Source organism: Marinobacter halodurans (assembly GCF_004327985.1).
Classification (GTDB): Bacteria; Pseudomonadota; Gammaproteobacteria; order Pseudomonadales; family Oleiphilaceae; genus Marinobacter_A; species Marinobacter_A halodurans.
Genome location: NZ_SJDL01000002.1, coordinates 1 through 57,671, shown reverse-complemented (window position 1 = coordinate 57,671; position 57,671 = coordinate 1). Strand labels below are relative to the sequence as shown.

Annotated in this window: 46 protein-coding genes, 1 tRNA gene, 1 other RNA gene and 1 pseudogene (1 of these 49 running past the window's edge); 38 read left to right on the top strand and 11 right to left on the bottom strand. The window is 60.6% G+C overall.

Going from position 1 to position 57,671, the window contains the following annotated elements:
• From sdhA to rluB, 11 genes are all read left to right on the top strand, one after another.
• On the top strand, positions 1-381 hold the 3' portion of the coding sequence (sdhA, locus tag EZI54_RS01645) for a succinate dehydrogenase flavoprotein subunit (RefSeq protein WP_131478387.1). Its footprint begins 1,392 nt before the window's first position; 381 of the gene's 1,773 nt are visible here — the last part of the coding sequence; the start codon falls outside the window, past its left edge; its stop codon occupies positions 379-381.
• Positions 382-395: 14 nt separating this feature from the next.
• Positions 396-1,100, top strand: a complete 705-nt coding sequence (locus EZI54_RS01640; protein WP_131478385.1) for a succinate dehydrogenase iron-sulfur subunit — start codon at positions 396-398, stop codon at positions 1,098-1,100.
• Between the two features lie 316 nt (positions 1,101-1,416).
• On the top strand, positions 1,417-4,254 hold the full coding sequence (locus EZI54_RS01635) for a 2-oxoglutarate dehydrogenase E1 component (RefSeq protein ID WP_131478383.1): 2,838 nt from the start codon (positions 1,417-1,419) through the stop codon (positions 4,252-4,254).
• Between the two features lie 26 nt (positions 4,255-4,280).
• On the top strand, positions 4,281-5,528 hold the full coding sequence (odhB, locus tag EZI54_RS01630) for a 2-oxoglutarate dehydrogenase complex dihydrolipoyllysine-residue succinyltransferase (protein ID WP_131478381.1): 1,248 nt from the start codon (positions 4,281-4,283) through the stop codon (positions 5,526-5,528).
• Positions 5,529-5,566: 38 nt separating this feature from the next.
• The gene (gene lpdA, locus EZI54_RS01625; protein ID WP_131478379.1) at positions 5,567-7,009 is read left to right on the top strand and encodes a dihydrolipoyl dehydrogenase; all 1,443 of its coding nucleotides are present in this window, start codon (positions 5,567-5,569) and stop codon (positions 7,007-7,009) included.
• Between the two features lie 309 nt (positions 7,010-7,318).
• Complete coding sequence (gene sucC / locus EZI54_RS01620; protein WP_131478377.1) at positions 7,319-8,485, top strand: ADP-forming succinate--CoA ligase subunit beta; 1,167 nt, start codon at positions 7,319-7,321, stop codon at positions 8,483-8,485.
• Positions 8,485-9,357, top strand: a complete 873-nt coding sequence (gene sucD, locus EZI54_RS01615; RefSeq protein ID WP_131478375.1) for a succinate--CoA ligase subunit alpha — start codon at positions 8,485-8,487, stop codon at positions 9,355-9,357. The genes sucC and sucD overlap by 1 nt, the downstream gene beginning before the upstream one ends.
• Before the next feature lie 226 nt (positions 9,358-9,583).
• On the top strand, positions 9,584-10,798 hold the full coding sequence (locus EZI54_RS01610; protein ID WP_207389118.1) for a tryptophan--tRNA ligase: 1,215 nt from the start codon (positions 9,584-9,586) through the stop codon (positions 10,796-10,798).
• Between the two features lie 33 nt (positions 10,799-10,831).
• Positions 10,832-11,695, top strand: a complete 864-nt coding sequence (locus EZI54_RS01605; RefSeq protein WP_131478373.1) for a segregation and condensation protein A — start codon at positions 10,832-10,834, stop codon at positions 11,693-11,695.
• A gap of 17 nt (positions 11,696-11,712) precedes the next feature.
• The gene (scpB, locus tag EZI54_RS01600) at positions 11,713-12,384 is read left to right on the top strand and encodes an SMC-Scp complex subunit ScpB (RefSeq protein ID WP_131478371.1); all 672 of its coding nucleotides are present in this window, start codon (positions 11,713-11,715) and stop codon (positions 12,382-12,384) included.
• A gap of 31 nt (positions 12,385-12,415) precedes the next feature.
• Positions 12,416-13,435, top strand: a complete 1,020-nt coding sequence (gene rluB, locus EZI54_RS01595) for a 23S rRNA pseudouridine(2605) synthase RluB (protein WP_131478369.1) — start codon at positions 12,416-12,418, stop codon at positions 13,433-13,435.
• On the opposite strand, the gene EZI54_RS01590 is transcribed toward rluB, so the two are convergent.
• Complete coding sequence (locus EZI54_RS01590) at positions 13,341-14,444, bottom strand: GGDEF domain-containing protein (protein ID WP_131478367.1); 1,104 nt, start codon at positions 14,442-14,444, stop codon at positions 13,341-13,343. The two genes, rluB and EZI54_RS01590, sit on opposite strands and share 95 nt — an antisense overlap.
• A 174-nt stretch (positions 14,445-14,618) precedes the next feature.
• Here EZI54_RS01590 and EZI54_RS01585 point away from each other — a divergent pair, with 174 nt between their 5' ends.
• Positions 14,619-14,966: a TfoX/Sxy family protein gene (locus EZI54_RS01585; protein WP_207389117.1), complete on the top strand. Its 348-nt coding sequence runs from the start codon at positions 14,619-14,621 to the stop codon at positions 14,964-14,966.
• Positions 14,967-14,990: 24 nt separating this feature from the next.
• On the opposite strand, the gene EZI54_RS01580 is transcribed toward EZI54_RS01585, so the two are convergent.
• Positions 14,991-15,629, bottom strand: coding sequence for a hypothetical protein (locus EZI54_RS01580; RefSeq protein ID WP_131478365.1), 639 nt, complete (start codon positions 15,627-15,629; stop codon positions 14,991-14,993).
• Positions 15,630-15,854: 225 nt separating this feature from the next.
• Between EZI54_RS01580 and EZI54_RS01575 the strand changes: the two genes are divergently transcribed.
• Together EZI54_RS01575 and EZI54_RS01570 are read left to right on the top strand one after the other, a co-directional pair.
• Positions 15,855-16,541 (top strand): hypothetical protein, encoded by a 687-nt coding sequence (locus EZI54_RS01575; RefSeq protein WP_131478363.1) that lies wholly within the window; start codon positions 15,855-15,857, stop codon positions 16,539-16,541.
• Between the two features lie 60 nt (positions 16,542-16,601).
• Positions 16,602-17,546: a surface lipoprotein assembly modifier gene (locus tag EZI54_RS01570; RefSeq protein WP_131478361.1), complete on the top strand. Its 945-nt coding sequence runs from the start codon at positions 16,602-16,604 to the stop codon at positions 17,544-17,546.
• 13 nt (positions 17,547-17,559) lie between these two features.
• On the opposite strand, the gene EZI54_RS01565 is transcribed toward EZI54_RS01570, so the two are convergent.
• A complete protein-coding gene (locus tag EZI54_RS01565; protein WP_165495648.1) occupies positions 17,560-18,900 on the bottom strand; it encodes a S8 family serine peptidase in 1,341 nt (446 codons plus the stop codon).
• A 96-nt stretch (positions 18,901-18,996) separates the two neighbouring features.
• On the opposite strand from EZI54_RS01565, the gene EZI54_RS01560 reads away from it, so the two are divergent.
• A complete protein-coding gene (locus EZI54_RS01560; protein WP_131478357.1) occupies positions 18,997-19,488 on the top strand; it encodes an RNA polymerase sigma factor in 492 nt (163 codons plus the stop codon).
• Positions 19,485-20,216 (top strand): anti-sigma factor family protein, encoded by a 732-nt coding sequence (locus EZI54_RS01555; protein WP_131478355.1) that lies wholly within the window; start codon positions 19,485-19,487, stop codon positions 20,214-20,216. The genes EZI54_RS01560 and EZI54_RS01555 overlap by 4 nt, the downstream gene beginning before the upstream one ends.
• A 129-nt stretch (positions 20,217-20,345) precedes the next feature.
• Here EZI54_RS01555 and EZI54_RS01550 read toward each other — a convergent pair whose 3' ends face one another.
• Complete coding sequence (locus EZI54_RS01550; RefSeq protein WP_131478353.1) at positions 20,346-20,810, bottom strand: hypothetical protein; 465 nt, start codon at positions 20,808-20,810, stop codon at positions 20,346-20,348.
• 42 nt (positions 20,811-20,852) lie between these two features.
• Positions 20,853-21,182, bottom strand: coding sequence for an ArsR/SmtB family transcription factor (locus EZI54_RS01545; RefSeq protein ID WP_131478351.1), 330 nt, complete (start codon positions 21,180-21,182; stop codon positions 20,853-20,855).
• 251 nt (positions 21,183-21,433) lie between these two features.
• Here EZI54_RS01545 and EZI54_RS01540 point away from each other — a divergent pair, with 251 nt between their 5' ends.
• The 15 genes from EZI54_RS01540 (at position 21,434) to EZI54_RS01475 (ending at position 43,688) form a co-directional block, all read left to right on the top strand.
• Positions 21,434-21,703 (top strand): YrhK family protein, encoded by a 270-nt coding sequence (locus tag EZI54_RS01540; protein WP_131478349.1) that lies wholly within the window; start codon positions 21,434-21,436, stop codon positions 21,701-21,703.
• Between the two features lie 81 nt (positions 21,704-21,784).
• Positions 21,785-23,161, top strand: a complete 1,377-nt coding sequence (gene dbpA, locus EZI54_RS01535; protein ID WP_131478347.1) for an ATP-dependent RNA helicase DbpA — start codon at positions 21,785-21,787, stop codon at positions 23,159-23,161.
• 881 nt (positions 23,162-24,042) lie between these two features.
• Entirely contained in the window at positions 24,043-25,137 is a 1,095-nt protein-coding gene (locus tag EZI54_RS01530) for an ABC transporter ATP-binding protein (protein ID WP_131478345.1), read from the top strand.
• 104 nt (positions 25,138-25,241) lie between these two features.
• Entirely contained in the window at positions 25,242-26,345 is a 1,104-nt protein-coding gene (locus EZI54_RS01525; RefSeq protein ID WP_207389116.1) for an ABC transporter substrate-binding protein, read from the top strand.
• 163 nt (positions 26,346-26,508) lie between these two features.
• On the top strand, positions 26,509-27,741 hold the full coding sequence (locus tag EZI54_RS01520) for an ABC transporter permease (protein ID WP_131478343.1): 1,233 nt from the start codon (positions 26,509-26,511) through the stop codon (positions 27,739-27,741).
• Positions 27,742-27,744: 3 nt separating this feature from the next.
• A complete protein-coding gene (locus tag EZI54_RS01515; RefSeq protein ID WP_131478341.1) occupies positions 27,745-28,596 on the top strand; it encodes an ABC transporter permease in 852 nt (283 codons plus the stop codon).
• A gap of 134 nt (positions 28,597-28,730) precedes the next feature.
• On the top strand, positions 28,731-30,887 hold the full coding sequence (locus tag EZI54_RS01510; RefSeq protein ID WP_131478339.1) for a methyl-accepting chemotaxis protein: 2,157 nt from the start codon (positions 28,731-28,733) through the stop codon (positions 30,885-30,887).
• 4 nt (positions 30,888-30,891) lie between these two features.
• A complete protein-coding gene (locus tag EZI54_RS25245; protein WP_278248693.1) occupies positions 30,892-31,020 on the top strand; it encodes a hypothetical protein in 129 nt (42 codons plus the stop codon).
• A gap of 177 nt (positions 31,021-31,197) precedes the next feature.
• Complete coding sequence (locus EZI54_RS01505) at positions 31,198-32,424, top strand: RNA polymerase sigma factor (RefSeq protein ID WP_131478337.1); 1,227 nt, start codon at positions 31,198-31,200, stop codon at positions 32,422-32,424.
• 76 nt (positions 32,425-32,500) lie between these two features.
• Positions 32,501-32,905, top strand: a complete 405-nt coding sequence (locus EZI54_RS01500; protein ID WP_131478335.1) for a YciI family protein — start codon at positions 32,501-32,503, stop codon at positions 32,903-32,905.
• Between the two features lie 84 nt (positions 32,906-32,989).
• Positions 32,990-33,673: a GntR family transcriptional regulator gene (locus EZI54_RS01495; RefSeq protein ID WP_131478333.1), complete on the top strand. Its 684-nt coding sequence runs from the start codon at positions 32,990-32,992 to the stop codon at positions 33,671-33,673.
• A 36-nt stretch (positions 33,674-33,709) separates the two neighbouring features.
• The gene (smc, locus tag EZI54_RS01490; protein ID WP_131478331.1) at positions 33,710-37,207 is read left to right on the top strand and encodes a chromosome segregation protein SMC; all 3,498 of its coding nucleotides are present in this window, start codon (positions 33,710-33,712) and stop codon (positions 37,205-37,207) included.
• A gap of 259 nt (positions 37,208-37,466) precedes the next feature.
• On the top strand, positions 37,467-38,531 hold the full coding sequence (zipA, locus tag EZI54_RS01485) for a cell division protein ZipA (RefSeq protein WP_131478329.1): 1,065 nt from the start codon (positions 37,467-37,469) through the stop codon (positions 38,529-38,531).
• A 75-nt stretch (positions 38,532-38,606) separates the two neighbouring features.
• Positions 38,607-40,625, top strand: coding sequence for an NAD-dependent DNA ligase LigA (gene ligA / locus EZI54_RS01480; protein WP_131478327.1), 2,019 nt, complete (start codon positions 38,607-38,609; stop codon positions 40,623-40,625).
• A 189-nt stretch (positions 40,626-40,814) separates the two neighbouring features.
• Positions 40,815-43,688 carry a hypothetical protein gene (locus EZI54_RS01475; RefSeq protein WP_131478326.1) on the top strand — a complete coding sequence of 958 codons (2,874 nt, stop codon included), beginning with the start codon at positions 40,815-40,817 and terminating at the stop codon, positions 43,686-43,688.
• Positions 43,689-43,712: 24 nt separating this feature from the next.
• Here EZI54_RS01475 and EZI54_RS01470 read toward each other — a convergent pair whose 3' ends face one another.
• From EZI54_RS01470 to EZI54_RS01460, 3 genes are all read right to left on the bottom strand, one after another.
• Positions 43,713-44,345 (bottom strand): CBS domain-containing protein, encoded by a 633-nt coding sequence (locus EZI54_RS01470; RefSeq protein WP_131478324.1) that lies wholly within the window; start codon positions 44,343-44,345, stop codon positions 43,713-43,715.
• Positions 44,346-44,478: 133 nt separating this feature from the next.
• On the bottom strand, positions 44,479-46,386 hold the full coding sequence (gene mnmC, locus EZI54_RS01465; protein ID WP_131478322.1) for a bifunctional tRNA (5-methylaminomethyl-2-thiouridine)(34)-methyltransferase MnmC2/FAD-dependent 5-carboxymethylaminomethyl-2-thiouridine(34) oxidoreductase MnmC1: 1,908 nt from the start codon (positions 46,384-46,386) through the stop codon (positions 44,479-44,481).
• The gene (locus EZI54_RS01460; RefSeq protein WP_131478637.1) at positions 46,386-46,991 is read right to left on the bottom strand and encodes a peptidylprolyl isomerase; all 606 of its coding nucleotides are present in this window, start codon (positions 46,989-46,991) and stop codon (positions 46,386-46,388) included. Before EZI54_RS01460 ends, mnmC begins: the two co-directional genes overlap by 1 nt.
• Positions 46,992-47,366: 375 nt before the next feature.
• On the opposite strand from EZI54_RS01460, the gene EZI54_RS01455 reads away from it, so the two are divergent.
• The gene (locus tag EZI54_RS01455) at positions 47,367-48,104 is read left to right on the top strand and encodes a cyclic di-GMP-binding domain-containing protein, MshE-related (protein WP_131478320.1); all 738 of its coding nucleotides are present in this window, start codon (positions 47,367-47,369) and stop codon (positions 48,102-48,104) included.
• 89 nt (positions 48,105-48,193) lie between these two features.
• Here the strand turns inward: EZI54_RS01455 and EZI54_RS01450 are convergent, their stop codons facing one another.
• From EZI54_RS01450 to flgA, 3 genes are all read right to left on the bottom strand, one after another.
• A complete protein-coding gene (locus EZI54_RS01450) occupies positions 48,194-48,664 on the bottom strand; it encodes a flagella synthesis protein FlgN (RefSeq protein WP_131478318.1) in 471 nt (156 codons plus the stop codon).
• A gap of 7 nt (positions 48,665-48,671) precedes the next feature.
• Positions 48,672-48,998: a flagellar biosynthesis anti-sigma factor FlgM gene (gene flgM, locus EZI54_RS01445; RefSeq protein ID WP_131478316.1), complete on the bottom strand. Its 327-nt coding sequence runs from the start codon at positions 48,996-48,998 to the stop codon at positions 48,672-48,674.
• A gap of 135 nt (positions 48,999-49,133) precedes the next feature.
• On the bottom strand, positions 49,134-49,838 hold the full coding sequence (gene flgA / locus EZI54_RS01440) for a flagellar basal body P-ring formation chaperone FlgA (protein ID WP_131478314.1): 705 nt from the start codon (positions 49,836-49,838) through the stop codon (positions 49,134-49,136).
• A 211-nt stretch (positions 49,839-50,049) separates the two neighbouring features.
• On the opposite strand from flgA, the gene EZI54_RS01435 reads away from it, so the two are divergent.
• The 6 genes and pseudogenes from EZI54_RS01435 to EZI54_RS01410 form a co-directional block, all read left to right on the top strand.
• A complete protein-coding gene (locus EZI54_RS01435; RefSeq protein WP_131478312.1) occupies positions 50,050-50,982 on the top strand; it encodes a chemotaxis protein CheV in 933 nt (310 codons plus the stop codon).
• A 37-nt stretch (positions 50,983-51,019) separates the two neighbouring features.
• The gene (locus EZI54_RS01430; protein ID WP_131478310.1) at positions 51,020-51,853 is read left to right on the top strand and encodes a CheR family methyltransferase; all 834 of its coding nucleotides are present in this window, start codon (positions 51,020-51,022) and stop codon (positions 51,851-51,853) included.
• A gap of 125 nt (positions 51,854-51,978) precedes the next feature.
• Positions 51,979-52,069 (top strand) — tRNA-Ser (locus tag EZI54_RS01425).
• 30 nt (positions 52,070-52,099) lie between these two features.
• Positions 52,100-52,242: non-coding RNA, RtT sRNA (locus EZI54_RS01420), on the top strand.
• A gap of 964 nt (positions 52,243-53,206) precedes the next feature.
• Positions 53,207-54,097 (top strand): transglutaminase-like domain-containing protein, encoded by an 891-nt coding sequence (locus EZI54_RS01415; RefSeq protein ID WP_131478308.1) that lies wholly within the window; start codon positions 53,207-53,209, stop codon positions 54,095-54,097.
• Positions 54,098-54,538: 441 nt separating this feature from the next.
• Positions 54,539-57,671, top strand: a pseudogene (locus EZI54_RS01410) (hypothetical protein); the annotation flags it as partial.

Below are 57,671 nucleotides of genomic sequence, written 5' to 3'. Positions count from 1 at the left end.
CTGCAGAGCACCATGCAGCTTTATTTCGGTGTGTTCCGGGACGGCGAGAGCATGGAGAAAGGGCTCAAGAAGCTGGACGAGATCGGCGAGCGGGTTCGCAAGACCAGGCTGACCGACCGCAGCAACGCGTTCAACACCGATCGTGTCGAAGCGCTGGAGCTGGACAACCTGTATGAAGTCGCCTATGCCACTGCGGTTTCAGCCATTGAGCGCAAGGAGAGTCGTGGTGCCCATGCACGTAACGACTTTACCGAGCGCGACGATGAGAACTGGCTGAAGCACTCGCTGTACTTCCCGCTTGAGAAGCGTGTAGGCAAGCGTGATGTCAACTTCGCGCCGAAGACGGTGGATACCTTCCAGCCGAAGATTCGGACTTACTAAGGAGTGACGCAGAAATGTTAGTAAGCGTATATCGGTACAATCCCGAAACTGACAACGCGCCTTACATGCAGGATATTGAGCTGGAAATTCCTAAGGGTAAGGACCTGATGGTGCTGGACGTCCTGAATCTCCTGAAGGAGAAGGATCCGTCCCTGGCCTATCGTCGCTCCTGCCGCGAAGGTGTTTGTGGTTCCGACGGTCTCAACATGAACGGCAAGAACGGTCTGGGCTGTATCACGCCGATTTCCGAGGTCGTCAAGAAGGGCAAGCTCGTCATTCGGCCGTTGCCGGGGCTTCCGGTCATCCGCGACCTGGTCGTCGATATGAGCCTGTTCTACCAGCAGTATGAAAAGGTGCAGCCATACCTGATCAATCGTGATCCGGCACCGGCCATCGAACGTCTGCAATCCCCAGAAGAGCGGGAGAAGCTGGACGGCCTGTACGAGTGTATCCTCTGTGCATGCTGTTCCACGTCCTGTCCGTCCTTCTGGTGGAATCCGGACAAGTTCGTCGGTCCGGCAGGCCTGCTGCAGGCATACCGCTTCCTGGCTGACAGCCGGGACCAGGCGAAGGAAGAGCGCCTGGCCAATCTGGATGACCCGTTCAGTGTATTCCGCTGCCGGGGCATCATGAACTGCGTCAGTGTCTGCCCGAAGGGGCTGAATCCGACCAAGGCCATTGGCCATATCCGGAACCTGCTCCTTCAGCGGGCGACCTGATCAGCAAAGGCTGGCACAGGCGCTATACTGTTCTGATGTATCCAGCCTTCCCTGGCGTAAGGTGAAGTCAAAATAAGGACTTACACCATTGGCTAATACCCAGTGTGGGGTAGGGGGAGGCACACTACGGAAGCCGTGGCGTGGGCTTGAAAAGTCTTCGTCGCGGCTTTGCTGAGTTTTAACCACCGGGGAACGGAAAACATCCGCGCCAGTTCAGTGGTGGCAGCAGTCATCGGAATCCCCTCAGGATGACTGTCGTTAACCCCTTGCCATCAGTGAATTGCTCCCCGCTCCAGTCCGAGGTGAGCTATTCAAAATGCATGAAAGCATCATGGAGCAGTTATGGCAGACATCCCACCTGCAGGGCGGGAATCTGACCTATGTTGAAGAGCTTTTCGAAACCTATCTGACCGATCCCAATGCCATTCCCGAAGAATGGCGCAATTATTTCGACAAACTGCCCCGTGTAGATGGTTCATCGGGTAGGGATGTCTCCCTTTCCGCAATCCGCGAACAGTTTGAGCATATTTCCCGCAACCAGCGCCGCCTGGCTGCCAGTGGTGTCCCTGCCTCCGCAACCTCCGATGCTGATCGCAAGCAGATCCGAGTCCTGCAGTTAATCAACGCCTACCGATTCCGTGGTCACCAGCATGCTGACCTGGACCCGCTGGGCGTATGGCAGCGTGAGCAGGTCGAAGACCTGAACATCGGATTCCACGATCTCAGTGACGCAGACATGGATCTGGAATTCCAGACCGGGTCGCTGAATTTCGGCAGGGAAACCATGAAACTGCGCGATATTGTTGATGGTCTCAAGCAGACCTATTGCAGCAGTATCGGCGCAGAGTACATGCATGTTGTCGATACCCGCATCAAGCGCTGGTTCCAGCAGCGTATGGAGCCGGTTCGCTCCAATCCCGAGTATGAAGCCAAGACGCGTCGTCATATCCTTGAGCGTCTGACTGCTGCGGAAGGCCTGGAGAAATACCTCGGTTCCCGCTATCCCGGCGTCAAGCGCTTCGGCCTGGAAGGCGGCGAAAGCCTGATTCCCTGCGTCGACGAACTGATCCAGCGTGCCGGCAGTTACGGTGCCAAGGAAATCGTGATCGGTATGGCGCACCGGGGGCGTCTCAACGTCCTGGTCAACACGTTGGGCAAAAACCCGCGTGAGCTGTTCGACGAGTTCGAGGGCAAGAAGCTGGCCGACGCCGGATCGGGCGATGTGAAGTACCACCAGGGGTTCTCATCCAACGTGATGACCGAAGGCGGCGAGATTCACCTGGCACTGGCCTTCAACCCGTCGCACCTGGAGATCGTGTCGCCTGTGGTCGAAGGTTCGGTCCGTGCACGGCAAACGCGCCGCCAGGATCCGGATGGCAGCCAGGTCGTACCGATCATCATGCACGGGGACGCGGCGTTCGCCGGTCAGGGCGTGGTGATGGAAACGTTCCAGATGTCCCAGACACGGGGCTACGGGGTGGGTGGAACCATCCATATCGTCATCAACAACCAGGTGGGCTTCACCACCAGCAAGCAGGAAGACGCCCGCTCCACCGAGTACTGTACCGACGCCGCCAAGATGGTCCAGGCGCCGATCCTGCATGTGAACGGTGACGATCCCGAAGCGGTCATGTTCGCCACCCAGATGGCGATGGACTATCGCAACGAGTTCAAGCGCGATGTCGTTATCGATCTCGTGTGCTACCGGCGCCGCGGTCATAACGAGGCCGACGAGCCGTCAGCGACCCAGCCGCTGATGTACGAGAAAATCCGCAAGCGTAAGACGACCCGCGAACTCTACGCCAATCGGCTGGTTGAGGCCGGCGTGATCGGCGAAGACGAAGCCAAGTCGATGGATCTTGAATATCGCGATGCGCTCGATAAGGGTGATCACGTCGTCAAGTCGCTGGTGAAAGAGCCCAACAAGGCGCTTTACGTGGATTGGCAGCCTTACCTCGGTCACGAGTGGACGGCCAAGTGCAAGACCAGTGTGGGCCTGAAGACCCTGCAGCGCCTCGGCAAGAAGATGGGGCAACTGCCTGAGGGCTTTGCGGTCCAGCGGCAGGTCTCCAAGATTGTCGACGACCGCAACAAGATGACCCAGGGGGCGTTGCCCATCAACTGGGGCTACGGCGAAGTCATGGCCTATGCCACGCTGCTCAACGAAGGTCACCCGATTCGTATTACCGGCCAGGACGTCGGCCGCGGTACCTTCTCGCACCGCCATGCCGTGCTGCATAACCAGAAGGACGGCCAGACCTACGTCCCGCTGGAGAACATCTCCGACAAGCAGCCCCTGTTCGAGATCTACGATTCGCTCCTGTCTGAAGAAGCGGTTATGGCCTTTGAATACGGCTACTCGACCACCACGCCGGATGCGTTGATCGTCTGGGAAGCCCAGTTTGGTGACTTCGCCAACGGTGCCCAGGTGGTCATTGACCAGTTCCTGACCAGTGGCGAGCACAAGTGGGGACGTTTGTGCGGCCTGACGCTACTGCTGCCGCATGGTTACGAAGGCCAGGGGCCGGAGCACAGCTCCGCGCGTCTGGAGCGATTCCTGCAGATGTGTGCCGAGCACAACATCCAGGTGTGCGTACCCACCACGCCGGCCCAGGTTTTCCATATGCTGCGCCGCCAGGTGAAGCGCCCACTGCGCAAGCCGCTGGTCGCCATCACGCCGAAGAGCCTGCTGCGCCACAAGGAAGCCACTTCCGGCCTGGACGACCTGACCGAGGGCACCTTCCAGACGGTATTGCCGGAGAAGGAGCCGACGGATCCGAAGAAGGCCCGTCGCCTGATTCTCTGCAGTGGCAAGGTCTATTTCGACCTGCTGGAGAAGAAGAAAGCCGACGAGCGGGATGATGTCGCCATCGTGCGTCTGGAGCAGCTTTATCCGTTCCCGGCGGACGATCTGGACGAGGTTCTCAAACCGTACTCCAAACTGACCCATGCGGTCTGGTGTCAGGAAGAACCGATGAACCAGGGCGCCTGGTATTCCAGTCAGCACCATATGCGCCAGGCACTCCACCGCCACAATCCGAAACTGTATCTTCAGTATGCAGGTCGGGACGCGTCCGCCGCACCGGCATGCGGGCACCTCTCGGTCCACATTGAAGAGCAGAAAAAACTGGTTAACGACGCGTTCGAAGTTTGACGAGTTACCGAATTTAAGGATCCGAGATGTCAACTGAAATCAAAGCCCCTGTTTTTCCAGAATCTGTTGCCGAGGGCACAGTCGCGACCTGGCACAAGAAGCCGGGCGAAGCCTGTGAACGTGATGAGCTGATCGTCGATATCGAAACCGACAAGGTTGTCCTTGAAGTGGTTGCGCCGGCAGACGGCGTCATTGACGAAATCGTCAAGGATGAAGGCGACACCGTGGAGAGCGGTGAGGTTATCGGTAAATTCAAGGAGGGCGCGGCAGGTACGGCTTCCGCCGACAAGTCCGATGCCAAGTCTTCCGGTGACGAGGCCAAGGCCGACGCGCCGAAAGCTGAGGAAGGCGGCAAGTCTTCCGGCGGCGAAGCCATCTTGAGCCCGGCTGCGCGCAAACTGGCTGAAGAGAACGACGTCGACCCCAACGCGATCAAGGGTACGGGCAAGGACGGTCGTGTCACCAAGGAAGACGTGCAGAAGCACATCTCCTCAGGTGGCGAATCGGCACCGGCGCCGGCACCGAGCGCGGCTGCTCCGACGGCGGCACCGGCTGCCGACCTGGCTCCGGGCGAACGCCCCGAGAAGCGGGTGCCGATGACCCGTCTGCGGGCCAGCATCGCCAAGCGTCTGGTCAATGCCCAGCAGGACGCGGCCATGCTGACGACGTTCAACGAAGTCAACATGAAGCCGGTGATGGAGCTGCGCAAGCAGTACAAGGAGAGCTTCGAGAAGCGTCATGGGGTGAAACTGGGCTTTATGTCCTTCTTCGCCAAGGCCGCCACCGAGGCCCTCAAGCGCTTCCCGGCCGTTAACGCGTCCATCGACGGCAACGATATGGTTTACCATGGCTACCAGGATATCGGTGTCGCTGTTTCCACCGATCGTGGCCTGGTGGTTCCGGTGGTTCGCGATGTCGACGGTCTGGGGCTGGCCGATATCGAGAAGAAGATCATCGAGTACGGTACCAAGGCGCGTGACGGCAAACTGGGCATTGAGGAAATGACCGGTGGCACCTTCACCATTACCAATGGCGGTATTTTCGGCTCCCTGATTTCCACGCCGATCCTGAATCCGCCGCAGACCGCTATCCTGGGTATGCACAAGATCCAGGAGCGCCCGATGGCCGTTAACGGTCAGGTTGAAATCCTGCCGATGATGTATCTGGCGCTGTCATACGATCACCGCATGATCGATGGTAAGGAAGCTGTTCAGTTCCTGGTGGCCATCAAGGAAATGATCGAGGATCCGGCGCGTATTCTGCTGGATGTCTGAACCGGTTAATCAACACATTTAGAGAAACAGGATAGAACATGTCTGATAAGTTCGATGTCATCATCATCGGTGCCGGGCCTGGCGGCTATGTCGCTGCAATCAAAGGGGCCCAGTTGGGTTTGAAAGTTGCGTGTGTTGAGAACTGGACCTCCAAGGACGGCAAACAGCAGGTGCTGGGTGGTACCTGTCTGAACGTCGGCTGTATCCCGTCCAAGGCACTGCTTGAAATTTCCCACAAGTTCGAGGAAGCCAACCACGGCTTCGCCGAGCAGGGTATCGAGGTTAAGGATCCGTCCATCAACGTTGCCAAGATGATGGAGCGCAAGGACGGCATCGTGAAGCAGCTGACCGGCGGGATCGCGCAGCTGTTCAAAGCGAACGGCGTGACCCCGATCCACGGTCGTGGGCGCTTGCTGGCCAACCGTCAGGTGGAAGTGACCGACAACGACGGCAACACCAAGACGTACGAAGCCGATAACGTGGTGATTGCCACCGGCTCCAACCCGATCGAGATTCCGCCGGCGCCAATGACCGAAGGCTTCATCGTCGACTCCGAGGGTGCCCTGGAATTCGACAAGGTGCCCAAGCGCCTGGGTGTGATCGGTGCCGGTGTTATCGGTCTGGAACTGGGCAGCGTCTGGGCGCGTCTGGGTTCTGAAGTGACGGTCCTGGAAGCGCTCGACACGTTCCTGCCGGCAGTCGACCAGCAGGTGGCCAAGGACGCGCTGAAGCAGTTCAAGAAGCAGGGACTGGACATCAAGCTGAAGGCCCGGGTTACCGGCACCAGCGTCAAGCGCAACCTGGTCAACGTCACTTACGAGGACGCCAAGGGCGAACAGGAGCAGAAGTTCGACAAGCTGATCGTTGCGGTTGGACGTCGGCCGAACACCGACAACCTGCTGGCCGCCGACAGCGGCGTGAACCTGGATGAGCGCGGTTTCATCTTCGTTGACGACTACTGCCAGACCGACGCGCCCGGCGTGTGGGCCATCGGTGACGTGGTACGCGGCCCGATGCTGGCACACAAGGCCTCCGAAGAAGGCGTCATGGTGGTCGAGCGCATTGCCGGTCACAAGCCGCAGGTCAACTATGACTGCATCCCGAACGTTATCTACACCCACCCGGAAGTGGCCTGGGTTGGTAAGACCGAGGAGCAGCTCAAGGCAGAAGGTGAGGCCTACAAGGTGGGCACCTTCCCGTTTGCGGCAAACGGCCGTGCCATGGCCGCGAACGCGGCGATGGGCCTGGTCAAGATCATTGCCGACGAGAAGAGCGATCGTATTCTCGGTTTCCATGTCACCGGTCCGCAGGCGTCAGAAATTGTCGCCCAGGGTGTGATTGCCATGGAATTCGGTTCCAGTGCCGAAGATCTGGCGCTGACCTGTTTCGCGCACCCGACACTGTCGGAGTCCGTGCACGAGGCAGCCCTTGCGGTGGGCGACGGGGCAATCCACGTTGCCAACAGACGCAAGAAAAAATAAGAAGCAGCAGTGGGCCGGTTTATCCGGCCCAACTTGTACAGACGGAGAGGGGCGCAACGAGGCGCTCAGTGTGGACGAACTCTTCCGGCATGGGTCCATGGTGCTGACAGCCGTCAGCATCGTCAGTCGCCGGGGCGGCGGCTCAGGGCCTGCCTGGGTGTGTCGTATCAAAGACTGATGCGCCCGATCAGAATTCGCACCACGCGGGTTCGTATCCCAGAGTGAAGCCACCGGCGGGTGGGGCGGAAGAGCCCGGTCGGCCAGTGTCTTCTGAAATGGTTATCCTCCATATAAGAGTGGGACAACGCTATGAATTTGCACGAATATCAGGGCAAGCAGCTGTTCGCTGAATACGGCCTGCCGGTATCCAAGGGCATCGCCTGCGAGACTCCGCAGGACGCCGTTGCTGCAGCTGCTGAGATTGGCGGTGAGCGCTGGGTTGTGAAGGCCCAGGTTCACGCAGGTGGCCGGGGCAAGGCCGGTGGCGTCAAGCTGGTGAGCAGCAAGGACGAAATCCGCGAGTTTGCGGAGTACTGGCTGGGCCGTAACCTGGTCACCTACCAGACGGACGAGAAAGGCCAGCCGGTCAGCAAGATCCTGGTTGAAGACCTGACAGACATCGACCAGGAGCTCTACCTGGGCGCGGTTGTCGACCGTGGTTCCCGCCGCATTGTCTTCATGGCCTCCACTGAAGGTGGTGTAGAAATCGAGAAAGTCGCCGAGGAAACCCCTGAGAAAATCCTCAAGGCAGAGATCGATCCCCTGGTCGGCGCCCAGCCCTACCAGGCGCGTGAGCTGGCCTTCAAACTGGGCCTGAAAGGCGACCAGATCAAGCAGTTCACCAAGATCTTCCTGGGTCTGGCCAAGCTGTTCGAAGACAAGGACCTGGCGCTGCTCGAAATCAACCCGCTGGTTATCACGCCGGCCGGCAACCTGCACTGCCTGGACGCCAAGATCAACGTTGACGGCAACGCGCTGTACCGTCAGCCGCAGATCCGCGAAATGCACGATCCGAGCCAGGAAGACCCGCGCGAAGCGGATGCGGCCAAGTGGGAGCTGAACTACGTGGCTCTCGAAGGCAACATCGGCTGCATGGTCAACGGTGCCGGTCTGGCCATGGGCACCATGGACATCGTCAAGCTGCACGGCGGTCAGCCGGCCAACTTCCTCGACGTGGGCGGCGGTGCCACCAAAGAGCGTGTCACCGAAGCGTTCAAGATCATCCTGTCCGACGACGCGGTCAAGGCGGTTCTGGTTAACATCTTCGGCGGTATCGTCCGTTGCGACATGATCGCGGAAGGCATTATCGGCGCCGTGAAAGAAGTCGGCGTTAAAGTACCTGTCGTGGTTCGCCTGGAAGGCAACAATGCCGAACTGGGTTCCAAAGTCCTGGCAGACAGTGGCCTGAACATCATCGCGGCTACCAGTCTGACGGATGCTGCACAGCAAGTCGTTAAAGCCGCGGGAGGTAAGTAATGAGCGTCCTGATCAATAAAGACACCAAAGTGATCTGCCAGGGTTTCACCGGTGCACAAGGCACTTTCCACTCTGAGCAGGCAATCGAGTACGGCACCAAAATGGTTGGTGGTGTCTCCCCCGGCAAGGGCGGTACCGAGCACCTGGGGCTGCCGGTCTTCAACACCGTTCGCGAAGCGGTTGAAGCCACTGGCGCGCAGGCCACCGTTATCTACGTGCCGGCGCCTTTCTGTAAGGATGCCATCATCGAAGCGGCGGATGCCGGCATCGAACTGATCGTTTGTATCACCGAAGGCATCCCGACCATCGACATGCTCTACGCGAAAGAGTACGTCGATCGCAAGGGCGTTCGCATGATCGGCCCGAACTGCCCGGGTGTGATTACCCCGGACGAGTGCAAGATCGGCATCATGCCGGGCCACATCCACAAGAAGGGCAAGGTCGGTATCGTTTCGCGTTCCGGCACCCTGACGTACGAGGCGGTCAAGCAGACCACCGACTTCGGCTACGGTCAGTCCACCTGTATCGGTATCGGTGGCGACCCGATTCCGGGTTCCAACTTCATCGACATGCTGAAGCTGCTGCAGGAAGACCCCGAGACGGAAGCGATCGTCATGATCGGTGAGATCGGCGGTACGGCCGAGGAAGAGGCGGCTGCCTTCATCAAGGACAACGTGACCAAGCCGGTCGTGTCCTACATCGCCGGTGTGACGGCGCCTCCGGGCAAGCGCATGGGCCACGCCGGTGCGATCATTGCCGGTGGCAAGGGCACGGCAGACGACAAGTTTGCGGCCCTGGAAGATGCGGGCGTCAAGACCGTTCGCAGTCTGGCCGAGATCGGCCAGGCGCTGAAAGAAGTGACTGGCTGGTAAGGGCCATCGCCTGAAAATAGACCCCTGTTTTCTCCTTTCGGGGAGAGAGCGGGGGTTTTTTCGTTTAAACTGGGCGGGCTTCGCCGCGCGCAGGTCTGTGACGCAGTCCGTTTTAGCGTTAACCTGACCGGCACATTCGTTATAATCCCGGCGAAGACCATGTTCGGTCCGGCCGTTTCGATGCGTCACCGGGCATCCCGGTATCATCCAGTAAGGAGTTCATGCTTTGAGTTCTGTAGATCCCCAGCAGCGCGTGCTGTCTGGTATGCGTCCCACCGGAAAGCTGCACCTTGGTCATTACCATGGCGTGTTGAAAAACTGGGTCAAACTCCAGCATGAATTCGAGTGCTTCTTCTTTGTGGCCGACTGGCACGCGCTGACGACGCAGTACGACGATACCCGCGGTATTGAGTCCAGCGTCTGGGAAATGGTGATCGACTGGCTGGCCGCCGGTGTGAATCCGGGCTCGGCGACCATCTTTATCCAGTCCAAGGTGCCTGAGCATGCGGAACTGCACCTGCTGCTGTCGATGATCACGCCACTGGGCTGGCTGGAACGTATTCCGACCTACAAGGATCAGCAGGAAAAACTGCGTGAGAAAGATCTCGCGACCTATGGTTTCCTGGGCTATCCGCTGCTGCAGAGTGCCGATATTCTCGTGTATCGGGCCGGCCGGGTGCCCGTGGGCGCCGATCAGGTGTCGCACGTGGAGATCACCCGCGAGATCGCGCGCCGTTTCAATCACATCTACGGTCGTGAGCCGGGCTTCGAAGAGCAGGCGGAGGCCGCCATCACCAAGATGGGCAAGAAGAACGCCAAGCTCTATCGCGAGCTGAAGCGCAAGTACCAGGAAGAGGGCGATGTGGAAGCCCTGGACCGGGCTCGGGCTTTGCTCAAGGAGCAGCAGAACATTTCCATGGGCGACAGTGAGCGCCTCTACGGCTACATCGAGGGTGGCGGTAAGGTCATTCTGCCGGAGCCGCAACCACTGCTGACGCCGGATTCCAAAATGCCGGGCCTGGACGGACAGAAGATGTCCAAATCCTATCAGAACACCATCGGCCTGCGGGAAGAGCCGGATGCCGTCGCGCATAAGATCCGTGTCATGCAGACGGATCCACAGCGCGTGCGTCGGACCGATCCGGGCGAGCCGGAAAAGTGTCCGGTCTGGGGGTTGCACAAGGTCTATTCCGACAGTGATACCCAGGAGTGGGTGCAGACCGGCTGCCGCAGTGCCGGGATCGGTTGCCTGGACTGCAAGAAGCCGCTGATCGATGCCATCGTCGAAGAACAGCGCCCGTTGCATGAACGCGCCCGCGAGTATGAGAGCAATCCGGAGCTGATTCGCTCGATCATCGAGGAAGGTTGCGAGCGTGCCCGCGACGCCGCGCGGGAAACCCTCGACGAGGTCCGTCATGCCATGGGACTGTCCTACCGCTGATGGCGCGGGACGACCGCTGGCCCGGGAGCAGCGATGACTGACGATCAGCAGGTGCAGGACACAGCGGAGTCCCAGGGACCAGAGGGTGAGCAACAGGTGTCACCCGATACGGCGGCGGATGCCTCGTCGGTTGCCCGTGTGCTTGGCAAGCCGGTCAAGGACATCCCGCAGGATCTCTATATCCCGCCGGATGCCCTGGCGGTCTTCCTGGAAGCGTTCGAGGGACCGCTGGATCTGCTGCTCTACCTGATTCGCCGCCAGAACATGGATATCCTGGATATCGATGTCAGCGAGATTACCCGACAGTACATGGATTACATCAACGCCATCGAAGCCATGCGCTTCGAACTGGCGGCGGAGTATCTGGTGATGGCGGCAACGCTGGCGGAAATCAAATCGCGGATGTTGCTGCCGCGCCAGGAGAGCGAAGATGAGGAAGAAGTCGATCCCCGCGCCGAATTGATCCGCCGGCTCCAGCAATACGAACGCTTCAAGAAGGCGGCGGAGGATCTGGATGAGCTGCCGCGTATGGAACGGGACACGTTCGCCACATCCGCCTCGCTGCCACGATTGCCGCAAAGCCAGATTCACCCGGATGTGGAGCTGCGCGATATGCTGCTGGCCCTGCGCGATGTTATCCGCCGGGCCGACCTGTTCACCAACCACCATGTCGAGCGGGAGAAGCTGTCCACGCGCGAGCGGATGTCGCATATCCTGTCCAGCCTGTCGGGTGACGCCTTCGTCCGCTTCGAGAGCCTCTTTACCATCGAGGAAGGGCGCCTGGGCGTGGTTGTGACGTTCCTGGCGACACTGGAGCTGGTCAAGGAGCAGCTGATCGAGGTCGTGCAGGGAGAGGTGCTTGGCTCGATCCATGTGCGGGCCAGGGCGGCAAACTGAAGGACAGGGCAACCTGAATGAGCGAAGAACAGATTCGTCGTATACAGCTGATTATCGAAGCCGCGCTATTGGCGGCTGGAAAACCCCTGAATCTGGATCAGCTGCGAGAGCTTTTCACCGAGGATGAGCGCCCGGCCCGCCAGGTGATGGAACACGCGCTCAGCCAACTGGAACAGGCTTGCGAAGACCGCAGCTATGCCCTGTGCAAGGTCTCCAGTGGTTACCGTTTCCAGATCCGCGAGGACTACGCCCGCTGGGTGGGGCGCCTGTTTGAGGAAAAGCCGCAGCGCTATTCCCGCGCGCTGCTGGAGACCCTGGCGCTGATCGCCTATCGCCAACCCATCACTCGGGGGGAAATTGAGGATATCCGAGGGGTTACGGTTAGCAGCAATATCATCCGCACGCTCATGGAGCGAGAATGGGTGCGGATTGTCGGGCACAAGGACGTTCCGGGGCGGCCGGCGATGTATGCCACCACACGCCAGTTTCTCGATTACTTCAACATGACGTCGTTGGAGCAACTGCCACCGTTGTCCGAGATTCGTGACCTTGAGGAGATCGGTCGCGAGATCGAGGAAAAGATCCAGGCCGAGATCCAGTTCGACGGGCCCGAACAAACCGCGGACCGGGACGGCGATGATTCGCCCGACGACGACCATAACGAATCCATTTCCGGGACCGTTCACTAGAGCGGCCCCGGCAGTCTGAAGGAAGCAAACCATGTCGCAGAAGCGCGACGCACAGTCCGGTCGAGGTCATCGGCCGGCCGCCGACAAGCAAAAACCCACACGTCAGGCGTTGCCGCCTGAGCGGCTGCAGAAAGTATTGTCCAGGGCCGGCGTCGGCTCACGGCGTGAGGTTGAGGCGTGGATCGAGGAAGGCCGGATTACGGTCAACAAGGCGGTCGCGGTTCCGGGTCAGAAGGTGACCGTGGACGATCACATTTTCCTGGATGGCAAGCCGGTCAGCATCGAAGCGGCCCAGGCGCCGGTTCGTCGGGTGCTGATGTACAACAAGCCCGAAGGGGAAGTCACCACGCGGCATGACCCGGAAGGCCGGCCCACGGTGTTCGACCGTTTGCCGCGCCTCAAGGACCAGCGTTGGATTGCCATCGGCCGTCTCGACATCAACACCACCGGCCTGATGCTGTTCACCACCGATGGCGAACTGGCGAACCGGTTAATGCACCCGTCGTACCAGGTTGACCGTGAGTACGCGGTGCGGGTGTTCGGCGAGGTGGACGAGACCATGACCGAGCGGCTGTTGGAAGGGGTGCTGCTCGACGACGGTATGGCGAAATTCTCCGACATTTCCCATGCCGGCGGTACGGGGATCAACCACTGGTTCCACGTCACACTGTTTGAGGGCCGCAACCGCGAGGTTCGACGCCTCTGGGAGTCGCAGGGTGTCAAGGTCAGCCGGCTCAAACGCGTCCGCTTCGGCCCGGCCATGTTGCCGAGCCGCCTGAGCATGGGGCGCTGGGAGGAGATGGACCAGCGTGGGGTCGATGCATTGAGCCGCACGGTTGGACTGGAGCCGTTGGCACTACCCGCCAAAACGCCGGGCGAAGCCCGCAGCCAGCGTCGGCTACAGCGCAAGAAGCCCGCAAGTCGAGGCGCTGGTGGTCTCCGCAAGGGAGGCGTCTTTACGCGGGCTGAAGAAAAGGCGGAGAAGCGTCAGGACCACAAACCGAAGAGTCGCCGCAAGCCGTTGGCCGGAAAAGGGCGTAAGTCGTCCTGAGCTCTTGGGCGCCCGATCCATGGGCGATGTGGGGGCAGTCGTTGCGGCGACGGGCGTCGATAAAGGCGATGTCGGTATTCTGGGCCGGTTCCGCCTGACGGGTGCAGTCCCGACCGTCGGCCTTGGCCCGGTATAGGGCCTCGTCGGCGCGCTTGAACCAGGCGGCGGCGGACTCGCCCCGGGCCTGTATGCCAAAGCCGGCACTGGCCGTAACGCTTACCGGCCCGCTATCGCTGTCCAGCCTGATTTGGGTGATGGCGTTGCGGATCCGGTCGGCCACCAGGATGCATTCCCTGTCGCCAATGTGCGGCAGTATGATTCCGAATTCTTCCCCGCCAATCCGATAGACCGTATCCGTACTACGCGTGGCACCCTGGATCGCCAGGGCGGTGGCTCGCAGTATCCGGTCGCCCGTCATGTGACCGTAGCGGTCGTTGACGGACTTGAAGCGATCCAGGTCGCACAGGATCAGTCCACAGAGATCGCCATGGCGGTTGCCCAACGACACTTCCCGTTCCAGCGCGTCCTCGAACGCACGCTTGTTGGGGATCCCGGTGACCACATCGGTCAGCGAGGCGCGCCACATGGCGTCATAGCGGCAGGCGTTGCGGATCGAGTTGATCGCGGTACCCAGCATTTGCTCAATGACGGTCTGTTCCTGCTTGGCGAAGCGCAGTCGCCGATAGAGGGTTAGGACGCCAAAGTGCTCGCCACCCAGATTCAGTCCATACTCACAGCGATGGTTGCCGCCCTGGCCGATCTGGATGTCCACTGGCTGGTCTTCGACAGTGTGCTGATAGCTCAGTCGATCGAAGGGAACCACGGAGGCCAGTTCTTCGGCGAAGATGGCCATCAGTTCCTGGAGATCCAGCGTCGTGGTCATCCGGCGGCACAGACGTGTGAAAATGTCGTCATCGCGTTGCCACTGAAGGCTCAGCCGCTCCAGGTCGGCCAGCGCCTGGGCGCGTTCGGGGCCAGGACTTGTCAGGGATGTGGGGTTAGAGGGCATAACGGTACTCTCGCTCGCAATAATGTGTTTTAAGCAAGTATTGTGCCCGGTCTATAAACATGTTTTTAAACAAGGTTTTATTGTCTCCAGTGGGGTATCTTGCCGTAATGCCCATGCCAATAAGACAATTTATTGACGGAGTAGATCCGGAACAGGCGGAAGAGGATTGCCGGGGTGAGCGCTCAGAAAACGGAGTTTGTCACGTTTGTCGTTGATCAGTTGCAGGGGGTGGGGCCGGTCCGGGCCAGAAAGATGTTTGGCGGCCACGGTCTCTTCCTGGGGGATATCATGTTTGCCCTGATCACCGGGCAGACCCTATACCTGAAAGCGGACGCGCAGAGCGAACCGGCATTTGTGGCGCGCGGCCTGGAGCCGTTTACCTTCCGGCGTCAGGGCAAGCCGGTTGCCATGTCATACCGTCAGGCACCGGAGGAGGTGTTCGAGGATCCTGAACAGATGACGACCTGGGGGAACGAAGCCTACGCGGCGGCCCTGCGTGCCAGCCATTCAAAAAAACGATGAGCTCGGGAGCGCAGGGAATCCGGCTTAGAGCACTCGCTTCCGGATACCGGCGACCAATTGATTCATCAACTCGACGGCCTCCTGCTCATGGTGTTCCTGCCACTGCCAGCGGCTGCTGTTTTCGCTGCCTTCCCGCGCCCGTGCGTCCCGGTTGTCCAGGAACTGGCAGGCGGCCAGGTGGGCTTTTACCTCGGCATCCAGCAGCTGGTGCAGCAGATGATCGATGTCGGCGTCGATGAATGGGCGCAGCCGGTTGGTCTCGCGGCGCAGGTCCAGCGCCGCATGACGGGCGGCAAGGCGGGGGTCGCTGATCGGTTCGTGATGATCGATGGCGCGGAGGAAAGTGCCAATCCGATCGTGCAGTTCCCAGGCGAGAGGCCACAGGGTGTCGTAGGCGGCCCTTTCCGAGGCAGAGATGCCGGCCCTGGGCCTGACATCGACCGGGGCGGCATCGGTCCTGTCGCCATCCTCGCCGGCCTGCTGGGCATCCGTTTCGTGCCAGAGCGTGCTGATGCGCCGCTCGAGATGGTCGACTTCTTCCTGCTGCCGACGTACCTGTCGGAACAAAACAATGAACGCAGCCAGCGCAATAATGCAGACCAGCACGCCGGTGAGTACAAGAGCCGGCGCTCTGGAAATAAAGGCTAGGGCGTCTGGATTCATGAAGCGCTCTCCTGTCACCTCAGTCGCCGTCACAGTCTCTCACATTCTCAGGATAAGCCACCAGTATTCAATCTCCTGCGCTTCATCACAGGTGGTCCAGGTCATGGATGGCTGTCGCCGGCCTTCATATCCATGGCCTCCAGCCGTTTTTATGAGATTCAGGGAATAAAACCCGGTGTCATTCGTTAACGGGGTGAACACAGCAGAAAACCCGGAGGTTTAACGATGATGAAACGGACACTGACACTTGCGATCTGTTCTGTACTGGCCATCTCGGCCCAGGCGGCGGAGCCCCAGGGTTCCGGCAGTGCCGGCGGCAGCGTCGGGATGCACATGAACGTCCAGGGCAGTGCCAACGGAGGCGGCGCCAGCGGTGGATTCGACGGCGAGGCCGGGATGTCCGGTGGGCTGTCGGCCACTTCGCCCAACGGTGACCGGGTCGGGATGTCTGCTGATAGCGAGGCGGACGGCGGCGCGGAAGCCGACTCGGGTGCCGTAGAGGCACAGGGCCAGGCCATTGCCGACGAAGCGCAGTCCAGGGGCGAACGTGCCCGTGATGAAGCCCGGACCCGCGCTGCGAGCATCCGCGACAAGGCCCGCAACCAGGCGGACCAGGCCCGGCAGAAGGGCCGAGAGCTGGCTGATAAGGGCCGGGCTCAGGGGCAGCGTCTGGCGGACGAGGCAAAAAGCCGGGCCCAGGCTGCACAGGGTCAGGGTGCCGAACGCCTGGAACAGACGCAGGAGGCGCTCCAGTCTGAGCAGCAATCCGCTATTCGGGCCGAAATGAGCCAGGACGTTGATGCCACGGTCTCCAATAGTGTGCAATCCGAGATCAGCGACAGCGTGCAGTCCGAAGTCAGTGGCAGCGTCAGCGGCTCTGTGCGCGATACCGTCCAGGGCGGTACGTTATAAACACGCTGACCAATCGACCGGGCCCCTGGGGCCCGGTTGCTGTGATTGAGGAGTAACGTCATGCAACGATCAACCAGGTGGCTGACGCTGGCCTTCGTTACGGCGAGTGCGTCGGTCCCGGTACAGGCCGCCAGTTTTGACGGCTACGCGGAAACCGGCGCGGAGTATGACAGCAACCTGAACGTGGATGAGCTGGACCAGGCGTCCGGCGAAAGCGATCAGTCGCTGCTGTTGGGCGCCGGCGCCGAGGCCAGCGGTCACCCCGTGAAGCACCTGACGCTGACCGGAACCTACGACTTCACCTCCCGTAACTACACCACCTTCGACGCGTTCGACCAGACCATTCATCTGGCCTCGCTGGACCTGAACTACGACTTCGATGTGGTGACCGTCGGGGCGAGCCATCATTACTCCCACGCCACCCTGGATTCGGATCCCTTTCTCGACTACAACCGCTCCAGCGTCTATCTGGGCAAGCTGGTGGATGATGACGTCTACCTGATGCTCAGCCTGTTGCGCAAGAAAAAGGCGTTCGACGATAGCGACGCCCGCGATGCGCGCACCCGCGGCATCAGTCTGGACAGCTACTTCTTTTACAACCAGAACCGCACGCTGCTGCTCCTTGGGCTGGAGGGTGATCGCCAGGACGCCGCATCGGACGCCTACGATTACCGGATGCTGGCGGCGCGTGCACGTTTCAAGCACCGGTTCAGCGTGGCCGGCCATGACAATACGTTTCAGGTAGGCGTGCGTTACGAGGACCGGGATTACGACGACGCGATCTCGACGGTGGAGGAACCGCGTCTGCCCGTGGTGGGGACGTCCGTGACCACCACCGAGACCCGCAGCGACCGGATTCTCGTCGCGAATGTTCGCTGGGCGGTTGGGCTGACCGACTGGCTGACCACCGAGGCCAAGGTTGAGCGGACCGATCACCGGTCGTCGCTGGACTCGGCGGATTACGGTAAGACCGTCTCTTCGCTGACACTGCGGGCCGATTTCTGAGGGGCGCGTCGGTTCATAGAGCCCCGTATCCGAATACCGGGTCCCGCCCGGTTTTCCCCAGGTCGAGGGCCTGGGCAGCGAGGTGGTCGAGGATCTCTGGCAGGCTGGCCGATGAACCGGCCAACTGACACGCCAGCCGCGCGGTGACCACGGGCGTCGCCATGGAGGTGCCGCTCAGCGCGGTAAATCCGCCGCCGCTCTCCGCCACGGAAACGTCCACGCCCGCGGCGGCAAAATCCACCTGATCCCCCTGATTGGCCCACCGATAGATCCGGTGCGCCCGGTCCACCGCGGTCACTCCGATCACTCCCGGGTACGCCGCCGGATACAGCGGCGGTGCGGCGGGACCGCGATTGCCCACGGCCGCCACCAAAGGTACGCCGGCCGCATTGAGTCGGTCGACCACCGTGGCCAGCAACCGGTTGTCGGGGCCCGCCATGCTGATATTGATGACATCCACCTGTTGCGAGACCAGCCAGTTCAGGCCTTTTACCAGGTGCAGCAAGGTGGCGCCGGAGGCCAACTGCTCGCGGCTGAAGAACACCGATGCATTTAGCAGGGTGGCCCCGGCCAGAGGGATGCCGTCACGTTCCGGCAGTCGACCCACCAACAGGCTGGCCACTGCGGTGCCGTGGCCTCGGGGAGCCCGGAACCGGTCGGCCAGCGGGGTATTGCCCAGGAAGCGCTTCTGGATGATGTGGGCTTCCGCCAGGCTCGGGTGGTCGGCCTGGATTGCCGTATCCACCATGCCGACCGTCACCGGCGTGTCACATGAATGTGAGGTTGACGGCATGTTGTTGCCGCCTGTCGCGCTTTCTTCCCCCTGGGGGCTGTAGATGTGATTGCGGTCCAGGCGTTCCACCAGTGACGGCGGCAGTATCCGGCTCAAGGCCTCGCGGGAGTCGAGGGCTTTGTCCACCCGAAACCGCACCACCCTGAGGTCCAACTGTTCCAGCGGGGTCGTGTCGATGATGTGGATGCCGGGCTGTTTGAGTTGCTGCAGTTCGCCGGGAGCGAGCATCGCCAGCCATTGTCTTTCCACCGCTCGCCAGCCATGTTCGACGCGGACGTCGGCAAATGCTTCCGAACCGTCCGCTGACAGGATGGGCAGCCGGTCCGGCAGGTCAGTGGGAGACTGCGGGAGCCGGTCCTGTATGGCCTGCAGCGCCCGTTCGCTGCGGCGCTCGATGTGCTGTTCCACCTGGCGCTGGGCGCGGTCCTCCACCTGTTGCTGGATACGCTCCAGCGAAGGTTGGGCGAGGTTGCCGGTGTCCAGGGCCTGGCCGGGTGGAATAACCGCCAGATTGACCAGGGCGATGGCGATGCTGTACATGAGAAGGTTTGTTGCTTTCATACCGATAGAACGTCCCGGCCACCAAAAAATTCCACCCAGGGTGGAATAAACCGTTTCCTGATCCGTTAGTGGAGTATGACAGCGAGACATGGCGCAATGCACCATCAACTGACGCAACTGCTGCCCGGCCTGCGACGCTTCGCCTTTTCCCTGACCGGCTCCAGGCTGGAAGCGGATGACCTGTTGCAGGGTACCGTTGAACGGCTGCTTCGGCGAGGGCCACCGGAAGGGGTTGGGTTTGAGCCCTGGGCCTTTCGGGTGTGTCGCAACCTCTGGATCGACGAGTGCCGGGCCCATAGGGTTCGCCGGGACGCCGCCCGGCAGCCGGAGTTGAGCGAAGGCCAAGTGGTGGATGGCGAGCGCGCCCTGGCCAGCCAAGTGGAACTGGACCAGGTTGACGCCGCCATGGCGAAGCTGCCCGAAGGCCAGCGGGAAATCATTGCGATGGTCGCGGTGCAGGGGATGTCCTACCAGGCGGTGTCGGAGTCGCTGGAGATTCCCAGGGGCACGGTCATGAGTCGTCTGGCCCGGGCGCGCGCGGCCCTGAGTGCGATGCTGCATACTGAATCTGCGAGGACACAGGCATGACGATCACCGATGAAACCCTGTCCGCGTTTCTCGACGCCGAGCTGCCGGAGGCAGAGATGCAGGCCGTCCGGGAGCGTGTGCGGAACGATCCGGCACTGAGTGACCGCCTGGCGGCGCTGGCGGCTGTCGACAGTCAGCTTTCCCGACACTATTCCGCCATCGACGATGAGCCGATGCCGACCCCGGTGACGGATCTGCTGGCACAGGCGGACTCCGGGGCGGCCAACGTGGTTGCGTTCCCTGCATGGCGTCGATGGTCCCGAGGCATCCGCCGTAACGCCGGCATCGCCGTCGCCGCGGTGCTGGTCATGGCGCTGGGGGTTGCCCAGTGGTTTTCCGGAGCGCCCGACCGCCACTGGCAGACGGTGGCGCAGGCGCTGGAATCGGCCCCCAGCGGTACCGCCCTGGAGCTGGAGGATGGACGCACGCTCACACCACGGCTGACGTTCCGTAACCATCAGGGCGAATTCTGCCGCCAGTTCCAGCTGCAGGATACGGGACAGGCGTCGGAAAACATCGCCTGCCGTCGCGGCGGGGACTGGACGCTGGCGGTGGAAAAGCAAGTCGCCGCATCACCGGATGCCACGGGCTATCGTCCGGCCAGCGGCGGTTCGGTTCTGGATAGGGCGCTGGACCGGATGATGGACGGAGGTGCTTTCACCGCGGATCAGGAGCGCCGATTAATCAAGGACGGGTGGAGTGATGCCGGACATCACGGCCCTGATTAAGGCGCCGGCTAACATAGCCTGCTTTTCGTTGCCCCGTTGGCCACAGCCGGCGGAGAATCCTGCCCCTTTGCAGGTGGCGCCCGGTAGGCGCCTCCTGCAAAAACATCGGGTGGCGGGGTGTCGATCGGTTCAACCCTTTCCGCCGGTCGGTGACCGGCGTGGAACGTACTGCTCCAGTGCCCATAAGAACAGGCCGAACAGCACATGCGGCACGAAGGATGCCGGGATCAGCTTGGGACTGACCAGAAGGCCCGCCACCCCCCAGCCAATTAGTGGGAAGAATACGACCAGGATGACGATCCAGAGTCCACCGGCAAGCATCATGGCCGGCCAGAAGCCACGTTTGGGGAAGACCTGCACGAACACCACGGACCAGAAGGTCACGTAGGCCGTGTGAAATAACAGACCGACCGGCAACGGCAGGTCACGGCCGAGCACCGTTTCGGCGAAGGCCAGGGAGGGCGGTTTCGGAAAGGGGGAAACCCCCGTCTTTAGCAGCGTCACCATGATGATGGCGGTGAGAACGGACACACCGAGTCCGATACCGATGGCCCCCATCCAGGTTCGATGGTTGGGTTGCAGCTTGATCACCATGCCTATCTCCTCGGATTCAATGGGTGGAACCGGCACAGAGGTTCAATCGGCCGAGGGGCAGCCGCCACATTTCTCGGACGAGTCGGTGCAGCACGCACCGACCAGGTAACCCGTCAGGTTCAGCAGGGTGTCGAACTCGGCCGTGTAGAGGATGTATTGACCACTTCGACGCGAGGTTACCAGGCCAACTCGAGCCAGTTTTTGCAGGTGAAAGGTCAGGGCATTGGCGGCCATGCCCAGCGGTTCACCAAGCTTGCCTGCAGGCATTCCCGCCGGACCGGCCCGAACAAGCATACGGATGATGGCCAAGCGTGCGGGATGCGCCAAGGCAGCAAGCTTTTCTGTCGCCAGGTTGTCGTCATAATGTTCCATATTTCAATAATGCAAGATATGTTGAGATATTGAAACCTGGATGCCCCTGGGACTTAAACCAGGCTCCATGCGGGGCGGGCCACGCCAGCGACGTCGCTGTGGTGGAGGCGGCCCGCTATCGGGATGCGTTTGTTGGGGGCGGATTCAACTTGACCTTCCTCCGTCTTCGCCTTGCGAACCCCGGGTGTCGCGGGCACTGTGATGGGCTGACCAACTGAAATCACGCGACCGGATGAGGAGGAACCCCGATCATGAACAAGCCTGCGGGCGAGCTCGATCACGAGCTGCTGGAAGCCGAGAAGAAGATCCACGAACGCTATGAATGGCTCCACATCGCCAATGACTATGTCTCGGCCACACTGTTCCTGGTGGGCAGCATCCTGTTCCTGTGGGAGAAGTGGCAGACCGTGGCCACCTGGTTCTTCATCATCGGCAGCGTGTTCTTCCTGTTTGCACCGATCCTTCGCACGCTGAACAAGCGCTATGTGAAGAACCTGCGGAAAGGACCGATACATTGGTAGGGGCCGGCTTGGTGTAGAATGGACGCCGACTCAATTCAGTGGATCGCCCCGATACCGCAACCAACAGGCTCATTTCCCGCTATGTCTGATTTCAGCACGCTCAAGCTTCGCACCGATCTGCTCGGAAACCTGGATTCCCTGGGTTACCGGTCCATGACGCCCATCCAGGCGGCCAGCCTCCCCATCGTGCTGTCCGGGCAGGATCTGATTGCGCAGGCCAAAACCGGCTCCGGCAAGACCGCCGCCTTCGGACTGGGCGTGCTGCACAAGCTCGATGTCTCGCGTTTCCGCATCCAGGCCCTGGTCCTGTGCCCGACGCGGGAGCTGGCGGACCAGGTGGCCCAGGAGCTGCGCAAGCTGGCCCGCGCCATCCACAACATCAAGATCCTGAGCTTGTGCGGCGGCACACCCATTGGTCCGCAGATCGGCTCGCTGGAGCATGGTGCCCACATCATCGTGGGCACGCCGGGCCGTGTTGCGGACCATCTCCGCAAGCGCACGCTGTCGCTGGCGGACGTCGAAACGCTGGTACTCGACGAAGCGGACCGGATGCTGGACATGGGGTTCCAGGAGGTGCTGGACGACATCATTGCCGAAATGCCGGCTCAGCGTCAGACGCTCCTGTTCAGTGCCACCTATCCGGACGAGATCCAGGCGATCGCCGGTCGCGTGATGCGTGATCCGGAGAGGGTGGAAGTGGATACCTCCCAGAGCGACCAGGCCATCCGTCAGCGTTTCTACCCCGTGCGGGACGATGCCCAGCGACTGGAGGGACTGCGACTGCTGTTGATGAAGCACCGGCCGGACTCCGCCATCGTTTTCTGCAACACCAAACGGGAGACCGATGAGGTGGCCGACGCGCTGCGCAGCATGGGGTTCAGCGCGCTGGCCCTGCATGGCGATCTGGAGCAGAAGGCGCGGGACCTGATGCTGATCCGCTTTGCCAACAAGAGTGCGACGGTACTGGTGGCGACCGATGTGGCCGCAAGGGGGCTGGATATCGACAACCTGGATGCGGTGTTCAACTACCATGTGGCGCGGGATCTGGATGTCCACGTTCACCGGATCGGCCGCACCGGACGTGCCGGCAGTCACGGCCTGGCGTTCACGTTTTTCTCCGAAAAAGAACGCTATAAACTTGAGAAACTTTCTGAGAAAACCGGCCAACCCATTGAAGAGTCGAATCTTCCGTCCGGAAATCAGCGTCACCAGACGACTTACAAACCACCCATGGTGACGTTGCAGATCGATGGTGGCAAAAAACAGAAAGTGCGTCCCGGGGATATACTGGGCGCGTTGACGGGCGAATCCGGTGTGCCGGGCAAGGCCGTCGGCAAGATCAACGTGACCGATAACAATGCGTTTGTTGCAGTGGCGCGTGATCACGCAAAACAGGCACTTGAGAAGCTTTCTTCAGGTAAATTAAAAGGTCGCTCTTTCCGCGCCCGGCGCATCTGACGTGCCGCTGTGAGCGATTCAAAGGTCCGGTAGAGCTTATTTGTATAATCGCTGTGGCGGAGTGGGCGTGATAGAACTAAAGTGGTGGTTGTTGGTCTATTAGTGTCGTAATTGGGAAAGTGGTGTTGATTTTGGTGGGGTAACCTCGTTGAAGGCTTCTCCCCTTGCTGAGCGGAACAAGGGGGGATGAGACTGAACGCAATAAATTATAAGAAGAAGGCGATGAAGAGCCGTAACTGCTGTATTTCAAGCGCCTGTTTCACGTCTGTCTGTTTAAGCACCGTGATGGCACAGATGCGAAACATTGTTTGTCAGGGCTTTGAACTGAAGTCCTGTTCTAAGGCTGTAGAAGCTCCTGTCGGTTCAAATTATCCCCATATTCTTACATCTATCCTCCGCTTCAAGACCCGTAATGGCCGATCCCCAAGCCCTGATCAAGAGCGAGCTCGGGGCGGCTCCAGGTTACCTGTTCTTCCTTTCCTATCAGTCAACGTAAGCGGTAATGCAGCAAGCCGTTCGGCGTGCTCGTTGATGTTCCATCTGCTGTTTTTTATGCACAGACTCGGTGCGTCAATACTCGGCCCTTATCTCATAACCTACAGGAATTTAGTGCATTTTTTGAGAGAGGGAGCGATTTCTGCCAGAGTTGTGCGAGTTGGCATGGACGATGCCTTAATAACTGTAAAAAGGCTTGGGACCGAAGGACGATCATTGGCAATTGTCGATGGGGGTAACATGAAGATGCAGTTCGCAGTACCGGTTTATGAGTTGTGCTCAAGAGGTGATATGTCCCGGAGTTAGGAGGCCGAGAGTGTATCGGTCTTGAAACACTCGATAATGGTATTGCGCCCAAAACAATATAACAAAGAGGTAGCAATCTTATGGGTGGCAACCCTGATCAATTTGTGCGTTTCCTCAACGTACAGAAAAGTTATGACGGCGAGACGTTGGTGGTTAAGAACTTCAACGTCGATATAGCCGCTGGTGAATTCCTCACCATGTTGGGGCCATCCGGCTCCGGTAAAACCACCTGTCTCATGATGCTCGCCGGGTTTGAGGCGGCCACCCACGGCGACATCATTCTCGACGGCCAGTCGATCAATAATGTCGCCCCGCATAAGCGGGACATCGGCATGGTTTTCCAGAACTACGCCTTGTTTCCCCACATGACCGTGGCGGAAAACCTCGCCTTTCCCCTCAAGGTCCGCAAGATGTCCAAAAGCGAGATCGATCGCAAGGTCAAGCGTGCGCTGGAGATGGTGCAACTGGGTCACTTCGGCAGCCGCCGTCCGGCCCAGCTCTCCGGTGGGCAGCAGCAGCGCGTGGCGGTAGCGCGTGCGCTGGTCTTCGAGCCGAAACTGGTGTTGATGGATGAGCCTCTCGGTGCGCTGGACAAAAACCTGCGCGAAGAGATGCAGTACGAGATCAAGCACATACATGAAGACCTGGGCGTCACCATGGTGTATGTGACCCATGACCAATCCGAAGCGCTGACCATGTCCGATCGAATCGCGGTGTTCGAGGACGGGATCGTTCAGCAGCTGGCCACTCCCGACCAGCTCTATGAGAAACCGGAAAACGCGTTTGTCGCAGGGTTTATCGGCGAGAACAACCGTCTGCACGGGCAACTCAAGTCGGTTGAGGGCGACACCTGCAGCGTTGCGCTCGAAGGCAGTGACGGCATCGTCAAGGCATTGAAGGTCAATGTCGACGGTGTCGGTGGCCGCACCACCCTTTCTATCCGTCCCGAGCGTGTCGTGCTCGACCCCGATAGCGATCAATACCCCAACCGTTGCCAGGCCCGGGTCGAGGAACTGATTTACCTGGGCGACCACATCCGCGCGCGGATGACCGTCTCCGGCAACTCCAACTTTATTACCAAGGTACCCAATACCCAGCGCCATACCCCACTGAAGCGTGGAGAGGTCGTCAATATCGGCTGGGCGACGGAAGACTGTCGCGCACTGGATGCCTGATTCTCCCGATTTCTGGATCGCTCGCGGCGATTTGTCCGTTACGGGAAACCGTCGTAAAAGCAGAAAGAGCCGGATAACCCGGCAACAAAAAAAAGGAAAGACTGATGATGAAGCATTTGTTTAAAACATCCGCAATGACCTTTGCCATTCTGGGCACCGCATTGGGCGGTGTTGGTGTTGCACACGCTGAACAATCGCTGACGATCGTCTCTTGGGGCGGCGCGTACTCGAAGAGTCAGAAACTCGCTTACCACGATCCCTGGACCGAAAAGACCGGCGACAAGATCTACATGGACCCGAAGTCAGCACAGGGCCTGGCGGGGCTGCGCAGCCAGGTGGAAGCCGGCAAGGTGACCTGGGATCTGGTCGACATGCTTGAAGGGAATGCCATCACCGCTTGCGACGAAGGGCTCGTGGAGGAGATCGACTACGACGAGATCCTGGCACCGGCACCGGACGGTACGCCACCGAGTCAAGACTTCATCGAGGGCTCTCTCAGTGGCTGTTTCATTCCCCAGATCGTGTACTCCACGGTATTGGCGTACAACACCACCGCTTTCCCAGCCGATAAACAGCCGAGCAAAGTGGCCGACCTGTTCGACCTGAAGAACTTCCCCGGCAAGCGTTCGCTGGAGAAGATTCCTGACGGCAACCTGGAGTGGGCATTGGTCGCTGATGGCGTAGCGCCGGACAAAGTCTACGACGTGTTGAGCACCCAGGCGGGCGTGGACCGGGCATTCAAGAAGCTCGATACCATCAAGGACGATATCGTCTGGTGGGATGCCGGCGCCCAGCCGCCGCAGCTGTTGGCTGACAAGGAAGTGGTCATGGCTTCCGCCTATAACGGTCGTATCTTCAACGCCCAGGTGAATGAGGATCAGCCGTTCAAGATCATGTGGGACGGCCAGATGTTCGAGCTGGACGGTTGGGTCGTGCCCCAGGGCAAGCTGACACCTGAGCTGAAGAAGTACCTGCGCTTCGCGACGGATACCCAGCGTCTGGCAGACCAGGCCAAGTACATCTCCTATGGTCCTGCCCGTAAGTCCTCCGTGCCGCTGATCGGCAAGGGGGTTAATGGCGTCGACATGAAGGAGCATCTGCCGACGGCCAAAGCCAACTTCTTCAATCCGATCAAGAAGGATGCGATCTGGTGGGCGGATCACGGTGACGAAATGCGTCAGCGCTTTAACGCCTGGCTGTCGCAGTAAGCGTCAAACCAGGGGCGGCAACCACCGCCCCTGGTTCTCCCGGCCAAGACGCGTTCTTTACCTTCCGTTCCAATAGGTACCTATAACAATGACTCAAGCACAGACCGCAAGCGGAACCCCAAACGGCATGGATTCAGGGCAGGGAGGGGGAACACACTCAGGCATGACCACTGCCGATGGGAAGCCGCTCAAGGTCAGCCTTCGACGAGCACTGCGACGACAACGGATATGGGCCTTCCTTCTGGTCGCGCCACTGTTGTTGTTCATTCTCGTGACCTTTATCGTCCCCGTGTTCAATATGGCTTTGCGTGGTATCGAGAACCCGCAGGTTCATGACATCATGCCGCAGACCACTTCCGCGCTGAAGGCGTGGGATGGCGAGGGGCTGCCGGCCGAGCCGGTTTACGCGGCGCTGGTCGCGGATCTCCAGGCCGGTTACAAGAGCAAGGAGATCGGTAAGGTTGCCACTCGACTGAACTACGAAAAAGTGGGTATGCGCAGCGTCATCATGAGTTCGGCGCGCCATGCCAAACGAATGAAGGACGGCCCGTACAAAGAGGCGATGATCCACGTCAACAGGGCCTGGGGGGATCCCGCAACCTGGCGTCTGATCAAGCGTGAGTCGGCGCCCTATACCTTCTCCTACCTGCTGGCCGCGCTGGACGCGCATTACGATGACAATGGTGACATCGCGATGCTGCCGCAGGACCGTCGTATCTACGTGCCGCTGTTTATCCGTACGCTGCTGATGAGCGCCACGGTCACGCTGTTCTGCATCCTGCTCGGCTACCCGGTTGCCTATCTGCTGGCGAATCTTCCTCTGAAAATCAGTAACTTACTGATGATCATGGTGTTGCTGCCGTTCTGGACCTCGTTACTGGTGCGTACCACCACCTGGATTGTGCTGCTGCAGTCGCAGGGGGTGCTCAACGACCTGATGGTCTGGCTCCATGTTATCGACGATCAGGGGCGCATACAGATGATCTTTAACAAGACCGGCACGCTGGTGGCGATGACGCACATCCTGCTGCCGTTCATGATCCTGCCGCTTTACAGCGTCATGAAAACGGTGCCGCCGAGCTACCTGCGCGCCGCCCGGTCACTGGGCGCCAATCCCCTGGTTGCGTTCTGGCGGGTCTACGTGCCGCAGACCGTCAGTGGCATCGGGGCGGGCAGCCTGCTGGTCTTCATCCTGTCGATCGGCTACTACATCACCCCGGCGTTGGTCGGCGGTCAGTCCGGCCAGATGATCAGTAACATGATTGCCTACCATATGCAGGAGTCCCTGAACTGGGGTCTTGCGGGTGCGCTCGGCCTGTTGCTGCTGGTGATCGTGCTGGTCCTGTACTCGGTCTACAACAAGTTTATCGGCATCGACAAAATAAAAATGGGGTGATCCATGGCTGCACTGCCTCCTTATACGAGTACACTCGAACGCGTCTGGCACTATACGTATCTGGCGATCTGTGGCCTGATCTTTCTGTTCCTGATTGGTCCGATATTGGTCATCATACCGCTCTCGTTCAATGCGGAGCCGTATTTTACCTTTACCCATGCGATGCTCACGTTTGATCCGGCCGGGTATTCGCTACGCTGGTATCACAACATCCTGTCGCACCCGGCCTGGATCCAGTCGATCAAGAACAGCTTTATCATCGGCCCTGCGGCCACGGTGTTGGCCACGGTGCTCGGTACCCTGGCGGCCCTGGGGCTTTCGCGTCCGCAGATGCCGTTTCGCGGGGTGATCATGAGCATCCTGATCTCGCCGATGATCGTGCCCCTGATCATCTCGGCGGCGGGGATGTTCTTCTTTTACTCCAGTGTCGATCTGACGCAGACCTATATGGGGGTCATCCTGGCCCATACGGCCCTGGGGATCCCGTTTGTGGTGATCACGGTGACCGCGACGCTGTCCGGATTCGATCACTCGTTGACGCGCGCCTCGGCAAGCCTGGGAGCCTCCCCCTCCCACACCTTTTTCAAGGTGATTCTGCCGCTGGTGACGCCGGGCGTGATTTCCGGAGCGTTGTTCGCGTTCATCACCTCGTTTGACGAAGTCGTTGTGGTGATTTTCCTGTCCGGCGTCAAGCAGCGCACCTTGCCATTGGAGATGTGGGCGGGTATTCGTGAGCAGATCAGTCCCACCATCCTTGCCGTGGCGACTATCCTGGTTGCCATGTCGGTGCTGTTGCTGACGGTCCTGGAGTTGCTGCGCCGTCGCAATGAGCGCCTGCGCGGCATCCGCGCCTAGCCTGGCCCCTGGTCGGCGGGCAGGGCATCCGGCCTGGCCCGCCGACGGAGGGTTCCGGAACCATTCGACGACGGAGTTTCTCTACATTGAATCCTGCCCGTCCAATGCTGAGTTGAGATAGAGGCGCCGATGCGATGAAGCTGAATATAACGATCAAGCAGTCCCTGTTCGCAGGGTTGATTATCAACATCCTGTCTCTTGCTCTCCTCGGGGCGATCGCGTTGCTGGCGATCAAAACACTCAATGGCAACCAGAAGGAATTGAGCCTGAGCGCCTCGTTCGAGGCGCAGGGGCGCAATATCAGCCAGGCCGTTGGCCAGATGCTGGCGCACAACAGTCGGATTTTGACGGCCGGATCGGTCGCACAGTTGGACAAGATTGGACAAACCACGGATGTGCCCCTGTTCGACCAGGCGATGCAGGCGGACAAGCGCATCATGGCCCAACTGGATATAAGTCCTGATAAGAGCAAGGCGCTCGGCAAGGATCTCGATGAACTGTCTGCCCGCTTCAATACCTTCAGAGACCAGGAAAAGGCGTTGTTCGGTCAGTCGCGGAAGATCCTGCAACTTGACGCGAAGATGCCCGTTCTGATCGATAAGATCGACCAGCAGACCGATAAGGGGGTTAACCAGGTAGAGGCGTTGACGACCAAGCTGGGGTTTGCCGTAACGCGCCATGGTCGGCAGTTCATGCGTAACATTCGTTCCCTGAGCGGGCTGGATGCGCAGGCACTGGATGATCTGAGGTCGGGGTTTCAGGAGATTGCATACGGAAACGAGCCCAAGGCACTGAAGCTTAGCGAGCGTGTGCGCCTGGATATGGTCAAGCTTACGGCCCTGTCGCGGCGGGTCATGCTGGTGAATGATGCCGAGGCGCTTGCTGCATTGCGCAAGGACCACTTCGCGGCGTTAAGCACATCCCTCTCCGATAACCTGGATCGCCTCGGTGTGCTGTTGCATGACGACAGCGAACTCAGCCAGCAGACTGAGGCGCTGAAGCAGCAGTACAAAAGCATCATCGCAACGATAAGCGGCAGCGATCAGGCGCTGTTCGAAGTCAAGCAGCAGCAATTGCAGGAGCGCGCGACGCTCACCACGATCCAGAACCAGCTCACCAGTTCGATGAACGCGGTGATGCAGCAGCTCGAAAGCATGTCCACGAAAGCGGCGGCGATCCGCCAGGCGGTCGACGCTTCCTCGGCCGAGGTGGCTTCGGGCGCCAACCGGAAGATGCTGGTCGGTGGTGCCATCATTGCTGCCCTGATGCTGGCGGTGGGTCTTCTGCTGACGGTGCGCATCGTCAATCCGTTGAATTTCATCGCCCAGCGCATGGATGAGATCGCCAATGGCGATGGCGATCTCACGGCCAGGATCCGCATGGCGCGGACCGATGAGATCGGCACGCTCGCCAGTCGCTTCAACGCGTTTGTGGAGTTGATCCAGCAGTTGGTTCTCCGGACCTCGACGGCGAGCCAACAAGTCTCGAGTGCTACCGGGCAGACCGCCGTCAAAACCGAGTCGATGACTCAGGGCATGGAGCGGCAGAAAGGCGAGATCGATATGGTGGTGTCCGCTGTGCATGAGATGGCCATGAGCCTGGAGGAGGTGGCGCGCAACGTCTCTGCCACCTCCGACTCGGCGAGCCGGGTGGATGAGATCGCGCAGCACGGGCAGCATGAGGTCGATAGCGTGATTGCGAAGATCCGCGAAGTGGCCGAGCATGTTGAGCAGGGCACGCGGGTTGTCGAGCGCCTGGATGAAGACAGCCAGGCCATCGGGGCCGTATTGGAGGTGATCGGTAAGATCTCTGAGCAGACCAATATGCTGGCGCTGAATGCCGCGATCGAGGCCGCTCGGGCCGGGGAATCCGGTCGCGGGTTTGCCGTTGTGGCCGATGAGGTACGCGATTTGGCACGCCAGACGCACGAATCCACTGCCAGTATCCACAGTATTATTGAAAAGCTGCAGACCAATGCCACGGCAGCAACCGATGCCATCCGGCAGGGGTCTCGTGTTTCGCAGGCCGCGGTAGAGCAGGCCGATACGGCAGGCAGGGCGTTGGTCGAGGTCACGGAAGCCGCGGCGGACATCCGCGCGATGGCCACACAGGTGGCGGTAAATACCGAAGAGCAGTCGTCGGTCGCCAACGAGATCAACCGTCATATGGACAGTATCAGCCAGGTCTCTGACCAGGCGTCTGCGGAGGTCAATGAAGTGCGTCAAGAGATTGCGCGTCTGCAGTCACAAGCAAACGAACTGGATTCAGTCGTCGGGCGGTTCAAGATATAGGTCAATGCCGGGAAGTCGGGTGCCGGAGATCCGACTCACGGGAAAGGAAAAAGGGCGGATCGTGAAGAAGAACCAGCTCTGTTCCGGGGAGGAACTGGATAGCGATATCGGCCGGTTCGATGCGCCGTTTTGACTCGATTTCCTTGCCGATGGCATCGGTGCCCACATCATCCCCGGCACTCCGCTGTCGCGGTGACTCGTTATCATTAAAAAACAGGTGATTGAGAAGCATTCTTCCGGTAAATTGAAAGATCGTTCCGTTCGTGCCCGGCGCACCTGACGACCTACCGATGGCAGGCAAGGATAAGCCATGCGCAAAGAAATCGAAGCGATCTATGCCCGGGACTCCCGCAAGGTCCTGGCGACGTTGATTCGACTGTTGGGCGACTTCGAGCAGGCCGAGGAAGCGCTGCACGATGCTTTCACCTGCGCGCTGGCCCAATGGCCGGAAGAGGGTATCCCGGGCAATCCCAGTGCCTGGCTGGTCTCCACCGGTCGCTTCCGTGCCATCGACCAGATTCGCCGCCGGGTGAAGTTCGAGGATATTACCCGGCAGCTTGACCAGCCTACCTCGACACCTCATGCCGTGGCAGACAGCGACGACGAGATGCTGGAAGACGACCAGCTTCGACTCATCTTTACCTGTTGCCATCCGGGACTGGCCCCCGAAGCCCAGGTCGCCATGACGCTGCGGGAAATCTGCGGGCTGACCACCGAGGAGATTGCCCGGGCGTTCCTGACCACACCGGCCACGCTGGCCCAGCGGATCGTGCGGGCGAAGAACAAGATCCGTGACGCCGGTATCCCCTATGAAGTGCCGGGGCCGTCACAGATGGCGAGCCGTCTGGATGAAGTGCTCCGCGTGGTCTACCTGGTCTTCAACGAGGGCTATTCAGCGAGCAGCGGCGAACAGGTCAGTCGTTACCAGTTGGCCGATGAGGCCATTCGCCTGGGGCGCCTGCTGCTGAGCCTGCTCCCGGCGCCGGAGGTGAAAGGGCTGCTGGCGCTGATGCTGCTGCAGGATGCCCGCCGGTCGGCCCGGCAGACCCCGGAGGGCGATCTGGTTCCTCTCGATCAGCAGGACCGGAGTCTTTGGAACCGCTCGTACATTGAAGAGGGCGCCGTCCTGGTGACTGAGGCGCTGCAGGCCCGACACTTCGGGCCCTATACGTTGCAGGCGGCCATTGCTGCGGTCCATGACGAAGCGCACACGGCAGAGGCCACCGACTGGGTCCAGATCGTCGGGCTCTACGATGTGCTGATGCAACAGTCGGCCACCCCGGTGGTGGCGCTGAACCGGGCGGTGGCCGTGGCCATGCGCGATGGTCCGGAGGCGGGGTTGTTCCTGATCGACGAGCTGCTTGGCGGCAGGGAACTGGACGCCTACCACCTGGCACATGCCGCGCGGGCCGACCTGCTGCGACGCCTGGGAAAGACCGAGCAGGCGCTGTCCGCCTATCGGCGGGCGCTGTCACTGGCCGGGCAGGCGCCGGAGCGGCGTTTCCTGCAGCACCGGATTGACGAACTTTCAGCGTGACCCGCCTGGGCCTGTCGATTCCTGGCCACGCCATTCGACAAGACAGCGAGCAGAGATAACGTCAGGGAGAAGCCTCATGAAATACCTCGCTTTGGTGTACTACGACGAGAACATCATCAAACAGATGACGGGCGACGAGTGGACGTCCCTCAACCGTGAATGCCTGGCCTGTGTGGACGGGCTTCAGCAGCGCGGGCACTACCTTGATGGCAGCGCCCTGCAGCCCGTCGATACCGCCACTACGGTCCGGGTCCGGGATGGGCGGACGACCACCACCGACGGTCCCTTTGCCGAGACCAAGGAGCAACTGGCGGGTTTCTATATGCTGGAAGCGAGGGATCTGAACGAAGCCATTCGTCTGGCCGAGAAAATTCCGCCGGCGCGACTGGGCAGCATCGAAATCCGGCCGCTGCGGGACATTACGCCATTTGGCGAAGAAGCGCCCCGGGACGACCGTCCCTGGTCCGATCGCAGGATGTAACGCCACGAACTGCAAAAGCGATGGCTGGGCTCGCACGGGCGTTGTGTTACACTCCGGCGTTATTTGCGAGTCGTGAAGTCAGCCATGCGGTTTCAAGCGCCAGAAAGCCTTTCGGAGCAGATTGCCCAGCATCTCGGGCAGCAGATTATTGTTGGCCAGTTGCGTCCCGGCGACCGGATCCAGGAACTGCGGATAGCCGGTGAACTGGACGTCAGTCGGGGATCCGTCCGGGAAGCGCTGTTGATCCTGGAGCGGCGTCACCTGATCGAGATCTTCCCGCGCAAGGGAGCGGTGGTCTCCCAGTTGACCCCGGGATTGGTCAACAGCCTCTACGACATTTATATCGAGCTGCTGGGCATGCTGGCGCGGCGGCTGATCGAGACGACGGAAGGGGCGGACCTTGTGCCGCTGGTGGAGCAGGTTCGCAAGCTGGATGCGATGATCGAGTCTGGTGAACCCACCCGTGAGAGCATCATCGACAATGGTTTTGAAATCATGCGGCGCGCCTACCGCGTGGTCGATAATCCGTTCCTGGAAGAGACGCTGGAGAATTTCAGACCGGCCATCAGCCGGACCTACTACCTGGCGATGGATCATTTCCGGGGCGAGGTGGCTGAAACCCGCTGCTTCTTCCGGTCACTGGCCGCGGCCGCCGCCGAACGCGACAGTGAGGCGCTGGTTCGCAGTATCCAGCAGTTTGGCGAGCATCAGCGTGCACTGGTGCTAAAGACCCTCGACTTCGACCACGACGCTGCCCGTCAGGGCTGAGCAGCAGGCAATGACAGAGCAGGTTAACGGGCAGGTATGCGTCTAAAATCGATAAAGCTCGCCGGTTTCAAATCCTTCGTCGATCCCACGACGGTCCCATTCCCATCGAACATGACGGCGGTGGTGGGGCCGAACGGCTGCGGTAAATCCAACATCATCGACGCCGTCCGCTGGGTTATGGGGGAAAGCTCCGCCAAGTACCTGCGGGGCGAATCCATGACCGACGTTATCTTCAACGGCTCCAGCGCCCGCAAGCCGGTCGGCCAGGCGTCCATCGAGCTGGTATTCGACAACTCCGACGGCTCGGCGCCGGGCCAGCATGCGGCGTTTACCGAGATTTCCGTCAAACGCCGGGTGACCCGGGAGGGGCAGTCCGAGTACTTCCTCAACGGCACCAAGTGTCGCCGGCGCGACATTACCGACCTGTTCCTGGGGACAGGCCTGGGGCCGCGCAGCTACGCCATCATCGAGCAGGGCATGATCTCCCGCCTGATCGAGGCAAAGCCCGAAGAACTGCGGGTCTATATCGAGGAAGCGGCGGGCATCTCCAAATACAAGGAACGGCGGCGGGAAACCGAGAACCGTATCCGCCGCACGACCGAGAACCTGGAGCGTCTGACCGACCTGCGAGACGAACTGGGGCGCCAGCTTCAGCACCTGCAGCGTCAGGCCCAGGCCGCCGAGCGCTACAAGGCACTGAAGCAGGAGGAGCGCCAGAAAAAGGCCGAGCTGACCGTGCTGCGCTGGCAGACCCTCGATGCGGATCTGCAGACGGCCCGGGGAAAGATCCGCGAAACGGAGCTGGAGCTGGAGCGGCTGCTGACCGAACGCGTCAGCCTGGAAACCCGCCTGGAAGGCTTGCGGGAAGACCACCAGGACCGCACCGAACACTTCAACCGCGCCCAGGCCCGTTACTACGAGGCTGGCGCCGATATCGCCCGCATCGAGCAGAGCCTGGAACACCAGCGCGAACGCTCCCGCCAGATGGCGACCGAACTCGATCAGGCCCTGGCCAACCAGCGGGAACTGGCCGAAGAGTTGGGTGCCGATGAAGACAAACTGAATACCGTCGCGGAAGAACTGGCCATGCTGGAGCCGGAGCGCGAAGAGCTCGCGGCCAGGTCAGAGACCTCTGCGGACGCCCTGCACGCCGCCGAACAGGCGATGAGCGACTGGCAACAGGAGTGGGAAAGCTTCAGCAGCCGTTCCGCCGAGGCCCGCCAGCGGGCGGAGCTGGCCCAGTCTCGCATCCGCTCGACGGAAGACGCGATCGATAGCCTGAAAACCCGCCTGCAACGCCTGTTCGACGAACGCCAGTTGCTGGAAGGCCAGATCCAGCGGGATGAGCTGGACAGCCTGCGCGAGCAGCGGGAAATCCTGCAGATGCGTCGGGAAGAGGCGCAGGAGCAGATCGAATCCGCCAACGCCGAGCTTCAGGACGCCCGGGACCAGCAACTGGAGGCCGAAACGGCCAGCAATGAACTGCGCGAGCAACTGCAGACGGCCAAGGCCAACCTTACGTCCCAGGAAGCCCTTCTGGCGGAGCAGTTGGGCAGCAATGACGATGCCCTGCAGGACTGGCTCCACGCCCAGCAGTTGAGCGACAAGCCGCGCTACGCCCAGCAGATCAAAGCCTCCGGCGACTGGGCGTTTGCGGTGGAGCAGGTACTGGGCAGCTTTACCCAGAGCGTGTGCGTGGACTCCGTGGACTTTCTCAGCCACACGCTGGGCGAGGCGCCTCGTGGACTGTCGCTGATGGCGGCGACGGACCAGGCCCCGGCCAGCACCTCCGGTCGTCTCTCGGCGGAGGTGAACAACGCCGGCGGCCTGGGCGGTTTCCTCGACACGGTGCACACCGCGGGTACGCTGGACGAAGCATTGACACTGCGTGACAGGCTCGCGCCACACGAATCCATCGTGACCCGGGACGGCGTCTGGCTGGGACGTTACTGGCTCAGGACCCCGGAATCCGCCGAAGGGCAGGTGGGCGTGATCGCCCGTCAGGAGAAGGTTGATACCCTGACCGCCGAAGTCGAGGAACTGACGGCGCGTTGGGATGAGGCCAGCGACCGTCTCGTGGAGCTCAAGGAAAGGACCCAGGACGCGGAAACGCGGCGGGATGACGCCCAGCAGCAACTTTCCGGCGCCGACCGCGAGCTGAGCGACGTGGCCTCCAGACTGAGCGGTCTGGAAGCTCGCGCCGAGCAGATTGAATCGCGACTGGCCCGGATCGACGATGATACCGCCGATGTGCGGGAGCAGCAGGAAGAAGAGCTGGAGAAGCTCGAAGAGATCCGGGCCGTGTGGCAGGACGCGCTGAATGCCACCGAAGACCACGCCAACGAGAAGGAGTCCCTGCTCAGCCGCCGCGACTCGGTGCGGGAAAGGCTCGACGAGATGCGCCACCAGGCCCGGCACGACCGGGATCACGCCCACCAGGTGGAGTTGCAGATCCAGTCCCTGCAAAGCCAGCACGACGGCCTCAAGCAGACCCTGGATCGGATGCAGCTGCAAAAGGAGCGGCTGGAAGAGCGCATCATGGTCCTGCGTGAAAACCGCGAGGTGGCCGAGGAACCGATCGAGGGTCTGTCACTCCAGCTTGAGGGCCTGCTGGACCGGCGTCTGGCCGAAGAAGAGAAGCTGGGCGGCGCGCGGGACGCACTGGAGGAAATCGACCGCGAAGTCCGGGAGCTGGAACAGAGCCGCAGCCGCGTCGAGCACAGTATCCAGGACGTCCGTGCCAGCCTGGAGAAGGTCAAGATGGAATCCCAGGCGCTTGAGATCCGCGCCGGCAACCATCTGGAGCAGTTGCAGGAGCTGAATGTCCGGCTGGCGGAAGTGATCGAGACCCTGCCGGAAGACGCAACCGAGAAAGCCTGGGCCGACGAGCTGGAGAAAATCGGCAACCGGATCCAGCGGCTGGGGGCGATCAACCTTGCGGCGATCGACGAATACCAGGTCCAGAGCGAGCGCAAAACCTACCTGGACACCCAGCACACCGACCTGGTGGAAGCGCTGGAGACCCTGGAATCCGCCATCCGCAAGATCGACCGGGAGACCCGCCAGCGTTTCAAGGAGACGTTCGACAAGGTCAACGGCGGCCTGCAGGCCCTGTTCCCGAAAGTCTTTGGCGGCGGCAGCGCGTACCTGGAACTGACCGGCGAGGACCTGCTGGAAACCGGCGTGGCGATCATGGCCCGGCCGCCGGGCAAGAAAAACAGCACCATCCATCTGCTGTCCGGTGGTGAAAAGGCCCTGACGGCGATCGCCCTGGTGTTTTCGATCTTCCAGTTGAATCCGGCACCGTTCTGTATGCTGGACGAGGTGGATGCACCGTTGGACGACGCCAACGTCGGGCGTTATGCCAACATGGTGAAGGAGATGGCGTCGCAGGTGCAGTTCATCTACATCACCCACAACAAGATAGCGATGGAAATGGCCGATCAGTTGATGGGGGTCACCATGCACGAGCCGGGTTGTTCGCGCCTGGTGTCGGTGGATGTGGAGGAAGCCGCCGCGCTGGCGGAAGCCTGATTAACGCTGTTGCCGGTTTCCGGACTCGGATGAATGGGCCGGTTTTGTCAAAATTATGCCGCCTATGATGACAATCCTGCCATGTGGCCGGGCGGCGCGTTGTATTCCTGACGGTCATTGCTTAGAGTATTCGGGAGCCGAGAGCGCCGGCAGGGCACGATGTGACACTGTTTGCATACCTGTCATCCCTGTAACCCGTATTCCCGGAAAGACGTGACGCAACCAGACGGATTAGAAGAAAGAACAGGACTGCATTTTTATGTCTCTGCGTGAATGGTTAATTGCCATTGGGGCCCTGATCATCCTGGGGATCGTGATCGACGGTTTACGTCGCATGCGTCGTGCCCGCCAGGAAGCGGCAGCGATTTCCTCCGGTATGGGCGCCGATGACATCGAATCGTCGCCCATCGATGAAGAATTCAATCCGGAACTGCCCAACGGCGGTTCCCGCCCCATAACCCGGAAAACCCTCGAAGAGCGGGGGTATGTCCGCAGGTCCGGCAAATCCCGTTTTGCACCACCGCCCCAGAAGCCGACGCGCCCGGTTGTCGCCGACCAGCCCTCCCACACCGCCGGGGACGAAGAAGCGCCCGCTGGCCAGCCCTGGCAGCCGTCTGAAATGGACAGTCAGCGCGCCGAGGAGCTGGAAGAGCCGGTCGAGCATATGAGTGCGTTCGACGAGTCCCCGGATGGTGTCGAAGAGCCTTGGGAAGGGGTGTCGCGCCAGGAGGCGGCGTATGACGTCGAACCTGAACCGGAGCCCCCCGTTGCCCGGGATATTGAGGTCGAGGAAGCGCCGGATCCCGAGGAGGAGGTGGCCGTCGAGCCGGCGCCGCGTCCGATCAAACGGGATGACGGTGCCCCGCTGGCCGGCGCCAATCGCCCGGATGCCCAGGAAGTTATCGTGATCAATGTGCTGGCCCGCCAGCAGAAGGCCTTCGATGGCACCGCACTGCGCAAGCTGTTTGAAGGCTGTGGGCTGGAGTTTGGTGACATGGACATCTACCATCGCCACGAGGAGAGCGACACCCGTAGCCCGGTGCAGTTCAGTGTGGCCAATGCCGTCGAGCCCGGTACCTTCCGGGATGAGGACCTGGACGGGATGGAAACGCCGGGCATCAGTTTCTTCATGAGCATGCCGGGACCGTCGGATTCCCTGAAGGCGTTCGAGTTCATGGTGGAAACGGCCCAATGCGTGGTCCATAACCTGGGCGGCGAGCTGAAGGATGAACGCCGGAGCGTCATGACACCGCAGACGATTGAGCATTGTCGGCAACGCATCCGTGAGTTCGAGCGCAAGCGCCGCTCCCAGCGGGTGGGATGACGCTCACGGCGAACACAAGAGAGTATGTCATAATGCCCGGTTTTCACCGGGCATTTTTGTAACAGGCGGAGACACATGGCAGACAAGGTAACCCAGCGCATCGAGCAGTTGCGGGATCAGATCAACGATCATAACTACCGTTACTATGTCTTGGACGAACCGGCCGTACCCGATGCCACCTACGACAAACTGATGCGTGAGCTCCAGCAACTGGAAGCCGAACATCCCGAACTGGTGACGCCGGATTCGCCAACCCAGCGGGTCGGTGCCATGCCCTCGAACACCTTTGCCGAGGTGGCCCATCGTGTCCCCATGCTCTCGCTGGATAATGCCTTCAGTGCCGAAGAGATGATCGAATTCGACCGCCGTGTGCGGGATCGCCTACAGCGGGAGGAACCGGTGGAATACGTCGCCGAGCCCAAGCTCGATGGCCTGGCGGTCAGCCTGCATTACCAGGATGGCGTGCTGGACCGCGCCGCGACCCGGGGGGATGGCTACACCGGTGAGGACATCACGGCCAACATCCGGACCATTCCCTCAGTGCCGCTGAAGCTGCGCGGCAAAGGGTATCCGGCCGAGCTGGAAGTGCGCGGAGAGGTCTACATGCCCAAGACCGGGTTCGAGAAGCTGAACAGGGACCTGGCCAACCGGGGCGAAAAGACATTCGTCAATCCCCGCAATGCCGCCGCCGGCAGCCTGCGCCAGAAGGATGCCCGCGTCACGGCGCGCCGTCCGCTGGAGCTGTGTACCTACAGCGTGGCGGTCGAGGATGAAAGCCTGCTTCCGGACAACCACTGGGACGGCATGCAGAAGCTCAGGGAATGGGGCTTCCGGATTAATCCCGAGATGCGCAAGGCGGTTGGGGTAGAGGCGTGCCAGGACGCCTACGAAGACCTCATGGAGCGCCGCAATGATCTGGCCTATGAAATCGACGGCATTGTCTTCAAGGTGAACGAGCTGGCGCTGCAGCGGGAACTGGGCTTCGTGTCCCGGGCGCCCCGTTGGGCCATCGCCCATAAATTCCCGGCCCAGGAAGAGATGACGGTGGTTGAGGCGGTCGAGTTCCAGGTCGGCCGTACCGGCGCCGTCACGCCTGTGGCCCGGCTCAAGCCGGTCTTCGTCGGTGGCGTCACCGTCAGCAACGCCACGCTCCACAACATGGACGAAATCGAGCGCCTGGACCTGCATGTGGGCGATACGGTGTTTATCCGCCGGGCCGGCGACGTGATTCCGCAGGTGGTCAAAGTGGTGCCTGAAAAACGGCCGAAAGATGCCGAAGCGGTGAAGCGGCCGGAGCACTGCCCGGTTTGTGGCTCCGAAGTGGTCCAGTTGGAAGGCGAGGCCGTTGCCCGTTGCACCGGCGGCCTCTATTGCGGCGCCCAGCAACGGGAAGCCATCCGCCACTATGGTTCACGCCGGGCGCTGGACATTGAAGGGCTCGGTGAGAAATGGATCGATATCCTGGTGGAACGGGGTATGGTCAAGACCGTCGCCGATCTGTATTCGTTGACCGTCGACGATTTGAAGACCCTTGATCGCATGGGCGAGAAGTCGGCCAGCAACCTGGTCAACGCCATCGCCGACTCCAAGCACCCGGAACTGTGGCGTTTTATCTACGCCCTGGGTATCCGCGAAGTGGGGGAGGCAACCGCCAAGGGCCTGGCGTCCCACTTTGGTGACCTGCCACCGATTATGGAAGCCGACGAGGACGCCCTCATGGACGTGCCGGACGTGGGTTCGGTGGTGGCCGGCCACATTCGCCTGTTCTTCGAGCAACCACACAACCAGGAGATCCTGGAGGAGCTCAAGGCGGCCGGTGTGCAGTGGCAGACCCTTGAGCCATCGGCCTCACCGAAACCGCTGAAGGGCCAGACGTTCGTGCTCACCGGCACCCTCTCGGAGATGACGCGGGAGGAAGCCAAGGAGCGCCTGGAGGCGCTGGGGGCTAAAGTGTCCGGTAGTGTGTCCAAGAAAACCAGCCACGTAGTGGCCGGCGAGGCGGCGGGTTCCAAGCTGACCAAGGCCGAATCCCTGGGCGTGCCGGTGATGGGTGAGGCTGACTTTATTGCCTTCCTGGAGGCGCAGGAAGTCTGAGTGACGGAGGCTGCGAAATCGGAGGATTCCGTCCTCGTGGCCTCCTGAACCCCTCCATTCTGAGAACTCGTGCAGATTGCGTGGATCGCATTTTCTTTACCATGACGTTGTCTGTAACGGCTTGTAACCCCGATAGGTGCAGTCGTTGCCGCGCAAAGACAACAACAACGTCGGTAAATGGATGTTTGCATGCGAGTCAGCACGATCTTGCGGTCCGAGCTTTCCCAATTCCCATGGTCAAGCGAGAACGCCTCACCGCGGCGATGCCGGTGGCCGGTAGCCGGTCTTGTCCTGATCCCGGTGCTGATGGCGCTGGCCGGCTGCAAGACCGAGAAGGCCCCCGACAACCCGACCGTTCTCGGGCGACCCGCGCAAACCGCCTACCTGGGCGTGGAGTATTACTACAACTTCGGGGCCTACGGGGGAGACGCCATCCTCGACTACTCGCTGACCAACGCGCCCCCCTGGCTGGCCATGGAAAACACCAGTAACAAGGCCCGTGAGGGCATCATCATTCGCGGCGTGCCGGGCGTCACCGGCGGCAACCGCGGTGAGGCGGACCTGGGAACCACCAACAACATCAACCTGACGGCAACGGATGGCTCCCGGGTGGGTGTCCAGCCGTTCGATATCGAGGTGAAGCGGAACCTCGTCTCCGCCTCGGCGGATAGTTTCACGGAAGGCAAGCGCTCGGATGACGTGGACGGTGCCGGCGACGGCGAGACCTGCGCCATGCCGCCGATGAAGGGCACGGGGCTGCACCAGGTCACCTATGACACCTTTAACGACGACGGCACGGTTTCCGGGTCTGAAACGGCGACCCTGAAAACCTACCCGGTGATCGTTCGCGTGCTGTTGGACCAGCCGTCTGTCCAGACCACGAAGATCGCCTTCGAACTGCGCTCGGACTTTGATCCCACCGCCTGTGACGATGGCGCTACATCCGGCCAGGACTGTGAGTTTTCACTGCGTAACCGGGAGCAAGCGCAACTGGGCAAGGACGTCGTCCTGGCTGGCAACAGGAACAGCAGTGGTGGCGAAGAGCGCCTGCCGCAGCCGGACTATGTCGAGGTCATCGACGACACCTCCGGTGTACTGACCATTGATCGAGGCATCACCGAATGCTTTATCCGACTGGAAGTCGTCGATGATAAATTTGCCGAGCCCACCGAGCAGTTCAAGATTGCACTGACCGAAGTTCGCCAGGGCCTGGTGGCACTGGGTGGCGACAACGGTGGGATTACAGAGTCGCTCTCCATTATCGACAATCAGCCGGCAGTCACCTTCCAGAGTCTGAAAGGGCACCGTGTCAGCGCCATCAACGAAGGCGATACACAAAATTTCAAGGCGGTGCTGGATCGGAAGCAGGAGCCGGATAACGCCCGGTACACGGTGCGCCTGGCCAATGATAGCGACAATGCCACGGCCACCGATCCGGATTACGAATTCCTGGTCCCGGACGCGCCGAATTCAACGACCTACGTCGTCGGCGATGAACTGACGTTTACGGCCGGGGTGGATACCGTCCAGTTCCAGGTCAGGGCCATCGACGACTCCTCGGCGCCACCGGCCTCGGAGGACCCGGCCGGTGATGGCCCGGACAACAACGACGAATATCTCAGCATCAGTGTCGACTCGGACTATCAGGATGGTCGCGCCAACTACGCCGCCAGTGAGGGGGACCTGAGGGTCTGGTTCAACGAGCTGGATGATCCCCTGGAGGTGGGTGACGAAGCGCCGGGAAGAACGGTGAGTGACGTGGTTGTCGGCGACAGCGGCCGCCTGTTCGTGGCCAGTGCGCTCCGGGATGCAGGCGACGGCCACTATGACGTGGTGGTCGACATCTACAATCGTTTCGGCGGTGCACCGGAGAAAACCTTCACGATAAGCGCTGACAGCGCCGTAAACCCGCAACCCAAACTGGCCTTTGTGCGTTCTACGGTGGAAGCCGGCACGACATCCCGGGTGCGCAATTCGCTGGCGCTGACCTTTACCACCGATGGTGCCATCGATAGCGCCAGTAACCGGGGCGGAACGGATGAAGCCGTCTACCTGTTCCGCCGGGACGCCGGCGACGCCGATTATACGGAACTCTGGCATGGCCAGTTCGGATCCGGCGGTGACGACACGCCTCTCCGGATTGGCATCAATGCCAGCAACCGGGTCTTCATTGCCGGTGAAACGACAGGCACCTGGGCCGGTGAAGTCCGGGCCGGCGGCGTGGATGTCTACGCCCAACGGATCGACACCAGGACAGAGGACTCCATCCAGTCTCCGGTGATCGCCTGGACCAGCCAGCAAGGCTCGTCATCCAGCGACTCGCTCGCCGGGCTTGGCGTCTCCAGCTCGACCACCTATCTTGCGGGTACGACCTTGGGGCAAATGGGGGATACCACTCCTCTGGGTGGCCGCGACCTGTTCATGTCGAACTATGCCGGTGGCACAGAAAGCTCACCCACCATTGTCCAGGCCGGTACATCTGGGAACGACACCGTTAACACGGCCAGCATCGCGCTTTCCGCATACTGGATGCTGGGCGATGGCAACTTCGGGTATCGTCGCGATATCGATATGGACGAGTACGTTGCCGAGCTGGTCACCGACTCAACGGATACGTCCAGGCAAGGCTATCTGCTGTCCTACGACCTCTCCGGCAACTTTAAGGCGGCGATCACCCTGAATGACGCCGGCGATGTTGCCGGAGAAAGCTTCACGGCTTTGACGCCGTTCGACGACGACATGATTGCCGGTGGCAACAGCAATGGTGCCTTCGTTGAGGGCCAGGGCGCCGGTATGATCCTGGCGCGAATCCGCAGTGAAGGCGAGGTGGTGGAAGAACCCGCCGAGAACGAGGACGACGACCCGATCGAGCACAACTTTACCAAACTGGTTGAAGACGACCGGGAGCAGTATCCGTCACTGGGGGCCAATATCAAGCTGCTCAAACTCACGGCCTACCAGGACGCCGAGATCGTTGCGCTGGTCTCCAGCGGAGCATCAGGAAGCCGCGTCTACAATGTGCTGCTGATTAACGGCGACGGCCAACTGCTGAACAGTCCCTAGAGCTGCTCCAGGGGCGCGATGGGATCAAACATTCCCTTCCTGCACGCTATTTTCGGCATAGAGTCGCAGGAAATCCGTGTTGGTGACGATGCCCCGGGGGAAGTTCTCCGGGCCGATTACCAGGGCGGCGCTCAGTTGATGGGCCAGCATCAGGCGCGCCAACTGATGGGCGTCGGTCTCCGGAGTGGCCGTCAGGAAGGCGGGCAGTTCGACACCGGCGAAGCGGACCAGCCGTTCGTCATCGCGGTGCTGGTACAGCCAGTTGAGAATCCAGCGATTGTCCACCAGACCGACTACCGTGTTTTCGGACGTAATGACCAGGTGATGGACGTCATGGCGCTGCATTTCCTTCAGCCCCTCAACCAGTGTTGCGCCGGCAGGCAGTGAAAATACCGTACCCGAAGCGATACGTGAGACCGGCAGGTAGCTGCCGGCCGGGTCCGAGTCGGACTGGGCCTGTTCGCCATACTCCGCCATCGCCCGATTGACGGCCGCCTGTTGCTGGCGACTCCGGGTGGGATCGACCGGTTCATTGCGGCTCTCGTGGATGGGTTGGCTCTCGTTGAGCTCATCCACCACCCCGATGGATTGCCCCCGGGCAGCCTCGGGTAAACGGGTCGGCTGCGGACGTCCTGGCTCGGTGACAAATATGGGCATGGGGCATCCTCATACTGCTAACGGCTATAGGCAGGCCCGCGGTCAGGGCGGGCCCTTCGTTAGCTTATCGACCGATAGTTGTGGAACTGAATGATATTATCGTAACAATCCGCAACCCATGGAAGTCCGGCGATCACCGGGTTCCTGACACGCAGCGGGAAAGAGTGAGCCTGTCGGTCAGCGCCGCGGTCAGGCATGCCGGTTGCCCGGTGATTCGATCCACCAGCCATTCGGCCAGCAGCGGGGCTAAAGCGAAACCCTTGCTGCCCAGGCCCGTCAGCACGAACAGGCCTTCCGGCCCGGCGCCAACCGGGCCGACAACCGGTTGATAGTCATGGGTGGTGCACCGGAAACTGGTGCGTCCGCGAAGGGTCTCGATCGGCGGGTGAACGCCATCACGCCAGATGCCGGGCAGCCAGCTATCCAGCTTTTCGACGTTTTCCCGGTGGGAGGACGGGCGCACTTCGGGATCACTGTCCCTCAGGTCGAAGGTGGCGCCGGTCACCGCATAGCCCTGATGTCCCGGGTTCACGTAGCTCTGACCGCACAGCACCGTGTTCGGATCATGCAGGGCCTCCGCCGGCAACTGCGTGACCTGGCCGCGAATCGCGCGGAAGCGGTAGTGGGCCGGACCGGGCAACAGGTCGCTGACTTCGTGCCCGCCGGTCATGACCACCTGGTCCGCCCGCCACTGCCGGCCACGTTGATCTGTCACGTGCCAGGCGTCATTCCGTGGTGCGATCCCGGTCACTTTGCACCCGAATTCACAGATGATGCCGGGGTGATCGAGCAGGGCGGAGCACACCATCGCCGGTGCCAGCCAACCGCTGGCTGGAAACCACAGGCCGCCATGGTCGACAGGGCAACCGGCCAGCTCGCCGGCTTCGCGGGCGGAGACCGGGCGCAGGACGTCGGCTGGATAGTCGGTACGGTCAAGAAAACGGGCCTGGCGGGACACTTCCTGCTCGGTGGTGGCCAGTTGCAGGAGCCCGGTGGGATGCCAGAATCCATCCGATGCGCATTGCTGGTCATAGCGGGCGTAGGTGCGCTGGGCGTGCAGCAGGGCGTGCAGGGCCAGTTGGGTCTCGGGGCCGTAATCGACGCCGAGTTTGACATAGAGGGCAGCCTGGGGATTGCCGGAGGCGCCGTCAGCCGGGCCCGTACCTTTCGACAGCACCCGCACGCGCCGTCCCCGGTCGGCCAGGTTCCGGGCCACCAGTGACGCGGCAATACCGGCGCCGATCACCAGGATCTCACCATCAGCGCTCGCTGCATCGGTCATGGCATCGAGCCTGCTGTCGCTGTCCAGCTCGCCACTCAGCATTTCCCGCTTGCGGCCGAATCCCGGCACCTTGCGGACGGTAAAGCCCTGTGCCTGCAGGGCGCGACGGACGGCTCCGACGGCGGTGAACGTGGCAAACGTCGTTCCCGGCTGGCTGTGTTCAGCGACGCTTTGGATCAGGGTTTCAGCCCAGAGATCGGGATTCAGGGCCGGGGCAAAACCGTCGAGGAACCAGGCGTTGGCCTGGAAGGAAAGGCTCTGCCAGGCCTCTCGAGCCTCCCCGAAGTACAGGGTAAGCCGCACCCGGCCCCCGTCAAAGATCAGGCGGTGGGTGCCCGCGACCAGGGGCGGGTACTCCACAAGCAGGGCGTCCGCCAGCGGCTCCAGCTCCGGCCAGAGCGCGAGGGCCCGGCGAAGATCCGAGCGGGTCAGCGGAAAACGCTCCACGGAGATGAAATGGAGCTGGGCGTCGTTGGGGGCCTGCTCACGCCAGGCGAGCCAGGTGGCCAGGAAATTCAGCCCGGTGCCGAAGCCGGTTTCCGCCACGACGAATGTCGAACCGCTGGGCAATGCCTGGAAGCGCTCTTCAAGCCGGTTGTGGGCCAGGAAGACGTAGCGGGTTTCCTCCAGCCCGTTCTCCCGGCTGAAGTAAACGTCGCCGAATCGCTTTGACACCGGTTGCCCGTCCCGCCATTCCAGGTCGGCGGATTCGATAGCTGGCGGCAGGGAAGGAACCGACCGGGAAAGATCCTCGCCCATCAGGGTTTGGCGTCCTGATCCGGCTCAACCACGGTGGCAGAGCGGATAACGATCGGCGTCGTCGGAACGTCAGCCCTGCCGGACTGCTGTCCGGTAGGTACATTGCCGATGGCATCAACGGCGCCCATGCCGTCGGTGACCGTGCCGAAGACGGTGTAGCCGGCGCCGCGAACGCCCTTGTCGAGGAAGTGGTTGTCGACGAGATTGATGAAGAACTGCGAAGTGGCCGAATCGGGGTCGCTGGTGCGCGCCATCGCCACGGAACCCCGCACATTGCCGAACGTGGCGCTGGCTTCGTTGGGAACGGGGGAACGGGTGGTCTTGCGATTCATATCGGACGTGAAGCCGCCGCCCTGGACCATGAAGCCGGGAATGACGCGGTGGAAGATCGTGCCGTCGTAGTATCCGGCCCTGACGTATTCCAGGAAGTTGGCGACCGTCCTGGGCGCTATGTCCGGGCGCAGGCGGATGGTAATGACGCCTTCCGTTGTATCGAGTCGTACTTTGGGGAGTGCGTCGTTGTCGGTCTTTGCCGCCTGAGCGCCCGTGGCCAAGCCCAGCGTCAGGAGGACGGCGGGCAGGACCCGGAGGAAGATCACATCAATGGCATATTTAACGTTGTTTTTGAGTGGGAGACTCGTCAAGACAGGATCCTCGTGCTTTGATCGGAATGTCGGCCAGTTTACCAGAATTCCGCATGACTTCAGGCGAATCAGCCGTTTGCAGGTTGATTGCGGATTGTCACGAAACGGACATGATGGATTACGGTCCAGGCCGCGCAGGAACAATGACAACAATAGGGCGCGATAGTCTCACCAGGCGTTACGTATCGATTCGATCGGTTTCTGTACAGCTTCGATAACCCGATCCATGCTTTGCATGGGGTGATACACGCGAATACGACATCCGGCATGCGGTGCCCGGCGCTGCGTGTGGTTTCGCAAACCGTTGAAACGCGTCCCGCCACATGGAGGAAACAGGTGAAGAACCATCAGGGTTACCAGGAGAAGTCGCGTCTCGGGCGACTGCTCGTCAACCGTGGTCACATCAGTGAGGCTCAGTTGGAGCAGGCACTGGCCGAGCAACGTACATCCGGTGTCCTGCTGGGTGAGTTGCTGGTCGCGTCAGGCTGGGTCACGGAAAGGGAGCTGTCCCGGGCGCTGCGACAACAGCGGCACTATCGCCGGGCCGCAGCCGTCGTGGCGATGGTGACATTACCGCTGCAGCCGGCGGTGACGTTGGCGTCGGCGGCGCCGGAGAAGGCCGAGGGCGCCGTCACTTCCGGTGAAATGTTGGATGGCAGCGGTTTCCGGCCGTTGACCGAGGCCGAGATGAGCGGGGTCTCCGGCCAGGGGGCCGATGACCTGCTGGCACGAATCGATCAGGTCTCAAGAATGCCCGATGCCGTCGCCGCCGGCGAGGACGGGAAAGCCGACGCCATCGAGGGACTCAAGCTCGTCGCGCATACTTTCGTACCCGTTTTGAACTTCCTGGATTCCGATCTCACGATCAGCGGTGTGCACTACCGGGAAGATGGACTGAGGCTGGAGCTTTTGGCCGACGGCGGCCTGAGAATGGCGCTGCCGGAGCGTATCGAAAGTGTGGAGATGAACGATATCCGGGTGTCGGGAACCCGGGGGCCTTCAATGGGCAACGTCAGCCTGCATAACATCCGCTTCGCGCCTGAGTCCCACATGACGATCTACACGCGGCCATAACGCGTGCATTTCCGGGTCTGAGTGTGTTGTCCAGCCCGGCTTTTCCTCTCTTGGGCCTAACACCTGCTCGACAGTTGCCGTGCTGGTGATCAGGCGCTCGCCAGTACGGTCTTGTGACTGACCGCGGTGGATTGCCCTTTGGCTCCGTAAAGCTTGGCCTGGTCGGCACAGCCCCTGAAGATCTCGGTCAGGCGGCCGAGCCGCTGTTGCAGGTTGCCAATGATGCGGCCGTTGACCTGGTTGAGGCGCTGGCAGGCTTTCAGGCGACTCTCGGCGTCGTTCCAGAGCTGCGTCAGCTCTTCGACACCGGCGGCCCGGATAAACGTGGAGGGCTGACCGTTCCGGGGATTGAACCCCATCGCGACCAGCGCGTGGATCTTGCGCTTGGCCCGCTCACGGACTTCGTTGAGCAGGTGGTTCTTTTCCCGTGTCAGGGCTTCGAGCCCCGCCATGTCAGAGGTCTTGAGCAGTTGTTTCTCGGAGGCCAGCAATCCGCCCAGTTGTTCGAGTTGCTGGATGTCCTTCTGTAGCAGTGCTTTCAATTCATCGATGGCGGCCATGATTTACTCACCCGAAAATGCTTTTATCCATATCAAGCATTTTCTGGGCCACTTTCTCTGCATCCACCTTGTAGCTGCCATCGGCCAGCGCCGCCTTGATCTGCTCGATGCGCTCGTCATCCACTTCCGGATAACTGCTCATTTGCTCTTCCAGCTTTTTAAGGTCGCGCGCCTGGCTGCTGAGGCTGACGTTGTCCGGACGAGTACCCTGGCTGCGGGCCTGTTCGTTTGGCGTCGGCGTGGTCGGCGTTTGCGTGTTGGCCTTGTTGGTGTTCGTGGAGGTGGTCTTGGAGTTGACCTGGCCGGGGCCAATTCCATTAAAGTCAACTGTCATAACGGTACCTGCGGATAAGTGAGTTAAACCGGTTACATTTTGTATCGGCCGGCTTTGATCGATCTTTAGGGTAATCAGCAAATATTTTTTTGCGGCAGATCCCTGCCGGAAATCGGCAAGGACGTGCCGCCGTGCTTACATCGGGACTTCCACATGCCCCGGGGAGGTCACCTGGGCCCGCAAGGTCTTTGCTGAGCGCAGGTTCTGAACCATGATCTGTTCGCCGACGCGCCCGTCTGAAAGCGCCTTGCCCCGCGACTGGACCGAAATCGAGCCGCTGCGGGCAATGATAATAACATGGTCGCCCCGGGACACCGCTTCGGGCTGGGTGACAATGTCGGGCGTGAAAATCGTCCCGGAATTCACGGAGCGCCGCACTTCCAGCCCGACCAGCGCATCGCGTTGGGTGATAGCGCCGCGCCGGACGGAGTTGATGACAATCGGCTGGGTGGCAATCATGTCGCCGGTAATGCGCTCGCCCCGGCTGAGGGGGCGGGCTGCGACCAGGCCCTGGCCCCGGATCTCCAGCGATGTCGACAGATAGAGACGCCATGGCCGTTGCCCATCGCAGGACACCGACAGGGTCGGCTGTGTGGTTTCCGTCGGATCGCTGGAGAAGCTGACCGACGGCCCGTCAGGGCAGGCCGCCAGGTTGAGTCGTGAATCCAGTGGTCCCAGGGAGTAGGTGACCGTCTGGCCGGTTTCCTCGCGGTCCGCCGCATAGTGATCCAGGAACTGTTGCGCGGCCTGCCGGATCATCGCCGCCGTCGTTTTTTCGGCGGCATGGGAGGGCGAAGTGATCGCCATGCCAGCAGCCAGGAGGAAAATGACTATGCGCATTTTGGACTGTATGACCTATGCTTACGGTTAAATACGGGGGCAGGGTCGCTATCGACAACCCCCATGGCCTATTGACGACTTTCCGTCACCGGCGGATGATGCCGGGCACTTTCCGGTAAAAGTCGCAATAACTGTGCCGATTTGATAGACATGGTTGACAAGAGCTATTGCTCCGGACGCGGATCGGATAATAAAGACAGGTACGAGCGTTATGGCAGGCGTATTGGATAGTGTGAATCAGCGAACGCAACTGGTTGGGCAGAACCGCCTCGAGTTGCTTCTGTTTCGCTTGCGTGGCCGGCAGGTTTACGGGATCAATGTATTCAAGGTGAAGGAAGTCCTTCAGTGCCCGAAGCTGTCGTCCATCCCGAACAGTCGCTCTGTCGTCCGGGGAGTGTCGCATATAAGGGGTGAGACCATCCCGATTATCGATCTGAGCCTGGCCATCGGCATGCCGGAAATTCCCGCCAGCGATTTGGCCGAAAGCTTTGTCATCATTTCCGAGTACAATCGCCGCACCCAGGGATTCCTGGTTGGCAGCGTCGACCGCATCGTGAACCTGAACTGGGAAGAGGTGTCCCCGCCGCCGAAAGGGGCCGGTCGCGAAGTGTACCTGACCGCCGTTGCCCGCATTGATGACCAGCTTATCGAAATCATCGATGTCGAGAAGATCCTCTCAGAGGTGTCACCGCTGAGGGAAGAAGTGGGGGAAGAGCTGGTGGGGCGCAGTTCCGAAACCGACCGCACCGCCACCCGTCCAGTCCTCGTCGTGGACGATTCCAGCGTGGCCCGACGCCAGGTCGAACGCTGTCTGACCGCAATCGGACTGGCGGTGGTCACCCGTAACGACGGCAAACAGGCCCTGGACTACGTCAAAGAGCTGACGGCCGACGGCTCCGACATCAGTGACCACTTGTGCCTGATGATTTCCGATGTGGAAATGCCGGAAATGGATGGCTACACCCTGGTGACCCGCTGCAAGGAAAACAGCCAATTGAAGTCGCTGTACATTATGCTGCACACGTCGTTGAGCGGTGTGTTTAACAAGGCCATGGTGAAGAAAGTCGGCGCTGACGACTTCATGGCGAAGTTCAGCCCTGATGAACTCGCCGAGCGGGTGATGGAAGTGCTGGATCAGTTATGATCCGCACCGAGAAGGACCGGAATCGCTGCAAGAGCCCATGAAATCAGAGATTACTCCCCAGGAATACGAGGCATTCAAGGCGTTCCTGCAGGATGCGTGCGGCATTTTGCTGGGCGACAACAAGCAGTACCTTGTCAAAAGCCGCCTTCGTAAAATCCTCGAAGAGAACGGTTTTGACACCCTTGGCGGCCTGATCAAGCAGTTGCAGCGCCCCCGGGACCCGTTGCGAGAGGTGGTGATTGACGCCATGACCACCAACGAGACGTTGTGGTTCCGCGATACCCATCCTTTCCGCATCCTGAACGAGCGCCTGCTACCAGAACTGGCGGAGCAGAAAGGAAGCCAGCCGCTGCGCATCTGGTCGGCAGCCTGCTCCACGGGGCAGGAGCCGTATTCCATCGCCATGGCGATCGACGAGTTCCGCCGGCTGAAGCCGGGGCGCCTGCGGGGTGACGTCCGTATCGTCGCGACCGACATTTCCCGCAGCGTCCTCGAAGTGGCCCGTCGCGGCGAGTATGAAATGCTGGCCATCGGCCGTGGCCTCTCGCCGGAGCGCCAGCGCAGCTACTTCACGGCCTCGCCGTCCGGCGGCTGGCAGATCAAGCCCGCGATCAAGAACATGGTCGAGTTCAAGGAGCTGAACCTCCTGGACCGCTACATCATGGGCAAATTCGACCTGGTGTTCTGCCGCAACGTCCTGATCTACTTCTCCGCGGACCTCAAGAAAGACATCCTGACCCGCATGCACAGCGCCTTGGTGCCGGGCGGCTACCTGATCCTGGGGGCGTCGGAATCCCTCAATGGGCTGCCTGAGTACTACGAAATGGTCCAGTGCCAGCCGGGGATTATCTATCGGGCGCGCAAGAAGTAGGTTGGTCAAAAACTGCACTCCCTGTTGTTTTTACACGAAAATATCGAAAGGGAGTTGCCAAACCCGAATAAAACCATTAGAGTTTGCGCCCTCAGATCGGGGCAGCCCATCTGAACCCGTTTATTGGAGGGGTGGCCGAGTGGCTGAAGGCGCACGCCTGGAAAGTGTGTATACGTTAATAGCGTATCGAGGGTTCGAATCCCTCCCTCTCCGCCAATAAAAGAACCCGGCTTTCGAGCCGGGTTTTTTATTGGCTGATTGGGTGGGTAGAAGAACCCTCGCGGGTTCGACCGGAGCAGGCGAAGCCTGCGTAGGAACGTCGGAGCAAAGCGACGACGGCCCCGAAGGGGTGAGGCGCGCAGCGCCGAATAATCCCTCCCTCTCCGCCAAATTTAAGGAAGCCCGGCAAATGCCGGGCTTTTTTATGGCGGCTCGGTCGGTGACCGTCCAGCCCCCGCCCAGAGGTCGGGGGCGTTCGCCAGGTTGCGAACGATGTTCGCAATGAAGGCCTGGCTCCCCCCTCTCCGCCAATAAAAGACCCGGCTCACGAGCCGGGTTTGGCTGATTGGATAGGTAGGAAGATCCTTCGTAGGTTTAACCGTAGCGGAGAGATCTCTGGGTAAGAGGTGAGTGGTGCGTTCCAATATTTGGCGCCGAATTCCGCCCCGGGTGCTCCGGAGACTGATAGGCGTGTTCGTGAGACTGCACTTTGCTACCGGAAGACGGTTCCCTATTGCCGGTAATGTATGTGCTTCTTTCCTGTCTCGATTTGCCCAGTAACGAGATGGAGTTCCCGAAAACCTGGAGATTTTACAATCTGTGACAGTTTAGTGGTGTATGCCAACCTTAACGTTTGTTAATTTCTTCCCTCCAATGGAACTGTGGCGGAGAGTAAGCCTTATACCCGCCCCAAGCATCGGAGTATGCAGTGGTGACGTGGCGGAGCAGGTTAACAAGAGCGTTGGCCGCAACGACAATTCCTTTCTTCTCCTTACCTTCCGTTTTGCCGGTTGGAGAGCGGGTGCTTCAGTTTCGGGCCGACCGTTCCTGTTTGAGGCGGCTGAGAGTCCCTTCCGGCCCCAAGCAGCGATCAGAAAGCTTTTCGTGTTTTAGTTCTGTTAGGCCCCCCAATTATTCAACAGCTGTTCCGGACAACATTCGTTTCTCCAGGCGATTCAGCGCTGCAAATTTTGAGATTCAGGCATCCCTTGTCAGCGAACCGCTCAACTATCCCAATGCAGTGTTTTCTGGTTGTGGCTGCAATGCGCAACCGCTGGATGACCCTCTTGGTCGAAAGGATGTAAACCTGGCGGGTGTTAGGCGACATCTGCTTGTGAAAGCAATGGTGCACCTGTGAAGCGGATTGGATTGGCTCTACTGTTGGCCCCAATGTTGGTGCTTTTCGTACTCCCGCTTTTCATAGAGGAAGGGGCAGGCGACCGTCATGCCACCTCGGTGCAGGCATCCAACGTTCTTATTCGGTACAGTTTTTTACTCAAAAACACCTCCAATGCCGTAGTTGAAGAGGTTCATTTTAGGGCCTTCGCTCCCATTCGCAGTACGCCTTTCCAGGAAGTTGAATCGATTCGGTCAAATGTAGGCTTCGCCATTGATGAGGGGGCGTCAGGCAATCGCAGCTTAGACTTTCAAATTGACGCCATTCCTCCTTTTGGACAGCGGGTTATTAACGTTACTGCAGAGTTGAAGATCTGGCGGTATCAAAGGCCTGGGCTGACCTTTGGGAAAGGAATCTCTGGTCGCCTGATGCCGATGGATAATCCCACCTTGCGCACCGTGATTGCCGAAATCGACAACAATCATCCTGGTGCTGAGGGTGCTCAATGGGCCGATGCGGCACAGACTTGGTTGCATGAACACATCGCTCAGACCAGCTACCACGCCGAAAATCGCGGGGCGATGTATGCCTTGTCCAATCTTCAAGGTGACTGCACAGAGATGATGAGTGCATTTATAGCCCTGGCTCAGACAAAGCAGTTGCCTGTAATTGGAGCAGTAGGGTTTCCCATTAGTTCAGATAGCGTTCGTCTTCGCTCCGAAGATTTGCACAACTGGGCGTATCTGAAAGATGGCGGCAACTGGTATGCCGCCGATTCTTTCAATCATAAATCGCTATACACCCCAGGTCGGTACGTGGCTTTTGCTGTTTTGGAATCCAGGAAAGACCTATTGGGTAAACGCCGTTTCAGTGTTTCTGACTCAAGAATCAAAGCAGTGATGCGCTAGAGCGCTTTCCTCGCCGTGAAAAAAGGAATCGTCGACAGGATGTTGTTTTCGAAAAGTAGTAGAGCCGCCGTGGCTCGTATCTCCAGTTGTAAACGGACCAGCCACTATTCAGCCGGAATTGTGTTTGTTCTTGCCCACCTCTGTGCCATCGCCGTGGTGCCCAGCGCAAAGGCGGAAACATCGTTCGACTACACGATCTCCGAAGACACAACCATTGCAGCTGGGGATGAGGCATACACGGGAAAAAGCATTCAGGTTGATGGCGCGCATCTATATCTCCAGGGGAGTTACGCGTTTGCGAACCTGAGCATTGTCAACGGCGGCCATGTGTCCTTGCCAGAGGGGAGTTATGGGGAACAAGGGTGGTTAGATTTAAACATTGCAGAGGACTTTCTCGTTGACGGTACCTCGAAAGTCAGTGTGACGGGCGGCGGCCATGGCTTGGCGGACGGCCAGCCTCGTTATGTTGGCGGTAGCCACGGAGGGCGAGGGGGCAACTACAGCAACGACTCATCGTTAGCGGGTTATGGCTCGATCGCCGAGCCGGCCACGCTGGGGTACGGCGGTCGATACAGCGATACCGTCCGCGGTGGCGGTGCCTTGACGATCCGGGCGGATGTGCTGGACCTGTCGGGTCAGATCAGTAGCCATGGTATTGGTCAGTACTACGGCTCGGGGGCCGGCGGTTCGGTCTGGATCGATGCGGGCACGCTGCGGGTGTCGGAGGCGGCCGCGATTGGCGCGACAGGTGGGTACTCACGAGTTTATGGCGGCGGTGGTGGTGGCGGTGGTGGTGGCCGAGTGCACGTGCAGTACACGGCGCTGGACGGCAATCTGGCTTCGATCACCTCAGCCGATGGCAATGGGTATTACAACGATACCCGCAGTGGTGGTGCCGGAACAGTACTGTTGGAAAACAAGGGTAGCGGCGAACGAATCCTGATCATTCACAACCGGTATCGTAATGGCAACTGGACGGAAATCGACAGCCTGCCGGAAGGACTGGACGAGATCCGGATCAGCAACGCGCGGGTAAAACTGGATGTCGCCAGTGTGCCAAAGCTGGTGGTGGACAATGCGACCCTGGAGCTGACGGTCCCGGAGGTGTCCCAGCTGGATGCCACGAGCGGTAGCAACCTGACGGTCAATGCCGATCACATTGGCAACCTGACCGCGGTTGGTGGTGAGTTGGCGTTAACGGCGGAGACCATCACGTCGCTGCAACTGGACGGCAGCACAGCGTCTTTGTCGACGAGCAACGTCGAGACGCTCGAGGCGACCGGAAGCACGGTGACTCAAAGCCAGCCGATGACGGTGAATACCCTGACTCTGAGCAATGGCAGCCGCTGGGAGCAGGCCGGTTACAGCCTGACGGTGGACGACTATTCCTTCCAGGACAGCACGTTCGGCAACAGCGGCGACTGGACCCGGCCACAGGCCGATCCCAACTCGCTGAACGTCACAGGCTATACCCTGACGATACCGGGGGGCAGCTACACCTACGACCGTCTGGAAATCGGATCGGGTGGTCGTCTGCATTTGGCGCCTTATGAGGATGAGGCCGGGACTGGCGGCACGCTGGATCTGGATGTTGGCGAGTTGGTCATTGCCGAAGATGGGATACTGGATGCCAACGGGGCGGGCTACCAGTTAGCGGACGGCCAGCCCCGGTATGTCGGAGGCAGTCACGGAGGACGAGGCGGTAACTACAGTAACAGCTCATCGTTAGCGGGTTATGGCTCGATTGCCGAGCCGGTCACTCTGGGTTACGGCGGCCGACACAGCGATACCGTCCGCGGTGGCGGTGCCCTGAAGATCCGGGCGGATGTCCTGGACCTTGCGGGCCAGATCAGCAGTCACGGTGTGGGCCAGTACTATGGCTCGGGCGCCGGCGGTTCGGTCTGGATCGATGCGGGCACGTTGCGGGTGTCGGAGACGGCCGCCATTGGCGCGAAAGGTGGGTATGGGCGTCAGACGGGCGGTGGTGGTGGCCGAGTGCACGTGCAGTACACGACGCTGGACGGCGATCTGGCTTCGGTCACCTCAGCCGACGGCAATGGATATTATGACGATACCCGCAGTGGTGGTGCCGGGACGGTCCTTCTGGAAGACAAGGACAGTAGCGAGCGCATTCTGATCATCCACAACCGCCACCGCAATGGCAACTGGACGGAGATCGACAGCCTGCCGGAAGGACTGGACGAGATCCGGATCAGCAACGCGCGAGTGAAGCTGGATGTCCCCAGTGTGCCGAAGCTGGTGGTGGACAACGCGATCCTGGAGCTGACGGTCCCGGAGGTGTCCCAACTGGATGCCACGAGCGGCAGCAACCTGACGATCAATGCCGATCACATCGGCAGCTTGACCGCCGCCGGTGGCGAGTTGGCGTTAACGGCGGAGATCATCACGTCGCTGCAACTGGATGGCAGCACAGTGTCTTTGTCGACGAGCAACGTCGAGACACTCGAGGCGACCGGAAGCACGGTGACCCAAAGCCAGCCAATGACAGTGAACACGCTGACCCTGAGCAATGGCAGCCGCTGGGAACAAGCCGGTTACAGCCTGGCAGTCGATGATTATTCCTTCCAGGACAGCACCTTCGACAATAGCGGCGCCTGGACCCGGCCACAGGCCGATCCCAACTCGCTGAACGTCACAGGCTATACCCTGACGATACCGGGGGGCAGCTACACCTACGACCGTCTGGAAATCGGATCGGGTGGTCGTCTGCATTTGGCGCCTTATGAGGATGAGGCCGGGACTGGCGGCACGCTGGATCTGGATGTTGGCGAGTTGGTCATTGCCGAAGATGGGATACTGGATGCCAACGGGGCGGGCTACCAGTTAGCGGACGGCCAGCCCCGGTATGTCGGAGGCAGTCACGGAGGACGAGGCGGTAACTACAGTAACAGCTCATCGTTAGCGGGTTATGGCTCGATTGCCGAGCCGGCGACTCTGGGTTATGGGGGCCGTTCCAGCGATACCGTCCGCGGTGGCGGGGTCTTGAAGATCCGGGCGGATGTCCTGGACCTGGCGGGCCAGATCAGCAGTCATGGTATGGGCCAGTACTATGGCTCGGGCGCGGGCGGCTCGGTCTGGATTGATGCGGGCACGTTGCGGGTGTCGGAAACGGCCGCCATTGGCGCGAAAGGTGGATATGGATATTACGGTGCTGGAGGCGGTGGCCGAGTGCACGTGCAGTACACGACGCTGTACGGCGATCTGGCTTCGGTCACCTCAGCCGACGGCAATGGATATTATGACGATACCCGCAGTGGTGGTGCCGGGACGGTCCTTCTGGAAGACAAGGACAGTAGCGAGCGCATTCTGATCATCCACAACCGCCACCGCAATGGCAACTGGACGGAGATCGACAGCCTGCCGGAAGGACTGGACGAGATCCGGATCAGCAACGCGCGAGTGAAACTGGATGTCGCCAGTGTGCCGAAGCTGGTGGTGGACAATGCGACCCTGGAGCTGACGGTCCCGGAGGTGTCCCAGCTGGATGCCACGAGCGGTAGCAACCTGACGGTCAATGCCGATCACATTGGCAACCTGACCGCGGTTGGTGGTG

Bases quoted from the DNA above. Each gene is read 5' to 3' on its own strand.
- zipA (WP_131478329.1), top strand. From the start codon at position 37,467: ATGTCTCTGCGTGAATGGTTAATTGCCATTGGGGCCCTGATCATCCTG.
- EZI54_RS01590 (WP_131478367.1), bottom strand. From the start codon at position 14,444: ATGCCCTCTAACCCCACATCCCTGACAAGTCCTGGCCCCGAACGCGCC.
- EZI54_RS01495 (WP_131478333.1), top strand. From the start codon at position 32,990: ATGCGGTTTCAAGCGCCAGAAAGCCTTTCGGAGCAGATTGCCCAGCAT.
- EZI54_RS01505 (WP_131478337.1), top strand. From the start codon at position 31,198: ATGCGCAAAGAAATCGAAGCGATCTATGCCCGGGACTCCCGCAAGGTC.
- odhB (WP_131478381.1), top strand. From the start codon at position 4,281: ATGTCAACTGAAATCAAAGCCCCTGTTTTTCCAGAATCTGTTGCCGAG.
- EZI54_RS25245 (WP_278248693.1), top strand. From the start codon at position 30,892: ATGCCGGGAAGTCGGGTGCCGGAGATCCGACTCACGGGAAAGGAAAAA.
- EZI54_RS01565 (WP_165495648.1), bottom strand. From the start codon at position 18,900: ATGAAAGCAACAAACCTTCTCATGTACAGCATCGCCATCGCCCTGGTC.
- EZI54_RS01435 (WP_131478312.1), top strand. From the start codon at position 50,050: ATGGCAGGCGTATTGGATAGTGTGAATCAGCGAACGCAACTGGTTGGG.
- EZI54_RS01550 (WP_131478353.1), bottom strand. From the start codon at position 20,810: ATGGTGATCAAGCTGCAACCCAACCATCGAACCTGGATGGGGGCCATC.
- EZI54_RS01605 (WP_131478373.1), top strand. From the start codon at position 10,832: ATGACTGACGATCAGCAGGTGCAGGACACAGCGGAGTCCCAGGGACCA.
- EZI54_RS01555 (WP_131478355.1), top strand. From the start codon at position 19,485: ATGACGATCACCGATGAAACCCTGTCCGCGTTTCTCGACGCCGAGCTG.
- EZI54_RS01540 (WP_131478349.1), top strand. From the start codon at position 21,434: ATGAACAAGCCTGCGGGCGAGCTCGATCACGAGCTGCTGGAAGCCGAG.
- EZI54_RS01545 (WP_131478351.1), bottom strand. From the start codon at position 21,182: ATGGAACATTATGACGACAACCTGGCGACAGAAAAGCTTGCTGCCTTG.
- EZI54_RS01500 (WP_131478335.1), top strand. From the start codon at position 32,501: ATGAAATACCTCGCTTTGGTGTACTACGACGAGAACATCATCAAACAG.
- EZI54_RS01580 (WP_131478365.1), bottom strand. From the start codon at position 15,629: ATGAATCCAGACGCCCTAGCCTTTATTTCCAGAGCGCCGGCTCTTGTA.
- EZI54_RS01450 (WP_131478318.1), bottom strand. From the start codon at position 48,664: ATGGCCGCCATCGATGAATTGAAAGCACTGCTACAGAAGGACATCCAG.
- ligA (WP_131478327.1), top strand. From the start codon at position 38,607: ATGGCAGACAAGGTAACCCAGCGCATCGAGCAGTTGCGGGATCAGATC.
- lpdA (WP_131478379.1), top strand. From the start codon at position 5,567: ATGTCTGATAAGTTCGATGTCATCATCATCGGTGCCGGGCCTGGCGGC.
- sucC (WP_131478377.1), top strand. From the start codon at position 7,319: ATGAATTTGCACGAATATCAGGGCAAGCAGCTGTTCGCTGAATACGGC.
- EZI54_RS01570 (WP_131478361.1), top strand. From the start codon at position 16,602: ATGCAACGATCAACCAGGTGGCTGACGCTGGCCTTCGTTACGGCGAGT.
- sucD (WP_131478375.1), top strand. From the start codon at position 8,485: ATGAGCGTCCTGATCAATAAAGACACCAAAGTGATCTGCCAGGGTTTC.
- EZI54_RS01430 (WP_131478310.1), top strand. From the start codon at position 51,020: ATGAAATCAGAGATTACTCCCCAGGAATACGAGGCATTCAAGGCGTTC.
- mnmC (WP_131478322.1), bottom strand. From the start codon at position 46,386: ATGGGCGAGGATCTTTCCCGGTCGGTTCCTTCCCTGCCGCCAGCTATC.
- EZI54_RS01640 (WP_131478385.1), top strand. From the start codon at position 396: ATGTTAGTAAGCGTATATCGGTACAATCCCGAAACTGACAACGCGCCT.
- EZI54_RS01530 (WP_131478345.1), top strand. From the start codon at position 24,043: ATGGGTGGCAACCCTGATCAATTTGTGCGTTTCCTCAACGTACAGAAA.
- EZI54_RS01510 (WP_131478339.1), top strand. From the start codon at position 28,731: ATGAAGCTGAATATAACGATCAAGCAGTCCCTGTTCGCAGGGTTGATT.
- rluB (WP_131478369.1), top strand. From the start codon at position 12,416: ATGTCGCAGAAGCGCGACGCACAGTCCGGTCGAGGTCATCGGCCGGCC.
- smc (WP_131478331.1), top strand. From the start codon at position 33,710: ATGCGTCTAAAATCGATAAAGCTCGCCGGTTTCAAATCCTTCGTCGAT.
- EZI54_RS01560 (WP_131478357.1), top strand. From the start codon at position 18,997: ATGCACCATCAACTGACGCAACTGCTGCCCGGCCTGCGACGCTTCGCC.
- EZI54_RS01525 (WP_207389116.1), top strand. From the start codon at position 25,242: ATGATGAAGCATTTGTTTAAAACATCCGCAATGACCTTTGCCATTCTG.
- flgA (WP_131478314.1), bottom strand. From the start codon at position 49,838: ATGCGCATAGTCATTTTCCTCCTGGCTGCTGGCATGGCGATCACTTCG.
- flgM (WP_131478316.1), bottom strand. From the start codon at position 48,998: ATGACAGTTGACTTTAATGGAATTGGCCCCGGCCAGGTCAACTCCAAG.
- EZI54_RS01470 (WP_131478324.1), bottom strand. From the start codon at position 44,345: ATGCCCATATTTGTCACCGAGCCAGGACGTCCGCAGCCGACCCGTTTA.
- scpB (WP_131478371.1), top strand. From the start codon at position 11,713: ATGAGCGAAGAACAGATTCGTCGTATACAGCTGATTATCGAAGCCGCG.
- EZI54_RS01635 (WP_131478383.1), top strand. From the start codon at position 1,417: ATGCATGAAAGCATCATGGAGCAGTTATGGCAGACATCCCACCTGCAG.
- EZI54_RS01575 (WP_131478363.1), top strand. From the start codon at position 15,855: ATGATGAAACGGACACTGACACTTGCGATCTGTTCTGTACTGGCCATC.
- EZI54_RS01515 (WP_131478341.1), top strand. From the start codon at position 27,745: ATGGCTGCACTGCCTCCTTATACGAGTACACTCGAACGCGTCTGGCAC.
- EZI54_RS01475 (WP_131478326.1), top strand. From the start codon at position 40,815: ATGCGAGTCAGCACGATCTTGCGGTCCGAGCTTTCCCAATTCCCATGG.
- dbpA (WP_131478347.1), top strand. From the start codon at position 21,785: ATGTCTGATTTCAGCACGCTCAAGCTTCGCACCGATCTGCTCGGAAAC.
- EZI54_RS01520 (WP_131478343.1), top strand. From the start codon at position 26,509: ATGACCACTGCCGATGGGAAGCCGCTCAAGGTCAGCCTTCGACGAGCA.